General features: G+C 71.4%; 57 protein-coding genes, 3 tRNA genes and 1 pseudogene (1 of these 61 only partly in view). 15 read left to right on the top strand and 46 right to left on the bottom strand.

Annotated elements, in window-relative coordinates; all coding sequences use genetic code 11:
- The 13 genes from rplP to rpsL all read right to left on the bottom strand — a co-directional run.
- A protein-coding gene (gene rplP / locus NH602_RS00870) for a 50S ribosomal protein L16 (protein WP_020622932.1) crosses the window boundary here: on the bottom strand, positions 1-266 show its 5' portion. Its footprint begins 154 nt before the window's first position; only the first 266 of its 420 coding nucleotides appear in the window; it begins with the start codon at positions 264-266; the stop codon falls past the left edge of the window.
- Positions 267-269: 3 nt separating this feature from the next.
- Positions 270-1,115 (bottom strand): 30S ribosomal protein S3, encoded by an 846-nt coding sequence (gene rpsC / locus NH602_RS00865; protein WP_253066732.1) that lies wholly within the window; start codon positions 1,113-1,115, stop codon positions 270-272.
- A complete protein-coding gene (gene rplV, locus NH602_RS00860; RefSeq protein ID WP_073576467.1) occupies positions 1,115-1,534 on the bottom strand; it encodes a 50S ribosomal protein L22 in 420 nt (139 codons plus the stop codon). Before rplV ends, rpsC begins: the two co-directional genes overlap by 1 nt.
- Positions 1,535-1,571: 37 nt before the next feature.
- Entirely contained in the window at positions 1,572-1,853 is a 282-nt protein-coding gene (gene rpsS, locus NH602_RS00855) for a 30S ribosomal protein S19 (protein ID WP_062397841.1), read from the bottom strand.
- 15 nt (positions 1,854-1,868) lie between these two features.
- Positions 1,869-2,702, bottom strand: a complete 834-nt coding sequence (rplB, locus tag NH602_RS00850) for a 50S ribosomal protein L2 (RefSeq protein WP_073576468.1) — start codon at positions 2,700-2,702, stop codon at positions 1,869-1,871.
- Between the two features lie 16 nt (positions 2,703-2,718).
- The gene (rplW, locus tag NH602_RS00845; protein ID WP_062397845.1) at positions 2,719-3,018 is read right to left on the bottom strand and encodes a 50S ribosomal protein L23; all 300 of its coding nucleotides are present in this window, start codon (positions 3,016-3,018) and stop codon (positions 2,719-2,721) included.
- Entirely contained in the window at positions 3,015-3,689 is a 675-nt protein-coding gene (gene rplD, locus NH602_RS00840) for a 50S ribosomal protein L4 (protein WP_073576470.1), read from the bottom strand. Before rplD ends, rplW begins: the two co-directional genes overlap by 4 nt.
- Entirely contained in the window at positions 3,686-4,372 is a 687-nt protein-coding gene (rplC, locus tag NH602_RS00835; protein ID WP_051050086.1) for a 50S ribosomal protein L3, read from the bottom strand. The genes rplD and rplC overlap by 4 nt, the downstream gene beginning before the upstream one ends.
- Positions 4,373-4,388: 16 nt before the next feature.
- Positions 4,389-4,694 (bottom strand): 30S ribosomal protein S10, encoded by a 306-nt coding sequence (gene rpsJ, locus NH602_RS00830; protein WP_003938093.1) that lies wholly within the window; start codon positions 4,692-4,694, stop codon positions 4,389-4,391.
- A 487-nt stretch (positions 4,695-5,181) separates the two neighbouring features.
- Positions 5,182-6,375 carry an elongation factor Tu gene (gene tuf, locus NH602_RS00825; protein WP_253066731.1) on the bottom strand — a complete coding sequence of 398 codons (1,194 nt, stop codon included), beginning with the start codon at positions 6,373-6,375 and terminating at the stop codon, positions 5,182-5,184.
- Between the two features lie 146 nt (positions 6,376-6,521).
- On the bottom strand, positions 6,522-8,624 hold the full coding sequence (gene fusA, locus NH602_RS00820) for an elongation factor G (protein ID WP_208825135.1): 2,103 nt from the start codon (positions 8,622-8,624) through the stop codon (positions 6,522-6,524).
- A 47-nt stretch (positions 8,625-8,671) separates the two neighbouring features.
- Positions 8,672-9,142: a 30S ribosomal protein S7 gene (gene rpsG / locus NH602_RS00815; protein WP_020622942.1), complete on the bottom strand. Its 471-nt coding sequence runs from the start codon at positions 9,140-9,142 to the stop codon at positions 8,672-8,674.
- Complete coding sequence (gene rpsL / locus NH602_RS00810; protein ID WP_020622943.1) at positions 9,142-9,516, bottom strand: 30S ribosomal protein S12; 375 nt, start codon at positions 9,514-9,516, stop codon at positions 9,142-9,144. Before rpsL ends, rpsG begins: the two co-directional genes overlap by 1 nt.
- Before the next feature lie 642 nt (positions 9,517-10,158).
- On the opposite strand from rpsL, the gene NH602_RS00805 reads away from it, so the two are divergent.
- Positions 10,159-11,055, top strand: a complete 897-nt coding sequence (locus tag NH602_RS00805) for an alpha/beta hydrolase (protein WP_253066730.1) — start codon at positions 10,159-10,161, stop codon at positions 11,053-11,055.
- A 139-nt stretch (positions 11,056-11,194) separates the two neighbouring features.
- Here the strand turns inward: NH602_RS00805 and NH602_RS00800 are convergent, their stop codons facing one another.
- Positions 11,195-15,106 carry a DNA-directed RNA polymerase subunit beta' gene (locus tag NH602_RS00800; RefSeq protein ID WP_179761813.1) on the bottom strand — a complete coding sequence of 1,304 codons (3,912 nt, stop codon included), beginning with the start codon at positions 15,104-15,106 and terminating at the stop codon, positions 11,195-11,197.
- Between the two features lie 47 nt (positions 15,107-15,153).
- The gene (locus NH602_RS00795; RefSeq protein WP_253066729.1) at positions 15,154-18,663 is read right to left on the bottom strand and encodes a DNA-directed RNA polymerase subunit beta; all 3,510 of its coding nucleotides are present in this window, start codon (positions 18,661-18,663) and stop codon (positions 15,154-15,156) included.
- Between the two features lie 536 nt (positions 18,664-19,199).
- On the opposite strand from NH602_RS00795, the gene NH602_RS00790 reads away from it, so the two are divergent.
- Positions 19,200-20,150: a cyclase family protein gene (locus tag NH602_RS00790; RefSeq protein ID WP_253066728.1), complete on the top strand. Its 951-nt coding sequence runs from the start codon at positions 19,200-19,202 to the stop codon at positions 20,148-20,150.
- A complete protein-coding gene (locus NH602_RS00785; RefSeq protein ID WP_253066727.1) occupies positions 20,150-21,832 on the top strand; it encodes an AMP-binding protein in 1,683 nt (560 codons plus the stop codon). The genes NH602_RS00790 and NH602_RS00785 overlap by 1 nt, the downstream gene beginning before the upstream one ends.
- A 67-nt stretch (positions 21,833-21,899) precedes the next feature.
- On the opposite strand, the gene rplL is transcribed toward NH602_RS00785, so the two are convergent.
- The 15 genes and pseudogenes from rplL to NH602_RS00710 form a co-directional block, all read right to left on the bottom strand.
- Complete coding sequence (rplL, locus tag NH602_RS00780; RefSeq protein WP_062397856.1) at positions 21,900-22,289, bottom strand: 50S ribosomal protein L7/L12; 390 nt, start codon at positions 22,287-22,289, stop codon at positions 21,900-21,902.
- A 42-nt stretch (positions 22,290-22,331) separates the two neighbouring features.
- Complete coding sequence (gene rplJ, locus NH602_RS00775; RefSeq protein ID WP_020622230.1) at positions 22,332-22,898, bottom strand: 50S ribosomal protein L10; 567 nt, start codon at positions 22,896-22,898, stop codon at positions 22,332-22,334.
- Between the two features lie 309 nt (positions 22,899-23,207).
- Complete coding sequence (locus NH602_RS00770; RefSeq protein WP_179761809.1) at positions 23,208-23,999, bottom strand: nuclear transport factor 2 family protein; 792 nt, start codon at positions 23,997-23,999, stop codon at positions 23,208-23,210.
- Positions 24,000-24,078: 79 nt separating this feature from the next.
- Positions 24,079-24,702 (bottom strand): hypothetical protein, encoded by a 624-nt coding sequence (locus NH602_RS00765; protein ID WP_253066726.1) that lies wholly within the window; start codon positions 24,700-24,702, stop codon positions 24,079-24,081.
- Between the two features lie 190 nt (positions 24,703-24,892).
- The gene (locus NH602_RS00760; protein ID WP_253066725.1) at positions 24,893-26,185 is read right to left on the bottom strand and encodes an MCE family protein; all 1,293 of its coding nucleotides are present in this window, start codon (positions 26,183-26,185) and stop codon (positions 24,893-24,895) included.
- Positions 26,182-27,495 carry an MCE family protein gene (locus tag NH602_RS00755; protein WP_179761806.1) on the bottom strand — a complete coding sequence of 438 codons (1,314 nt, stop codon included), beginning with the start codon at positions 27,493-27,495 and terminating at the stop codon, positions 26,182-26,184. Before NH602_RS00755 ends, NH602_RS00760 begins: the two co-directional genes overlap by 4 nt.
- A complete protein-coding gene (locus NH602_RS00750) occupies positions 27,492-28,886 on the bottom strand; it encodes an MCE family protein (RefSeq protein ID WP_179761805.1) in 1,395 nt (464 codons plus the stop codon). Before NH602_RS00750 ends, NH602_RS00755 begins: the two co-directional genes overlap by 4 nt.
- Entirely contained in the window at positions 28,886-29,851 is a 966-nt protein-coding gene (locus NH602_RS00745) for an MCE family protein (protein WP_179761804.1), read from the bottom strand. The genes NH602_RS00750 and NH602_RS00745 overlap by 1 nt, the downstream gene beginning before the upstream one ends.
- A 230-nt stretch (positions 29,852-30,081) precedes the next feature.
- Positions 30,082-31,101, bottom strand: a pseudogene (locus NH602_RS00740) (MCE family protein); the annotation flags it as partial.
- Positions 31,098-32,549, bottom strand: a complete 1,452-nt coding sequence (locus tag NH602_RS00735) for an MCE family protein (RefSeq protein WP_253066724.1) — start codon at positions 32,547-32,549, stop codon at positions 31,098-31,100. The pseudogene NH602_RS00740 and the gene NH602_RS00735, both read right to left, overlap by 4 nt.
- Entirely contained in the window at positions 32,546-33,388 is an 843-nt protein-coding gene (locus NH602_RS00730; RefSeq protein WP_161152754.1) for an ABC transporter permease, read from the bottom strand. Before NH602_RS00730 ends, NH602_RS00735 begins: the two co-directional genes overlap by 4 nt.
- A 3-nt stretch (positions 33,389-33,391) precedes the next feature.
- A complete protein-coding gene (locus NH602_RS00725) occupies positions 33,392-34,171 on the bottom strand; it encodes an ABC transporter permease (protein ID WP_208826765.1) in 780 nt (259 codons plus the stop codon).
- A complete protein-coding gene (locus NH602_RS00720; protein WP_253066723.1) occupies positions 34,168-35,292 on the bottom strand; it encodes an ABC transporter ATP-binding protein in 1,125 nt (374 codons plus the stop codon). Before NH602_RS00720 ends, NH602_RS00725 begins: the two co-directional genes overlap by 4 nt.
- A 308-nt stretch (positions 35,293-35,600) precedes the next feature.
- Positions 35,601-36,179, bottom strand: coding sequence for a TetR/AcrR family transcriptional regulator (locus NH602_RS00715; RefSeq protein ID WP_161152751.1), 579 nt, complete (start codon positions 36,177-36,179; stop codon positions 35,601-35,603).
- A gap of 64 nt (positions 36,180-36,243) precedes the next feature.
- Positions 36,244-37,677: an aldehyde dehydrogenase family protein gene (locus tag NH602_RS00710; RefSeq protein WP_253066722.1), complete on the bottom strand. Its 1,434-nt coding sequence runs from the start codon at positions 37,675-37,677 to the stop codon at positions 36,244-36,246.
- A gap of 88 nt (positions 37,678-37,765) precedes the next feature.
- On the opposite strand from NH602_RS00710, the gene NH602_RS00705 reads away from it, so the two are divergent.
- From NH602_RS00705 to NH602_RS00690, 4 genes are read left to right on the top strand one after another with little or no spacing between them, the layout of a single operon-like run.
- Positions 37,766-38,182 (top strand): SCP2 sterol-binding domain-containing protein, encoded by a 417-nt coding sequence (locus NH602_RS00705; protein ID WP_253066721.1) that lies wholly within the window; start codon positions 37,766-37,768, stop codon positions 38,180-38,182.
- Positions 38,179-38,958, top strand: a complete 780-nt coding sequence (locus NH602_RS00700; RefSeq protein ID WP_253066720.1) for a coniferyl-alcohol dehydrogenase — start codon at positions 38,179-38,181, stop codon at positions 38,956-38,958. The genes NH602_RS00705 and NH602_RS00700 overlap by 4 nt, the downstream gene beginning before the upstream one ends.
- A gap of 37 nt (positions 38,959-38,995) precedes the next feature.
- The gene (locus tag NH602_RS31710; protein WP_253066719.1) at positions 38,996-40,270 is read left to right on the top strand and encodes a cytochrome P450; all 1,275 of its coding nucleotides are present in this window, start codon (positions 38,996-38,998) and stop codon (positions 40,268-40,270) included.
- On the top strand, positions 40,267-41,286 hold the full coding sequence (locus NH602_RS00690) for an LLM class F420-dependent oxidoreductase (RefSeq protein WP_253066718.1): 1,020 nt from the start codon (positions 40,267-40,269) through the stop codon (positions 41,284-41,286). The genes NH602_RS31710 and NH602_RS00690 overlap by 4 nt, the downstream gene beginning before the upstream one ends.
- A 70-nt stretch (positions 41,287-41,356) precedes the next feature.
- Here the strand turns inward: NH602_RS00690 and NH602_RS00685 are convergent, their stop codons facing one another.
- Positions 41,357-42,463 carry an NDMA-dependent alcohol dehydrogenase gene (locus NH602_RS00685; protein ID WP_073576491.1) on the bottom strand — a complete coding sequence of 369 codons (1,107 nt, stop codon included), beginning with the start codon at positions 42,461-42,463 and terminating at the stop codon, positions 41,357-41,359.
- Positions 42,464-42,545: 82 nt separating this feature from the next.
- Positions 42,546-43,829, bottom strand: a complete 1,284-nt coding sequence (locus NH602_RS00680) for a sensor histidine kinase KdpD (protein WP_253066717.1) — start codon at positions 43,827-43,829, stop codon at positions 42,546-42,548.
- A 55-nt stretch (positions 43,830-43,884) separates the two neighbouring features.
- Here NH602_RS00680 and NH602_RS00675 point away from each other — a divergent pair, with 55 nt between their 5' ends.
- The 4 genes from NH602_RS00675 to NH602_RS00660 all read left to right on the top strand — a co-directional run bounded on the left by NH602_RS00675 (position 43,885) and on the right by NH602_RS00660 (position 46,648).
- A complete protein-coding gene (locus NH602_RS00675; RefSeq protein ID WP_062397888.1) occupies positions 43,885-44,559 on the top strand; it encodes a response regulator transcription factor in 675 nt (224 codons plus the stop codon).
- Between the two features lie 141 nt (positions 44,560-44,700).
- Positions 44,701-45,111, top strand: a complete 411-nt coding sequence (locus NH602_RS00670) for a sterol carrier protein (protein ID WP_062397890.1) — start codon at positions 44,701-44,703, stop codon at positions 45,109-45,111.
- Between the two features lie 92 nt (positions 45,112-45,203).
- The gene (locus NH602_RS00665; RefSeq protein ID WP_073576493.1) at positions 45,204-45,488 is read left to right on the top strand and encodes a hypothetical protein; all 285 of its coding nucleotides are present in this window, start codon (positions 45,204-45,206) and stop codon (positions 45,486-45,488) included.
- Between the two features lie 59 nt (positions 45,489-45,547).
- Positions 45,548-46,648: a CaiB/BaiF CoA-transferase family protein gene (locus tag NH602_RS00660; RefSeq protein ID WP_161151961.1), complete on the top strand. Its 1,101-nt coding sequence runs from the start codon at positions 45,548-45,550 to the stop codon at positions 46,646-46,648.
- Positions 46,649-46,719: 71 nt separating this feature from the next.
- Here NH602_RS00660 and rplA read toward each other — a convergent pair whose 3' ends face one another.
- The 14 genes from rplA to rpmG (NH602_RS00590) form a co-directional block, all read right to left on the bottom strand.
- Positions 46,720-47,442 carry a 50S ribosomal protein L1 gene (rplA, locus tag NH602_RS00655; protein ID WP_161151962.1) on the bottom strand — a complete coding sequence of 241 codons (723 nt, stop codon included), beginning with the start codon at positions 47,440-47,442 and terminating at the stop codon, positions 46,720-46,722.
- An 85-nt stretch (positions 47,443-47,527) separates the two neighbouring features.
- Positions 47,528-47,962, bottom strand: a complete 435-nt coding sequence (rplK, locus tag NH602_RS00650; protein ID WP_073576496.1) for a 50S ribosomal protein L11 — start codon at positions 47,960-47,962, stop codon at positions 47,528-47,530.
- 71 nt (positions 47,963-48,033) lie between these two features.
- Entirely contained in the window at positions 48,034-48,981 is a 948-nt protein-coding gene (gene nusG, locus NH602_RS00645) for a transcription termination/antitermination protein NusG (RefSeq protein WP_253066716.1), read from the bottom strand.
- A 58-nt stretch (positions 48,982-49,039) separates the two neighbouring features.
- Positions 49,040-49,387 carry a preprotein translocase subunit SecE gene (gene secE, locus NH602_RS00640; RefSeq protein WP_062397901.1) on the bottom strand — a complete coding sequence of 116 codons (348 nt, stop codon included), beginning with the start codon at positions 49,385-49,387 and terminating at the stop codon, positions 49,040-49,042.
- A gap of 132 nt (positions 49,388-49,519) precedes the next feature.
- Positions 49,520-49,595 (bottom strand) — tRNA-Trp (locus NH602_RS00635).
- A 109-nt stretch (positions 49,596-49,704) separates the two neighbouring features.
- Positions 49,705-50,154, bottom strand: coding sequence for a MaoC family dehydratase (locus NH602_RS00630; protein WP_253066715.1), 450 nt, complete (start codon positions 50,152-50,154; stop codon positions 49,705-49,707).
- Positions 50,151-50,618 (bottom strand): MaoC family dehydratase N-terminal domain-containing protein, encoded by a 468-nt coding sequence (locus NH602_RS00625; RefSeq protein ID WP_253066714.1) that lies wholly within the window; start codon positions 50,616-50,618, stop codon positions 50,151-50,153. Before NH602_RS00625 ends, NH602_RS00630 begins: the two co-directional genes overlap by 4 nt.
- Before the next feature lie 26 nt (positions 50,619-50,644).
- Positions 50,645-50,812: a 50S ribosomal protein L33 gene (gene rpmG, locus NH602_RS00620; RefSeq protein ID WP_020623293.1), complete on the bottom strand. Its 168-nt coding sequence runs from the start codon at positions 50,810-50,812 to the stop codon at positions 50,645-50,647.
- 42 nt (positions 50,813-50,854) lie between these two features.
- Positions 50,855-50,930: transfer RNA gene (locus NH602_RS00615), tRNA-Met, on the bottom strand.
- 40 nt (positions 50,931-50,970) lie between these two features.
- Positions 50,971-51,043: transfer RNA gene (locus NH602_RS00610), tRNA-Thr, on the bottom strand.
- Positions 51,044-51,169: 126 nt separating this feature from the next.
- Positions 51,170-51,475, bottom strand: a complete 306-nt coding sequence (gene rpsN / locus NH602_RS00605) for a 30S ribosomal protein S14 (protein WP_073576499.1) — start codon at positions 51,473-51,475, stop codon at positions 51,170-51,172.
- Complete coding sequence (gene rpmB / locus NH602_RS00600; protein WP_073576500.1) at positions 51,475-51,711, bottom strand: 50S ribosomal protein L28; 237 nt, start codon at positions 51,709-51,711, stop codon at positions 51,475-51,477. The genes rpsN and rpmB overlap by 1 nt, the downstream gene beginning before the upstream one ends.
- A 3-nt stretch (positions 51,712-51,714) precedes the next feature.
- Entirely contained in the window at positions 51,715-51,957 is a 243-nt protein-coding gene (gene rpsR / locus NH602_RS00595) for a 30S ribosomal protein S18 (protein WP_073576501.1), read from the bottom strand.
- On the bottom strand, positions 51,957-52,124 hold the full coding sequence (rpmG, locus tag NH602_RS00590; protein ID WP_020623297.1) for a 50S ribosomal protein L33: 168 nt from the start codon (positions 52,122-52,124) through the stop codon (positions 51,957-51,959). The genes rpsR and rpmG (NH602_RS00590) overlap by 1 nt, the downstream gene beginning before the upstream one ends.
- Positions 52,125-52,205: 81 nt before the next feature.
- On the opposite strand from rpmG (NH602_RS00590), the gene mrf reads away from it, so the two are divergent.
- The 4 genes from mrf to NH602_RS00570 form a co-directional block, all read left to right on the top strand.
- Entirely contained in the window at positions 52,206-53,459 is a 1,254-nt protein-coding gene (gene mrf, locus NH602_RS00585; protein WP_253066713.1) for a ribosome hibernation factor-recruiting GTPase MRF, read from the top strand.
- Positions 53,459-53,638 carry a 50S ribosomal protein L32 gene (gene rpmF, locus NH602_RS00580; RefSeq protein WP_161151242.1) on the top strand — a complete coding sequence of 60 codons (180 nt, stop codon included), beginning with the start codon at positions 53,459-53,461 and terminating at the stop codon, positions 53,636-53,638. The genes mrf and rpmF overlap by 1 nt, the downstream gene beginning before the upstream one ends.
- A 91-nt stretch (positions 53,639-53,729) precedes the next feature.
- On the top strand, positions 53,730-54,008 hold the full coding sequence (locus NH602_RS00575; protein ID WP_253066712.1) for a hypothetical protein: 279 nt from the start codon (positions 53,730-53,732) through the stop codon (positions 54,006-54,008).
- Positions 54,009-54,078: 70 nt separating this feature from the next.
- Positions 54,079-56,442 (top strand): AAA family ATPase (locus NH602_RS00570; RefSeq protein ID WP_253066711.1); only part of this gene is annotated, 2,364 nt, incomplete at its 3' end.

Genomic DNA, 56,442 nt, shown 5'->3' with positions numbered 1-56,442 from the left:
GAACCCTTACCGGAACCCATGCGGACCTCGGCCGGCTTCTTGGTCATCGGGATGTCCGGGAAGACGTTGATCCAGATCTTCCCGCCACGACGGATGTGCCGGTTGATCGCGATACGCGCCGACTCGATCTGCCGGTTCGACACGTAGGCCGGCTCCAGCGCCTGGATGCCCCAGTCGCCGAAGGTGACCGCGGTACCACCGCTGGCCATGCCCTTGCGCTTGGGACGGTGCTGCTTGCGGTGCTTGACCTTGCGTGGGATCAGCATCGGTCAGCTCTCCCCACCGTTGCTCTGGTTCTCACCGGAGGCCGGGGCCTCGGCGGTCGCCGTCGCGGCGCCGCCGGCCTGGCCCGCGCTCTGCGCGGCACGCCCGGCCTCGGTGCTGGTCGCAGTGGTGCCCGAGGCACCGGAACGGCGCCGGGCCGGACGCTCACGGCGCGGGCCACGGCCCGGGGCCTCGGCGGCGGCCGGGACGCCCTCGCGGCGGCCACCGACGACGTCGCCCTTGTAGATCCAGACCTTCACGCCGATGCGGCCGAAGGAGGTCCGGGCCTCGAACAGGCCGTAGTCGATGTCGGCACGCAGCGTGTGCAGCGGGACCCGACCCTCGCGGTAGAACTCCGACCGCGACATCTCGGCACCGCCGAGGCGGCCCGAGCACTGGACCCGGATGCCCTTGACCTGCGGGCTGCGCATGGCCGACTGGATGGCCTTGCGCATCGCACGCCGGAAGGCGACCCGGTTCGACAGCTGCTCGGCGACGCCCTGGGCGACGAGCTGCGCGTCGGACTCGGAGCTCTTGACCTCGAGGATGTTCAGCTGGACCTGCTTCTTGGTCAGCTTCTCGAGGTTGCCCCGGATCCGGTCGGCCTCCGCGCCACGACGGCCGATCACGATGCCGGGACGCGCGGTGTGGATGTCCACCCGCACGCGGTCCCGGGTGCGCTCGATCTCGACCTTGGAGATGCCGGCCCGCTCCATGCCCTTGGAGAGCATGCGGCGGATCTCGACGTCCTCCTTGACGTACTCGGAGTACTGCTTGTCGGCGTACCAGCGCGACTTCCAGTCCGTGGTGATGCCCAGGCGGAAGCCGTGCGGGTTGATCTTCTGCCCCATCAGCGGGCCCTCCCCTTCGCACCACGACGGCCGGCCTTCTGCGGAACCGACTCGACCTCGATGGTGATGTGGCTCGTCCGCTTGCGGATGCGGTACGCACGCCCCTGGGCGCGCGGCCGGATCCGCTTCAACGTCGGGCCCTCGTCGACCATCGCCACGGCGACCACGAGGGTCTCCGGGTCCAGGTCCAGGTTGTTCTCGGCGTTGGCCGCGGCGCTCGCCACGACCTTCGCGACGGGCTCCGCCGCGGCCTGCGGCGAGAACCGCAGGATCGCCAGCGCCTCGTCGACCGGCAGGCCGCGGACCAGGTCCACGACACGACGGGTCTTCATCGGCGAGCTGCGGACGAACCGCGCCACGGCGCGCGCACGAGTCGGCTCGAGCGCAGCGCCGGTGGTCTCGGCAGTGGTCTCTGCCATTTTCTCCACCTCTCCTAGTCGCTACTCGGGCCGGCTACTAGCGCCGACGCGCCTTGCGGTCGTCCTTGATGTGACCCCGGAAGGTCCGGGTGGGGGCGAACTCGCCCAGCTTGTGACCGACCATCGAGTCGGACACGAACACCGGGACGTGCTTGCGGCCGTCGTGCACGGCGATGGTGTGACCGATCATGTCCGGGATGATCGTGGACCGACGGGACCACGTGCGGATGACGGTCTTCTTGCCGGACTCGTTGAGGACGTCCACCTTCTTGAGCAGGTGGTCGTCCACGAAGGGGCCCTTCTTCAGGCTGCGCGGCATGTCTTACCTCCCTGCTCAGCGCTTCTTGCCGGTACGACGCCGGCGGACGATCAACTTGTCGGACGGCTTGTTGCGGCGGGTACGGCCCTCGGGCGTACCGGCCGGGTTCACCGGGTGGCGGCCACCGGAGGTCTTGCCCTCACCACCACCGTGCGGGTGGTCCACCGGGTTCATGACGACACCACGGACGGTCGGGCGCTTGCCCTTCCACCGCATACGGCCGGCCTTACCCCAGTTGATGTTGGCGTGCTCCGAGTTGCCCACCTCGCCGACGGTGGCGCGGCAGCGCACGTCGACGTAGCGGATCTCGCCGGAGGGCATCCGCAGCTGCGCGTAGGGCCCGTCCTTGGCGACCAGCTGGACGCCGACACCGGCCGAGCGCGCGATCTTGGCGCCGCCACCGGGGCGGAGCTCGATCGCGTGCACCACGGTGCCCGTCGGGATGTTGCGCAGCGGCAGGTTGTTACCCACCTTGATGTCGGCCCGAGGACCGTTCTCGATCTTGTCGCCCTGCTTGAGCTTCGCCGGCGCGATGATGTAGCGCTTCTCGCCGTCGGCGTAGTGCAGCAGTGCGATCCGCGAGGTGCGGTTCGGGTCGTACTCGATGTGCGCGACCTTCGCCGGCACGCCGTCCTTGTCGTTACGACGGAAGTCGATCAGACGGTAGGCGCGCTTGTGTCCGCCACCCTGGTGACGGGTGGTGATCCGCCCGTGCGCGTTGCGGCCGCCCTTGTTGTGCAGCGGGCGCAGCAGCGACTTCTCGGGGGTGTCCCGGGTGATCTCGGCGAAGTCCGACACGCTCGAGCCACGACGGCCCGGGGTGGTCGGCTTGTACTTACGAATGGCCATGGGTCAGCTCGCTCCCTCAGCTCGCCGGGCCACCGAAGACGTCGATCGACTTGCTCTCCTCGGAGAGCGTGACGATCGCGCGCTTGGTGTCCTTGCGCTTGCCGTAGCCGGTGCGGGAGCGCTTGCGCTTGCCCGGGCGGTTCAGCGTGTTCACGCTGGTCACCTTGACCCCGAACACCTTCTCCACGGCGATCTTGATCTGGGTCTTGTTCGCGTCCGGTGCCACGACGAAGGTGTACTGGCGCTCGTCGAGCAGCCCGTAGCTCTTCTCCGAGACGACCGGCGCGAGCAGCACGTCCCGCGGGTCCGTGATCACTTGTCGGCCTCCTCAGCGCGGCGGCCGGCAGCCTTCGGCTTCGCGATCGGGCCGGCCAGGAACTCGTCCAGCGCCGCCTGCGTGAACAGCACGACGTCATTGACGAGCACGTCGTGGGTGTTCAGCTGGTCGGGCGCGATCAGGTGGACCTGCGGCAGGTTGCGCAGGCTCAGCAGGGCGTTCTCCGCGGAACGCTCGACGACCGCGAGCACCCGGCGGGCGTCGGGCACGACGGCCTCGATCGCCTTGCGGGCGGCCTTGGTCGACGGCGCGTCGCCCTCGGAGAAGGCGGACACGACGTGCACGGCGCCGGCGCGGGCCCGGTCGGAGAGGGCGCCACGCAGGGCGGCGGCCTTCATCTTCTTCGGGGTCCGCTGCGAGTAGTCGCGGGGCGTCGGGCCGTGGACGATGCCACCACCGGCGAACTGCGGCGCGCGGATCGAGCCCTGACGGGCGCGACCGGTGCCCTTCTGCCGGTACGGCTTCTTGCCACCGCCGCGGACCTCGCCGCGACCCTTCACGTCGTGCGTGCCCTGACGCGCGGCGTTGAGCTGCGCGGTCACCACCTGGTGCATGAGGGCGATGTTCGCCGTCACGTCGAAGACGTGGTCCGGGAGCTCGACGCTGCCGGAGGCGGAACCCTCGGGGGTCTTGATCTGCACGGTGCTCACTTGCCATCACCCTTCGCGGGGGTCTTCACCACGACGAGGCCACCGCGCGGACCGGGGACGGCGCCCTTGACGAGCAGCAGCCCGCGCTCGGCGTCCACCCGGTGGACCTTCAGGTTCTGCGTGGTCTGGCGGTCGGAACCCATCCGGCCGGCCATGCGCACACCCTTGAACACGCGGCCCGGGGTGGCGCAGCCGCCGATGGAGCCCGGCGAACGGTGCTTGCGCTGCGTGCCGTGCGAGGCGCCCAGGCCCTTGAACCCGTGGCGCTTCATGACACCGGCGAAGCCCTTGCCCTTGGTCACGCCCACCACGTCGACCTCGGCCACCTCGGCGAACGCCTCGACGGTGACCTCCTGGCCGGTGGTGTACTCGGCGGCGTCGGAGGTGCGGAGCTCCAGGACGTGGCGACGGGGGGTGACGCCGGCCTTGGCGAAGTGACCGGACTCCGGCTTGTTCACCTTGCGCGGGTCGATGGCCCCGTAGGCCAGCTGGACGGCGGTGTAGCCGTCGGTCTCCTGCGAGCGCACCTGCGTCACGACGTTCGGCCCGAGCTGGACCACGGTGACCGGCACGATGCGGTTGTTCTCGTCGAACAACTGGGTCATCCCGAGCTTGGTGCCCAGGAGGCCGGTGACCTTCTTCGTCTGCTTGGTGGCAGTCGTCTTCTTGAATGCAGCAGTCATCGTCTCCACCCCGCCGTCACTGAATGTTGACGTCGACGCTCGCCGGCAGGTCGATGCGCATGAGCGCGTCGACCGTCTTGGGCGTCGGGTCGAGGATGTCGATGAGTCGCTTGTGCGTGCGCATCTCGAAGTGCTCGCGCGAGTCCTTGTACTTGTGCGGCGAGCGGATGACGCAGTACACGTTCTTCTCGGTAGGCAGCGGCACGGGGCCGACGACCCGGGCACCGGTACGCGTCACGGTCTCCACGATCTTGCGAGCAGACGCGTCGATTGCCTCGTGGTCATAGGCCTTGAGCCTGATGCGGATCTTCTGTCCCGCCATGGTCGTCGGTCGTCCTCTTCTTCCTGCCGCGGGGGTGTCGCGGTTCGGCCCCGTAAGAACTCGCGCCGTGCTGCCACCGGATGTCCGGCGGGCCGGCTGCGGCCCGTGCTCTGTTCAGGTCTCTGTCGGCCCGGAGTCGCGCGTCCAGTTCCCTGGAGCACTCGTCCTGCCGGGGCTCTCCGGTCCACGAGGTCGGGCGTGTCGCGCCCTGCCCGCATGGTTGTGCCCGGGTCACCGCGTCCCACCCCCATCTGGGGCGGGCATGTCGCTCGGAATCTCCCCGGTAACACGGCGGACCGCAGAACCGGGGCTGACAACGAACATGGCGCGTGGTGCGCGACCCCTGGACTACCGGAGACCGGGAACAGAGGCGGCGCTTCCACGCGCCATGCTCATCGTGCAACCCGTCAAGGATGACACACCGCTGTGCGGCACCCTCGACCGGGGGGTGGGTAACGGGGCCGCCCCGGGGGACGGCCCCGTCACATCACGCGTTGATCTTGGTGACCTGGCCGGCGCCCACGGTGCGGCCACCCTCACGGATGGCGAACTGCAGGCCCTCCTCCATGGCGATCGGCTGGATCAGCTGAACGCTCATGGTGGTGTTGTCACCCGGCATGACCATCTCGGTGCCCTGCGGGAGGGTCACGACGCCGGTCACGTCGGTCGTCCGGAAGTAGAACTGCGGACGGTAGTTGTTGAAGAACGGGGTGTGACGGCCGCCCTCGTCCTTGCCCAGGATGTACACCTGGCCCTCGAACTCGGTGTGCGGGGTGATCGAACCCGGCTTCACGACGACCTGGCCGCGCTCCACGTCCTCACGCTTGATACCGCGCAGGAGCAGACCCACGTTCTCGCCGGCGCGACCCTCGTCGAGGATCTTGCGGAACATCTCGACACCGGTGACGGTGGTCGAGGTCTTGTTCGGCCGGATGCCGACGATGTCGACGGTCTCGTTGACCTTGACGATGCCGCGCTCGATACGGCCGGTGACGACCGTGCCGCGACCGGTGATCGTGAAGACGTCCTCGACGGGCATGAGGAACGGCTTCTCGATGTCGCGCTCGGGCTCCGGGATGGCCTCGTCGACCGCGTCCATGAGCTCGACGATGGCGTCGGCCCACTTGTCGTCGCCCTCGAGCGCCTTCAGCGCCGAGACGCGCACGATCGGGAGGTCGTCGCCCGGGTAGTCCTGAGCCGACAGCAGCTCGCGGACCTCCATCTCGACGAGCTCCATGATCTCCTCGTCGTCGACCATGTCCGCCTTGTTCAGGGCGACGACGATGTACGGCACGCCGACCTGACGCGCGAGCAGCACGTGCTCACGGGTCTGGGGCATCGGGCCGTCGGTCGCGGCGACCACCAGGATCGCGCCGTCCATCTGGGCGGCACCGGTGATCATGTTCTTCACGTAGTCGGCGTGCCCGGGGCAGTCGACGTGCGCGTAGTGCCGCTTCTCGGTCTGGTACTCGACGTGCGCGATCGAGATGGTGATACCGCGCTGGCGCTCTTCCGGCGCCTTGTCGATCATGTCGAACGCCGAAGCCTCGTTGAGGTTCGGGAACTTGTCGTGCAGAACCTTGGTGATGGCCGCCGTCAGCGTGGTCTTGCCGTGGTCGATGTGACCGATGGTGCCGATGTTGACGTGCGGCTTGGTCCGCTCGAACTTCGCCTTCGCCACTGCTGGGTCCTCCTGGACTCGTGTCTGTACTCCGCCGTGCTGACGGCAGGTCTGTGGGTGTCGGGTGGTGCGGGCCGCGGACCTTACCGATCCGCGGACCGCACCCTCCGAGCAGGTCGGGCACTGGGGCCCGCCCCGGGGAGCTCTTACTCGCCCGTGGCCTTCGCGATGATCTCCTTCGCCACGTTCGCCGGAACCTCGGCGTAGGAGTCGAAGACCATCGTGTAGTTCGCCCGGCCCTGGGTCCGCGACCGCAGGTCGCCGACGTAGCCGAACATCTCGGACAGCGGCACGGTCGCCTTCACGACACGGGCACCGGCCCGCTCCTCCATGGCCTGGATCTGGCCGCGGCGGGAGTTCAGGTCGCCGATGACGTCACCCATGTAGTCCTCGGGCGTCATCACCTCGACGGCCATCATCGGCTCGAGGATGGCGGGGCTCGCCTTGCGGGCCGCCTCCTTGAACGCCATCGAACCGGCGACCTTGAAGGCCATCTCCGAGGAGTCGACCTCGTGGTACTGACCGTCCAGCAGCGTGAGCTTCACACCGACGACGGGGTAGCCGGCCTGGATGCCGTACTGCATGGCGTCCTGGGCACCGGCGTCGACCGACGGGATGTACTCCCGCGGGACGCGGCCACCGGTGACCTTGTTCTCGAACTCGTACAGCGCACCGTCACCGCTGGTGAGCGGCTCGAGCTTGATGATGACGCGGGCGAACTGACCCGAGCCACCGGTCTGCTTCTTGTGCGTGTACTCGAACTTCTCGACGGCCTTCTTGATGGTCTCCCGGTACGCCACCTGCGGCTTACCGATGTTGGCCTCGACCTTGTAGTCGGACTTCATCCGGTTGACCAGCACCTCGAGGTGCAGCTCGCCCATGCCGGCGATGATGGTCTGGCCGGTCTCGTCGTCCAGGGAGACCTGGAACGTCGGGTCCTCCTCCGCCAGCTTCTGGATCGCCAGCGAGAGCTTCTCCTGGTCCGCCTTCGACTTGGGCTCGACGGCGACCTGGATGACCGGGTCCGGGAAGGTCATCGACTCGAGGACGATCGGGTTCTGCGGGTCGCAGAGCGTGTCCCCGGTGGTCGTGTCCTTCAGGCCGATGACCGCGTAGATGTGGCCGGCCACGGCCTCGTCGACCGGGTTCTCCTTGTTGGAGTGCATCTGGAAGAGCTTCCCGATGCGCTCCTTCCGGTCCTTGGTCGAGTTGATGACCTGGGCGCCGGCGGCGACCTGACCCGAGTACACCCGGATGTAGGTCAGCTTGCCGAAGAACGGGTGCGCGGCGATCTTGAAGGCGAGGGCCGAGAACGGCTCGTCCTTCGACGGCTTGCGGCTCGCCGGCGTCTCGCCGTCGGTGAGGAAACCCTCGACCGGCGGCACGTCGTACGGCGACGGCAGGTAGTCGATCACCGCGTCCAGCATCGGCTGGACGCCCTTGTTCTTGAAGGCCGAGCCGCAGAGGACCGGGTAGGCGGCGCGGTTGGTCACCAGCGCGCGGACACCGGTCTTGATCTGCTCGGTCGTCAGGTCCTCGCCACCGAGGTAGAGCTCCATGAGCTCGTCGTCGGTCTCGGCGACGGCCTCGACGAGCGCCGTGCGGTACTCCTCGGCCTTGGCCTGGAGGTCCGCCGGGATCTCCTCGACGGTGTAGTCCTCGCCCTTGGCGACCTCGCCGCGCCAGGTGAGGGCGCGCATCTCGACCAGGTCGACGACACCGATGAAGTCGTTCTCGGAGCCGATCGGGATCTGGAGCGGGAGCGGGGTCGCGTTCAGGCGGTCCTTGATCGTCTGAACGGTGAAGTAGAAGTCCGCGCCCAGCTTGTCCATCTTGTTGACGAAGCAGATGCGGGGGACGTCGTACTTGGTGGCCTGCCGCCAGACCTGCTCGGACTGCGGCTCGACCCCCTCCTTGCCGTCGAAGACCGCGACCGCGCCGTCGAGCACCCGCAGGGACCGCTCCACCTCGACGGTGAAGTCGACGTGCCCGGGGGTGTCGATGATGTTGATCTGGTGGTTCTTCCAGAAGCAGGTCGTCGCGGCCGACGTGATCGTGATGCCGCGCTTCTGCTCCTCCTCCATCCAGTCCATGGTGGCGGCGCCGTCGTGCACCTCGCCGAGCTTGTAGTTGATCCCCGTGTAGTACAGGATCCGCTCGGTCGTGGTCGTCTTACCGGCGTCGATGTGGGCCATGATGCCGATGTTGCGGACCTTGGTGAGGTCCGTCAGCACGTCCTGTGCTGCCACTGCTCAGCTCTCCCTGGATCGCGAGTTGGCGCCCGACGGTCGGCCGGTCACCAGCGGTAGTGGGCGAAGGCGCGGTTCGACTCCGCCATCTTGTGCATGTCCTCGCGCCGCTTGACGCTGGCGCCGAGGCCGTTGCTGGCGTCGAGCAGCTCGTTCATGAGGCGCTCGACCATGGTCTTCTCACGGCGCTGGCCGGAGTAGGTGACCAGCCAACGCAGCCCCAGGGTGGTCTGCCGGACGGCACGGACCTCGACGGGGACCTGGTAGGTCGCGCCACCGACGCGGCGGCTGCGGACCTCGAGGGCCGGCTTCACGTTGTCGAGAGCGCGCTTCAGCGTGACGACCGGGTCGGTGCCGGTCTTGTCACGGGTGCCCTCGAGGGCGGCGTAGACGATGCGCTCGGCGAGCGACCGCTTCCCGTCCTTGAGGACCTTGTTCACCAGCTGGGTGACCAGCGGCGAGCCGTAGACCGGGTCCGAGACCAGCGGACGCTTCGGGGCGGGGCCCTTGCGGGGCATCAGCTCTTCTCCTTCTTCGCGCCGTAGCGGCTGCGGGACTGCTTGCGGTTCTTCACGCCCTGGGTGTCCAGCGACCCACGGATGACCTTGTAGCGCACGCCGGGGAGGTCCTTCACACGACCACCGCGCACGAGCACGATGCTGTGCTCCTGCAGGTTGTGGCCCTCACCGGGGATGTACGCGGTGACCTCGATGCCGCTGGACAGGCGCACACGGGCGACCTTGCGCAGCGCCGAGTTCGGCTTCTTGGGCGTGGTGGTGTACACGCGGGTGCAGACCCCGCGGCGCTGGGGGCTTCCCTTCAGCGCGGCGGTCTTGGTCTTGGAGACCTTGTCCTCGCGGCCCTTGCGGACCAGCTGCTGGATCGTGGGCATGAACCGTCTACTTCTTCCCGTCGACGTGGCTCGACTGTCTCGCTCGCCGTGACACTGGTGATCTTCGTTCGGTGTCCCGGGCTCCGGGCGCCGGCGTGGCTGCCGGCTCTCGCCGGACTCCGCCACCGTCGCGCCGGACCCCGAGGTCGGGCGTGTCGTCCCGGGCACGCTCGGGGCCGGAAGGGCCCCGCGGAGGCTGTCGGGACGTCCGGCGTGCCCTGCTCCGGGGCGCAACCACAGATCTGAGGGTCGGAACCAACGGATCGGTGCACACCACGGGACACGCGGACCTGCCCGACCGGAGCCGAGCACAAGACATGAGAATACCCGGCCCTCTTCGACACGGTCAAAGCGGGTCCGTTCCGGGCGTTCGCCTCGGACCTGCCTTCGGGACCATCGGGGGCTTCGATGGTCCTCGGATCCCCCGGGACGACGCCCCGGAGGAGACCTGTGATGACCCGACGATGCCGCACGACGCCGTCACTGGCAAGCGGACTCACCCGCTCGTCGCAGATCGACGGCCGCTCGTCGCGGTCGGATCGGTGGTGGGCGATGACTGCGCCCCAGCACGATCCCGCCGTGTCGATCACGGTGTGGATCACCCTGTGGACGGTGGCGACGGAGGGACGGTTACGGTCCGGTATGCACCTGCCGACGGCCGTCAACCGCCTCGCCACGCGCGCACTCATCGCGCCCTTGCTCGCCCCGACACTACCCGTCGCCCTGCGACGGCGTGGACTCGACCTCGTCGGCGCGTCGCCCCCGCTCCCCCGCGGCACCCGCCGGGACCTCGGGACCCTCGGCGGCGTGCCCACCGCGGTCGTCGCACCGCCCGGGCCGCTGTCCCCGCACCGGGTGCTCTACCTGCACGGCGGCGGATACCTCGTGGGCTCCTCGGCGTCGCACCGGCCGCTGCTCGCCGGGCTCGCGCACGCCACCGGCGGCGCGGTCCTCGCGCCGCACTACCGGCTCGCCCCGGAGCACCCGTTCCCGGCCGCCCTCGACGACGCGTACGCCGCCTGGACCGCCCTGCGGGCCGCGGGGATCCCGGCCCGGCACATCGCGGTGGTCGGCGACTCCGCGGGCGGCGGGCTGACCATGTCGCTGCTGCTGCGACTGCGCGCGGCCGGCGAGGACCTCCCGGGCTCGATCGGGCTGATCTCGCCCTGGCTGGACCTGTCCTGCACCGCGGACGCGCTCACCCGCAACGTCGCCTCCGACGCCATGCTGGACCCGTCGTGGCTGCCCGACGCCGTCGCCGACTACGCGGGCCCGCACACCGGCGCCCCCGAGCTCCTGCCCCTCGAGGCGGACCTGGCCGGGCTGCCGCCGCTGCACGTCGTCGCCGGTGCCGACGAGATCCTCGTCGACGACGCCGACACCCTCGTCGAGCGCGCCCGCGCGGCCGGGACACCGGTCACCTACGAGCGCGCGCCCGGCATGTGGCACGCCTTCCCGACGCTGGCCGGGCTGCTGGCGGAGGCCGACGCCTCGCTGCGCACCCTGGGCCCGGCCCTGCGGGCGGACTGCCTGCGCTGAGGCCCGCTCCCCGCGGGGCGGACCCGGAACGCACGGACGGGGCCGGGCACCGCCACGGGAGCGCGGTGTCCGGCCCCGTCCGGGACCTGTCCGGTCACGGTCCGGACCCACCGTCGTGGGTCCGGACCGGACGGCTACCTCAGCGGTAGTCGCGACCGAAGTCGTAGTCGTCCAGCGGCACCGCGGCACCGGTGCCCGTGCCGAAGACGTCCGGGCTGTAGTAGCCGTCGTCGTAGCTCGGCAGCGCGTAGGCGGCCGCGCGGGCCTCCTCGGTCGGCTGGACCTGGATGTTGCGGTACCGGTTGATGCCGGTACCGGCCGGGATCAGCTTACCGATGATCACGTTCTCCTTGAGCCCGACGAGCTTGTCGCGCTTCCCGTTGATCGCGGCATCGGTGAGGATGCGGGTGGTCTCCTGGAACGAGGCCGCGGACAGCCACGACTCCGTCGCCAGCGAGGCCTTGGTGATCCCCATCAGGACCGGACGGCCGGAGGCCGGCTCCAGACCCTCGGCGACGACCCGGCGGTTCTCGGACTCGAACTCGCCCCGCTCGGCCAGTGCACCGGGCAGGAACTCGGTCGCCCCCGAGTCGATGATCGTGACCCGGCGCAGCATCTGCCGGACGATGACCTCGATGTGCTTGTCGTGGATGTCCACGCTCTGCGTGCGGTACACCTTCTGCACCTCACGCACGAGGTGCAGCTGCACCTCACGCGGGCCCATGACACGCAGCACCTCGTGCGGGTCCGCCATGCCCTCGAGGAGCAGCTGGCCGACCGTCACGTGGTCGCCGTCCGCGAGCGGACGCTCGGTGCCGTCGACGGTGGTCATCCCGAGCCACTGCCGCTTGGACAGCTTCTCGTAGACGATCTCCTCGCCGCCGTCGTCCGGGATCAGCGTGATCTTCCAGAACCGGTCGCCGTCCTCGATGCGGATGCGGCCGTCGACGTCGGCGATCGGCGCCTTGCCGCGCGGGACCCGGGCCTCGAACAGCTCGGTGACACGCGGCAGACCGGTCGTGATGTCGTCACCCGCGACGCCACCCTGCTTGAACGTACGCATCGTCAGCTGGGTGCCGGGCTCACCGATGGACTGTGCGGCGACGATGCCGACGGCCTCGCCGACGTCCACCAGCTTGCCGGTGGCCATCGAGCGGCCGTAGCACATGCCGCAGATACCGGTGGCCGAGGCGCAGGTCAGCGCGGAGCGGACCCGGACCGTCTTGACGCCGGCCGCGACGAGTGCGTCGAGCACGGCGTCGCCGAGGTCGTCGCCCTTGCGGACCAGCACGGTGCCGTCCGCCGCGGTGATCTCCTCGCCGGAGGTCCGGGCGTACACCGAGGTGCGCAGGTAACGGTGCGGGATGAACCGACCGTCGCTCGTCTCCTCGGTGACCGCCATCGGGATGGCGCGCTCGGTGCCGCAGTCGACCTCGCGGACGATGACGTCCTGCGACACGTCGACCAGACGACGGGTCAGGTACCCGGAGTCCGCGGTCCGCAGCGCGGTGTCCGCCAGACCCTTACGGGTGCCGTGCGTGGAGATGAAGTACTCCAGCACCGACAGGCCCTCACGGTACGAGGCCTTGATCGGACGCGGGATGAACTCGCCCTTGGGGTTCGCGACCAGACCCTTCATACCCGCCAGCTGGCGGATCTGGGTCATGTTGCCCGCGGCCCCGGACTGCACGATCGTCGGGATCGGGTTGTCCTCGGGGAAGTTCTGCTCCATCGCCTTGGCGACCTCCTCGGTCGCCCGGCTCCAGATCTTGACCATCTCGTCGTTGCGCTCCTGGTGCGACAGGGCACCACGCTGGTAGCGCTTGTTGATCTGGTCGGCCTTCGCCTCGTACTCCTCGAGGATGCCCGCCTTGGCCGGCGGGACCAGCACGTCCGCGATCGAGATCGTGACGCCGGAGCGCGTGGCCCAGTAGAAGCCCGCGTCCTTCAGCCGGTCCAGGACCTGCGCGACCTCGGTCATCGAGTAGCGCTCGGCCAGCTCGTTGACGATCGTGGCCTGGCGCTTCTTCGGCAGCGGCTCGTTGACGAACGGGTAGTCCGCCGGCAGGAGCTCGTTGAACAGCACCCGCCCGAGCGTGGTCTCCGCGGTCCAGACGCCGTCCTCGGTCACGGTCTCGGCGTCCGTGCCCGGGGTCGGGGTGACCTGCGGGAGCCGGATCTTGATCGGCGCCTGCAGGTGGAGGACCTTGCGGTCGTAGGCCATGATCGCCTCGGCCGCGGAGCCGTAGTGGTTCCCGGCGCCGTGGGCGTCCTCGCGGAGACGGGTCAGGTGGTACAGACCCGTGACCATGTCCAGACGCGGCATCGCCAGCGGGCGACCCGACGCCGGGGACAGGATGTTGTTCGACGACAGCATCAGCACGCGGGCCTCGGACTGCGCCTCGGCCGACAGCGGCAGGTGCACCGCCATCTGGTCACCGTCGAAGTCCGCGTTGAACGCCTCGCAGACCAGCGGGTGCAGCTGGATGGCCTTGCCCTCCACCAGCTGCGGCTCGAAGGCCTGGATGCCGAGACGGTGCAGCGTGGGCGCACGGTTCAGCAGCACGGGGTGCTCGGAGATGACCTCCTCGAGCACGTCCCACACCTGCGAGCGGCCGCGCTCGACCATCCGCTTGGCGGACTTGATGTTCTGCGCGTGGTTGAGGTCCACCAGGCGCTTCATCACGAACGGCTTGAACAGCTCCAGCGCCATCTGCTTGGGCAGACCGCACTGGTGCAGCTTCAGCTGCGGGCCGACGACGATGACCGAACGGCCCGAGTAGTCGACGCGCTTGCCGAGCAGGTTCTGCCGGAACCGGCCCTGCTTGCCCTTCAGCAGGTCGGACAGCGACTTGAGCGGGCGGTTGCCCGGACCGGTCACCGGCCGGCCACGACGGCCGTTGTCGAACAGCGCGTCGACGGACTCCTGGAGCATCCGCTTCTCGTTGTTGACGATGATCTCGGGCGCGCCGAGGTCGATCAGTCGCTTGAGGCGGTTGTTCCGGTTGATGACCCGGCGGTACAGGTCGTTCAGGTCCGAGGTCGCGAAGCGGCCACCGTCGAGCTGCACCATCGGGCGCAGGTCCGGCGGGATGACCGGCACGCAGTCGAGCACCATGCCCATCGGCGAGTTGCCGGTGGTCTGGAACGCCGCGACGACCTTCAGGCGCTTGAGCGCACGCAGCTTCTTCTGGCCCTTGCCGGACCGGATGATCTCGCGCAGCTTCTCGGCCTCGGCCGGGATGTCGAAGTTCTCCAGCAGCTTCTGGATCGCCTCGGCACCCATGGCACCGGTGAAGTAGTCGCCGTAGCGGTCGTAGAGCTCGCGGTAGATGGACTCGTCCGCGATGAGCTGCTGGACGTCGAGCTTGGTGAACGTCGTCCAGATCTCGTCGAGCCGGTCCAGCTCGCGCTGGGCACGGTCGCGCAGCTGACGCATCTCGCGCTCGCCGCCGTCCTTGACCTTGCGGCGGACGTCGCCCTTGGCACCCTCGGCCTCGAGCTCGGCGATGTCGGCCTCGAGCTTCTGGGCGCGGGCCTCGAGGTCGGCGTCGCGGGTCTGCTCGACCCGACGGCGCTCCACGCTCATCTCGTTCTCGAGCGTGGACATGTCGTTGTGCCGCAGTTCGGTGTTCACCGAGGTGATCACGTACGCCGCGAAGTAGATGATCTTCTCGAGGTCCTTGGGGGCCAGGTCGAGCAGGTAGCCCAGCCGGCTCGGGACGCCCTTGAAGTACCAGATGTGCGTGACCGGGGCGGCCAGCTCGATGTGGCCCATCCGCTCACGACGCACCTTGGCGCGCGTGACCTCCACGCCGCAGCGCTCGCAGATGATGCCCTTGAAGCGGACGCGCTTGTACTTGCCGCAGTAGCACTCCCAGTCCCGGGTCGGACCGAAGATCTTCTCGCAGAAGAGCCCGTCCTTCTCCGGCTTCAGGGTGCGGTAGTTGATGGTCTCGGGCTTCTTGACCTCACCGTGCGACCACTGGCGGATGCCCTCGGCGGTGGCCAGGCCGATGCGCAGTTCGTCGAAGAAGTTGACGTCGAGCACGTATGTCCTCTGTTTCTTCGTTTAAAGGGCGGCTGGTCGGACGGGGGTCAGTTGACGACGTCGTCGACGGTCATCGACTCCGAGCCCGGGCGGCTGGACAGGTTGATGCCCAGGTTCGCCGCGGCGCGCTCGAGGTCCTCGTCGTCGGCGTCCCGCATCTCGATCGCCGCACCGTCGCTGGAGAGCACCTCGACGTTCAGGCAGAGCGACTGCAGCTCCTTGAGGAGCACCTTGAACGACTCGGGGATCCCCGGCTCCGGGATGTTCTCGCCCTTGACGATCGCCTCGTAGACCTTCACGCGGCCCACGACGTCGTCGGACTTGATCGTCAGCAGCTCCTGCAGGGTGTAGGCGGCGCCGTACGCCTGCATCGCCCAGCACTCCATCTCACCGAAGCGCTGGCCACCGAACTGCGCCTTACCGCCCAGCGGCTGCTGGGTGATCATCGAGTAGGGGCCGGTCGACCGGGCGTGGATCTTGTCGTCCACCAGGTGGGCCAGCTTCAGGATGTACATGTAGCCGACCGCGACCGGGAACGGGTACGGCTCACCGGAGCGGCCGTCGAGCAGCTGCGCCTTGCCGTCCGGACCGACCATCCGCTCGCCGTCCCGGTTGGGGCGGGTCGAGCCCAGCAGCCCCGTGATCTCGTGCTCGCGCGCACCGTCGAACACCGGCGTCGCGGTGTTCGTGTCGGCGGGCACCGAGTAGAGCTCCTCGGGCATCTGCGCCGCCCACTCGGGCGTGCCCTCGATCTCCCAGCCGGACTTGGCGATCCACCCGAGGTGGGTCTCCAGGATCTGGCCGATGTTCATACGACGCGGCACACCGTGGGTGTTCAGGATGATGTCGACCGGCGTGCCGTCCGGGAGGAACGGCATGTCCTCCTGCGGGAGGATCTTGCCGATGACGCCCTTGTTGCCGTGCCGGCCGGCGAGCTTGTCGCCGTCGGAGATCTTGCGCTTCTGGGCCACGTAGACGCGGACCAGCTCGTTGACGCCCGGGGCCAGCTCGTCGTCGTCGTCGCGGGAGAAGACCCGGATGCCGATGACCTTGCCGTTCTCGCCGTGGGGGACCTTCAGCGAGGTGTCGCGGACCTCGCGCGCCTTCTCACCGAAGATCGCGCGGAGCAGGCGCTCCTCCGGGGTCAGCTCGGTCTCGCCCTTGGGCGTGACCTTGCCGACCAGGATGTCGCCGGGCTGGACCTCGGCGCCGATCCGGATGATGCCGCGCTCGTCGAGGTCGGCCAGCACGTCCTCGGAGACGTTCGGGATGTCCCGGGTGATCTCCTCGGCGCCCAGCTTCGTGTCGCGCGCGTCGATCTCGTGCTCCTCGATGTGGATCGAGGTGAGCACGTCGTCCTGCACGAGGCGCTGCGACAGGATGATCGCGTCCTCGTAGTTGTGGCCCTCCCACGGCATGATCGCCACGAGCAGGTTCTTGCCCAGCGCCATCTCACCGTTCTCGGTGCAGGGACCGTCGGCGAGCACCTGGCCCACCTCGACCCGCTGCCCCTCGTCGACGATGGGCTTCTGGTTGTTGCAGGTGCCCTGGTTCGACCGGCGGAACTTGTTCAGACGGTAGGTCTGACGCTGCCCCTCGTCGTCCATGACGGTGATGTAGTCGGCGCACAGCTCCTCGACGACACCGGCGGACTCGGCGGTGACGACGTCACCGGCGTCGACGGCGGCACGCAGCTCCATACCGGTGCCGACCAGCGGCGACTCCGAGCGCAGCAGCGGCACCGACTGGCGCTGCATGTTCGCGCCCATCAGCGCGCGGTTCGCGTCGTCGTGCTCGAGGAACGGGATCATCGCCGTCGCGACCGACACCATCTGGCGCGGCGAGACGTCGATGTACTCGACGCCCGAGGGCGAGATCAGGTCGACCTCGCCGCCCTTGCGGCGGACCAGGATCCGGTCCTCGGCGAACGAGCCGTCCTCGTTGAGGCGGGCGTTCGCCTGGGCGACGACGAAGCGGTCCTCCTCGTCAGCGGTCAGGTAGTCGATCTGGGAGGTGACGACACCCTCGACGACCTTGCGGTACGGCGTCTCGATGAAGCCGAACGGGTTGACCCGCGCGAAGGACGCCAGCGAGCCGATCAGACCGATGTTCGGACCCTCCGGGGTCTCGATCGGGCACATGCGGCCGTAGTGCGACGGGTGGACGTCGCGGACCTCCATGCCGGCACGCTCACGGGACAGACCGCCCGGGCCGAGCGCCGACAGGCGGCGCTTGTGGGTCAGTCCGGCCAGCGGGTTGTGCTGGTCCATGAACTGCGACAGCTGCGAGGTGCCGAAGAACTCCCGGATCGCGGCCGTGATCGGCCGGGTGTTGATCAGGGTCTGCGGCGTGATGGCCTCGACGTCCTGGGTGGTCATCCGCTCGCGGACGACCCGCTCGGTGCGGGACAGACCGACCCGGACCTGGTTCTGGATCAGCTCGCCGACGGTGCGCAGGCGCCGGTTGCCGAAGTGGTCGATGTCGTCGGTCTCGACCGGGATCTCCCGCGCGGAGTCACCGGAGCCCACGGCCATCGTGGTCTCGCCGGCGTGCAGCCGGACGAGGTACTCGATGGTGGTGGCGACATCCTCCTCGGTCAGCGTGCCGACCGAGTTGTCGATGTCGAGGCCGAGCTTCTTGTTGGCCTTGTAGCGACCGACCTTGGCCATGTCGTAGCGCTTGTCCTTGAAGAACAGGTTCTCCAGGAGCGCCTGGGCCGACTCGCGCGTCGGCGGCTCGCCGGGGCGCAGCTTGCGGTAGATGTCGAGCAGCGCCTCGTCCTGGCCCGCGGTGTTGTCCTTCTCGAGCGTCGTCATGATCGTCTCGGAGAACCCGAAACGCTCACCGATCTGCTCGGCGGTCCACCCCAGGGCCTTCAGCAGCACGGTGACCGGCTGACGGCGCTTGCGGTCGATGCGGACACCGACGGTGTCGCGCTTGTCGACGTCGAACTCCAGCCACGCACCCCGGCTCGGGATGATCTTGACCGAGTAGACGTCCTTCTCGGTCGTCTTGTCGATCGCGTGGTCGAAGTAGACACCCGGCGAACGGACGAGCTGCGACACGACGACGCGCTCGGTGCCGTTGATGATGAAAGTGCCCTGGTCGGTCATCACGGGGAACTCGCCCATGAAGACCGTCTGGGACTTGATCTCACCGGTGGTGTTGTTCGTGAACTCCGCCGTCACGAACAGCGGGGCACCGTAGGTCATGTCCTTGTCCCGGCACTCCTCGACGGAGGCCTTGACCTCGTCGAAGCGAGGGTCGGAGAAGGACAGCGACATCGAGCCCGAGAAGTCCTCGATCGGCGAGATCTCGGTGAGGATCTCCTCCAGACCGCTCACCGGGAGATCGTCACCGGCCTCGATCCGGCGCTGGAACCAGGCCTCGCTGCCGACCAGCCACTCGTACGACTGGATCTGCAGGTCGAGAAGGTCGGGGACCTCCAACGGCTGGGCGATCTTCGCGAAGGTGACCCGGGTGGGTGCGCCGGGGTAGTTCGGGTTCGCCGAAGCGGAGAGGGTCGAGGTGGTCGCGGCGGCGCGGGAGACAGCCAAGATGCGTCCTTCCGAGAACTGCGCTTCTCGTCTGGCGTGCGCCGGTGGCGGGCGCTACCGTCTCCCTCGATCCGATCGGGGTCCCCCCGGATCGAGAAGCCGGTAGCCGGCCACGTCGCACGCCGTCTGTTGTCGGGCGCTGACGGACGAACGAACCCCCGCACCCATGTCCGCCGAACCCTCTCCGGCGGCCGACGGATCGGTCCGGAAGTCTTCCCCGGTCATGAGCGCGTGAGTCTGGACGCAGACAGCGCAAAGAATGACTATAGACGCTGCGAGCGCAGCTGTCGAGACAGGTCGCCGATTCCAGCATCCAGGCAACCACCGTTGCCCAAGAGTGACCTGCACGCCGCACCGAGTCAAGTCCCACTTCGTCGACGAGCGGTCATCCTGCCGGGACGACCGGTCCACCGACGCCCGTCCAGGTCGCTCCGCGTGACGGTTGACACGGTGTCGTCGGGGCGCCAACGATCGGTCACAGGTCGGTGACGGCCGGCGGCGACGAAAGGACGACGATGTCCGACAGCACTCCTCCCATGCGCGAGCTCCTCGGTGACGACGCCCCCAGCAACTGGGGCAAGTGGGGTCCCGACGACGAGCTGGGTTGCCTGAACTACCTGGACGCGGGCGAGGTCCTGCGGGGCGTGCAGCACGTCCGTTCCGGCGAGGTGTTCACCCTGCAGATCCACATGGGACGCACAGAGGCGCCGGGCGACCCGCTGTGGCCGGGCCGCGAGGGCATCAAGCGCCAGAACGTCATGGACGAGGGCACCTGGGACTCGGCCGACGCACCGCAGTTCCCCGGCGGTCTGCACTACGCCGACGACACCGCCCTCATCTTCCTGCAGGGCTCCACGCAGTACGACGCGCTCGGCCACGTCTGGTACGACGGCAAGCTCTGGAACGGCTACGACGCGCGCTCCACCGTCGACGCGATGGACCGGGCCTCGGTGCTGCCGATCGCGGAGAAGGGCGTCGTCGGGCGGGGCGTGCTCGTCGACATGGCCCGGCACCGCGGCAAGGAGTGGCTGGACAAGGGCGAGACCTTCGACCACACCGACCTCGAGGCGGCCGCGCAGGCACAGGGCGTCACGATCGAGCCGCACGACGTGCTCGTCATCCGCACCGGATGGATGAAGTACTGGTACGAGCTCAACGACCCGGCCACCTTCTACACCGACTTCACCGAGCCCGGGCTCACCTACTCACGCGAGCTCGTGGAGTGGTTCCAGCGCAAGGAGATCCCGAATCTCGTCACCGACACGATCGCCAACGAGGTGACCAGCGAGCCGCACACCGGCGTCGCGCTCCCGCTGCACTGCGCGCTGATGCGCAACCTCGGCGTCGCCCTCACCGAGATCGCCTGGCTCGACGACCTCGCCGAGGCCTGCGCCGCCGACGGACGGTGGAGCTTCCTCTACGCCGCGGCCCCGCTCAAGGTCGTCAACGGCACGGGGGCACCGGTGAACCCGATCGTGATCCGCTGATGTCCTACGCCGACCGCCCCTGGCTGGCCCGCTACGCCGAGGGCCAGCCGCACGACATCACCCCGGACTTCCCGGACGCGCTGTCGATGTTCCGCGCCGCGGTGGCGCGGAACCCCGACGGCGACGCGATCCGCTACTTCGACGGCGCGCTCACCTACCGCGAGCTCGACGAGCTCACCGACGCCTTCGCCGCCGGGCTGCTCGCCGGCGGGTTCACCGCGGGCGAGCGCGTCGCGATGTATCTGCAGAACGTGCCGCAGTTCGTCCTCGGCCTGGTCGGCACCTGGAAGGCCGGCGGCGTCGCGGTGTCGGTCAACCCGATGAACCGGGAGCGGGAGCTGGAGCTGCTGCTGCGCGACTCCGGGTCGTCGGTGCTGGTGTGTCTGGAGTCGCTCTACGACGGCGTCGCGCGGACCGTGCTGGCCGGGCAGCCGGGTGTGCGCACCGTGCTCACCACCTCCGAACGCGAGTTCCAGACCCGTGACGACCCGCGTGCCCTCCCCGGGACCGCGCGGCCGGACCTGTCCGGCGACGACGTCACCGACCTCGGCGCGTTCCTGGGGACGCACCGGGGCAGCACTCCCCCGCCGGTGTCGTTCGCCGCCGGCGACACGGCGTTCCTCACCTACACCTCGGGGACCACCGGGCCGCCCAAGGGCGCGATGAACACCCACGGCAACGTCGTCTTCACCAGCCAGGCCTACGCCACCTGGTGCGGCCTCGGCGACGACGAGGTCGTCCTCGGCATCGCCCCGCTGTTCCACATCACCGGGCTGATCGCGCACGTGACCCTCGCCCAGTACCTGGCCGCGCCGCTGGTGCTGTTCCACCGGTTCGAGCCGTCGCTGGGCGTCGACGTCATCCGGGAGCACCGGCCGACCCTGACCGTCGGGGCGATCACCGTGTTCATCGCGCTGATGAACGCCCCGAACGCCGACCGGGAGGCGCTCGCGTCGCTGCGCACGATCTGCTCGGGCGGGGCGCCGATCCCGCCGTCGACGGTCACCGCGTTCCACGAGGCGTTCGGGCTGTGGATCCACAACATCTACGGGCTGACCGAGACCACCTCGCCGTCGCACGCGACGCCGATCGGCACCCAGGGGCCGGTGGACTCCGCGTCCGGGGCGCTGTCGGTGGGCGTCCCGATCTACGGCACCGTCGTGCGCATCCTCGACGACGACGGCGGGGAGCTCCCGCCCGGCGAGATCGGGGAGATCTGCACGTCCGGGCCGCAGGTCGTCGCGGGCTACTGGGGCAAGCCCGAGGAGACGGCCCACGCGTTCCCCACCGGGGAACTCGCGCAGCCCGAACTCAGAACGGGGGACGTCGGCTACATGGACGCCGACGGCTGGTTCTACATCGTCGACCGCAAGAAGGACCAGATCAACGCGGGTGGCTACAAGGTGTGGCCGCGCGAGGTGGAGGACGTGCTCTACGAGCACCCCGCGGTGCGGGAGGCCGCGGTGGTCGGCGTCGCCGACGAGTACCGGGGCGAGACGGTCAAGGCGTTCGTGTCACTGCGGGCCGGTGCCTCGGCCACCCCGGAGGAGCTGATCGCGTTCACCAGGGAGCGGATGGCGGCCTACAAGTACCCGCGGCAGGTGGAGCTGCTCGACGAGGTGCCCAAGACCGTCACGGGCAAGGTGCTGCGCCGCGAGCTGCGGGCCCGCGAGCAGACCTGACCGGTGGAGACGACGACGGGGCGCCGACCCGGTGGGTCGGCGCCCCGTCGTGCGAGCGGTGCTCAGGTCACTTGAGCGAGACCTTGGCGCCGGCCTCCTCGAGCTTCGTCTTGGCGGCCTCGGCGGCCTCCTTGGCGACACCCTCGAGCAGCGGCTTCGGCGCGGACTCGACGAGGTCCTTCGCCTCCTTCAGGCCCAGGCCCGAGACGACCTCACGGACGACCTTGATGACCTGGATCTTCTTGTCACCGGCGGCCTCGAGGACGACGTCGAACTCGTCCTTCTCCTCCTCGGCGGGGGCGGCACCGGCGGCGGGGGCACCCGCGGCGGCGACGGCGACCGGGGCGGCCGCGGTGACCTCGAAGGTCTCCTCGAACTTCTTCACGAAGTCCGAGAGCTCGAGCAGGGTGAGCTCCTTGAAGGCGTCGAGCAGCTCGTCGGTGGACAGCTTCGCCATGGTGGCGGTCCTTTCTCTACGAAAGACAGATGGGGGTGGTGGTCAGCTCTCGGCGGAGTCGCCGTCGGCCTCGGCCGGGGCGGCGGACTCGCCGGACTCGGCCTTCTTGTCGGCCAGCGCCTGCGCGAGGCGGGCGACCTGCGAGGCCGGGGCGTTGAACAGCCCGGCGGCCTTGGACAGGTTGGCCTTCATCGCGCCGGCCAGCTTGGCCAGCAGGACCTCGCGGGTCTCGAGGTCCGCCAGCTGCTCGACCTCGGCGGTGGACAGGGCGCGCCCGTCCATGTACCCGCCCTTGATCGTCAGACCGGGGTTGTCCTTCGCGAACTGCTTGATCGCCTTCGCGGCCTCGACGGGCTCACCCTTGATGAAGGTGATGGCCGTCGGGCCGGCGAGCAGGTCGTCCAGGCCCTGGACCCCGGCCTCCGCCGCCGCACGCTTGACCAGGGTGTTCTTCGCGACGCGGAAGTTCGCGTCCGAACCCAGGTCCCGGCGCAGCTGGGTCAGCTTGGCGACGCTGAGCCCGCGGTACTCGGTCACGACCGAGGCGTCCGACTCGCGGAAGCGGTTGGTGATCTCCTCGACCGCTGCGACCTTCTCAGGTGCTGCCATCGCTGCCCTCCTCTCGGGGGTCGGTCTCGTGCACGTGGGACGTGCTTGGGGGTGCCACCGACGCAGTTCCCACTCCGACCCCGGAGACGACGAACGCCCCGTGCGCAGCAGCACGGGGCGTCGGAAGTTCGTGGGGCGCTCGCGCGCCCGGTGTCGCCTCGTCCTCCTGCGCGGGCCGTCCGGACGTTCCCGGAACCTTCGTACGCCCTTCGGGAAGGACGCGGACCTGCGGTCTTCGGTGGATCGGGAGTAACTGTAGCTCCTCGCCGTACCCCCGGTTCACCCGGGGGTACGGCGGGGTGGGCCTGCTCAGGCCGGCGTCATCGCGGAGATCTTCCAGCGGCCGTCGACGAACTGGGCGTCGACCCGCAGCCGGGCCGCCGCGGCACCCTCCTGCGGGGCGCCGCCGTCGGCCTGACGGCGGATGACCTGGTTGACGAAGGCGTAGACGGTCGCGCGGTCGCCGTCGATGCTCGCCACGGCGAGCTTCGGGATCGTCGCGGTGACCACGGCCTTCTGCTGCGGGGCGAGGTCCTTCACGCTGCCGAAGATCTTGTCGAACTCCGGCTGGAAGCCCGGGGTGATGACGCCGCGGGCGTCGTCCTCGGCCTGCTGGAGGCGGGCGTAGTCGAAGGAGTAGACCTTCGTGATCGCCTCACCGACCTGCTCGCTGACCTGCGCGGTGGTGCCGACGTCGGTGAGCGCGGTGTTGGACGCCGACCCGGTGAAGGTCGTGCGGTACCACTCGGCGCCGAAGAACGCGGCGGCCGCGACGAGCAGCACCGTGACGGCGAGCAGCAGGCCGGTCGCGCGCCGGGTCGTCGGGGCGGCCAGCAACGACCGACGCGGGGCGCCGTCGGCGTCGGCCGGGTCGGCGTCGGCGTCGGTGCCGGGGGCGTCGGTCCCGGGGGCGTCGGTGCGCCCGGCGTCGCCGGAGCGGACCGGTGCGGCGGACGGGACCGCGTCACCGGAGCGCTCGTCGAGGGCGACACCGCCGGTGCCGGTCTCCTCCTCGTCGGGCTCGTCGGCGCGGGTGCGCGGGCGGCCCGCGACCTGGGGCCTACGGATGCCGCCCGCAGGGCGGCGGCGGGGGGTGGACATGCGGTGACCTCCTGGGGTGGTCGACCTGGGAGCGGGGCGGTGCGGGGCACCGCCGGGGGCCGGGGGTCGGGCCGGAGGGTCAGCCCGTACCCGGGGTGACCAGCGGCTCCAGTGCGTCGACCTTCCAGCCGTCGTCGGTGCGGACCATGCCGAGCTCGATGCGCTGGCGGGTCACGGCGGGCTGACCGCCCTCGGGCGTGACGGTCACGTCGACACCGGCGAGCACCCGGGCGGTCCCGGCGCGCGGGTCGACCTCGGTCACCGCGGCGTCGGTGACGGTCGCGGCGGTGGTGCGCTTCTGGTCGGTGACGAGCTTGGCGTAGGCGTCGCGGTTGGACACGAACTCGTCGCGGACCGACCCGGACGAGGACTGGATCCACAGGTCCAGGCCCTTCTGGGCGTCCCTGTGGTCCAGGGTGTTCAGGTTGATCACGGCCTGGCGGGCGTCACGGAGCGCCTCGTCTCGGGCCTGGGCGACCTGGGTGGCGTCGCTGTTCAGCGCGAACAGCCACAGGCCGCCCAGCACGAGCGCGAGCACCGCCGCGACGACGGCGGCCACGGGCAGGGCCCTGGCGAGCGGTCCGGGCGGGGCCTGGCCGCCGTCCGGACCGGTGGCAGGCTCCACGGGCGCGGCACCGTCGGGAGTGTCGGCCGTCGGGTCGGCCTTCGTGTCGGCGTCGGAGCCGGCAACGTCGGTGTTCATCGGGGAGCGTTCCTCCTCCCGGCTGCGGGGGCACAGCCGCTCGGCGACCGCACCGGGCGGCCGTGGGCCGGCCGTGGGGGTCCGCGCCGTCCGGCGGACGGCGGTCCCCCGCGGTCGTCGTGCCGGCCGGGCCCGGGTGTGGCCCGGCCGTCGTGCCGGTCACGCCCCGGACGGGGCGCGACCGTCGTGCTCAACCGCCCAGGATCTGGGCGAAGCTCGTCACCAGGCCCGGCGTCGCGACCCGCTCGACACGGTCGTCGCCGAGCGACCCGGCGTTCGGCCGCGGGGCCGGTCCGTCGGCGGTGTCGCCGCCGTGGTGACCGTCACCGTGGCCGCCGAACCCCGAGTTGCCGGAGTAGTCCGGCACCTCGAGCGGCTGGGGCCTCGGCACATTCTGCATTCCGCGCACGTTGGTGGGGCTTCCGGGGGGCTCGGTGCAGCGGGCGTCCTCGTTCACCGGTCGCTCGGAGACGTCGAGGCCACCGCGGTTGGGCGTGCCCTCGTAGCCCCGGGTGCAGACCGGCGGGTCGGCGATGTTGACGACCAGGCCGAGGTGCGCGGTCCCGTCGCCGGGCACGACCTTCGGCGCGACGGCCACCAGGCCGGGGTAGGTCACGAGCAGCTGGCGCAGACCCGCCTGGCGCGGGGCCAGCAGCTCGGTCACCGTCCGCAGGTTCGCGATCGACTCGCCGAGCCCGGGGCCGCTCTCCCGCAGCAGGCCGCTGACCTGGTCGCCCAGGCGGGGGCCGTCGTCGATGATCCGGCGCAGGTCCGGGTCGGACTGCTTGAGCTGCTCGGTGACCTCGCGCAGGCCGCGGCTGAACTCCTGGAACTGCGGGGCCACCTCGTTCTGCGTGGTGAGCACCGGGCGGGCGTCGCGGATCAGCGCGGTCGTCTGCGGCAGCGCGTCGGTGGCGGCCCGGGTGAACTCCCCGGTGGTGTCGAGCAGCTGCTGCAGCGGCTGCGCGGTGCCCTCGAAGCCCTGGCCGAGCTCACGGACGACCGTCTGCAGCGAGTCCTTCGGCACCGTCGACACGAGCTGGTCCAGCTCGGTCAGGAAGGTGTTGATCTGGACCGGGGTCCGGGTGCGGTCCTGCGGGATGACCGAGCCGGAGGCGAGCGCCTCGCCGCCGTCGGCCACCGGCTGGAGGTCGACGTACTGCTCACCGATCGGCGAGAGGTTCCCGACGACGGCCCGGGCGTCGGCCGGGATGGCCGGCGCGGAGTTCTCGATGTCGAGCTGGACGTCGACGCCGCGGGCGGTCAGCGACAGCGGCCCGACCCGGCCGACACTCACGCCGCGGTAGGTGACGTCGGCGCCGCTGAAGATCCCGCCGGAGTCGGCGAGCTCCACCGTGACCGGGTACGTCGTCGCCCCGAAGACGCGGTCGAGACCGGCGTAGCGGAAGCCCGCGTAGCCGACCGCCACGATGGTGACGAGCACCAGCGCGGTCAGCTGCCAGCGGACGGTCTTGGTGATCACGATCCGCCTCCGAAGAGTCCGCCGAGCAGGCCGCCGCCACCGGAGCCCTGCTCCGGCGTCGGGCTCGGTGCCGGGGTCGCCGACGGTGCCGGGGTGGCCGGCGCGGTGCCCGAGGCGGGCGGCGCCGGCGCGGTGGTGGGCTGCTCGGTCCCGAGCAGCGGCAGCGCGGGCGCACCGGGGACCGCCGGGTCCGGCTGCCGCGGGGTGGCGCCGAGCAGCGGCGTCAGCAGCTGCGCGGTGGGCGGCAGCTGGGCCAGCTGCGTCGGGTCGAGCGGCAGCCCGAGCTGGTTGGAGTTCAGGATGTTGCGCAGGACCGAACCGAGGTCCAGGTCCAGGTCCACGTACAGGTTGGCGTAGTCACCGGCGACGGCGTCGGTGGCCGCATCGGTGAACGGGATCGACAGCAGCAGCTGCAGCGAGTCCGGCAGGTTCTGGCCGGAGTCGGCCAGGTTCCGCAGCACCGGGCGCAGCGCCTCCAGGTCGGCCAGCAGGTCGTCGCGGGACCGGTTGACCACGTTGGTGGCGACGCCGGACAGCCGGTCGAGGGCCTGCAGCATGCCGACGAGCTGGGTGCGCTGGGACTCGAGCTCACGCAGGCCGGGGCTGATGTTCTGCAGGGCGTTCTCGATCTGCGGGCGACGCTCGGCGAGGGTGGCCGAGAGCCGGTTGAGGCCGTCGAGGGCGCGGTTGATGTCGTCCTTGGAGCTGTCGAGCGAGCCGACGAGCCGGTCCAGGTTGTCCAGCAGACCGCGGATCTGCGGCTCGCGACCGGACAGTGCGTTGTTCAGCTCGGTGGAGATGGTCCGGATCTGGGCCACGCCGCCGCCGTTGAGCAGCAGCGACAGGGCCCCGAGGACCTCCTCGACCTCGGCCGCGCGCCCGCTGGCCTGCAGTCCGATCCTCCCGCTCCGGGCGAGGTCGCCCTCGGCGGGGACGGTCGGCTGGGACAGCTCGACGAACTTCTCACCGAGCAGCGAGGTCGTGCGGACCCGCGCGGTGGCGTTGGCCGGGAGCGTGACGTCGCGGTTCACCGCGACGGTGACCAGCGCGTTCCACGACCCCGGCTCGACGGCGACGGTCTCGACCGCGCCGACCGGCACGTCACCGACGCGCACGATCGACTGCGGGACGAGGTCGACGACGTCGGCGAACTCGATCTGCACCGAGTACGGGTCGTCGCCCAGGTTCGCGCCACCGGGCAGCGGGATGCCCCGGAGGCCGCCGTCCACCGCGCCGCAGCCGCCCGCGAACAGGGCCACGGCGGTCAGCAGCGCCGACACCCGGCCGACACGGCCGCTGGAGCCGATCACGATCCACCTCCGAACAGGCCGAACAGTCCGCCGCCCCCGCGCTCCTCGGTCTCGGGGACCGGGGTGGGAGTGGCCTGCGGGGCCGTCGTCGTCGACGGCGCCGGGGTGGCCGGGGCGCCGGTGGCGCCCGGTGCGGGCTGCCCACCGGGGGCGGGAGCCTGCGGGTCGGCCGGGGCGCGCAGCTGCGAGCCCGGGTCGGTCAGCGACAGCGGCGAGCCCGGCATCAGCTGGGGCACCGCCGGGTTGACCCCGGAGCCGCCGGCCTGGAGCTGCTCGAGCACCTGCTGCGGGGTCGGCAGCGGCACCGCGCCGTCGAGGATCGGGGCCAGGCCGTCGCAGAGCGCGGCGGTGGGCTGGTCCAGGCCACCCGGGATCGCACCCGCGCCGCGGCGGAGGATCTCGCAGATCGCGACCGGCAGCGGGTAGGCCAGCTCGTTGATGTTGGCCCGGGTGTCGAGGGTCTCCGACGAGCCGTTGTAGATGTTGGTGAGGTTGCCCAGCGCGGCCGGGGCCACGTCGGCGATCTCGGACAGCGCCCGCTGGTGGTCGACGACCTCCTGCGAGACGCTCGCGAGCTTGTCCACGTTCGACCGCAGCGTCGAACGGTTGTCCTGCACGAAGTCGGCGACCTCGCCGAGCGCGAAGGACAGCTGGTTCAGCGCGCCACCGAGCTCGCCACGCTGGCTCGCGAGGAAGCCGGTCACGTCGGCCAGCTTCCCGTTGAGCTCGCGGATGCCGGGGTCGTTCTCGCGCAGCGTCCCGACGAACTTCTGCAGCTCGGTGATGGTGCCGAACAGGTCGCCGCTGGACCCGTTCAGCGTCGCCGAGAGCCCACCGAGGTTGCGGATGGTGTCGTTGAGTGCGCGCCCGTTGCCGTCGAGGTTCTGTGCGGTGACGTCCAGGACGTCGTTGAGCGCGCCGTCCTTGTTCGCTCCCTGCGGGCCCAGCGCCCGGGAGAGCTCGGTCGCGGTCCGGGTGAGGTCGTCGACACCGAGCGGGAACGCGGTGCGCTCCAGCGGGATCGGCTCGCCGTTCCACTCCGGGCCGCCGGTCCACACCGGGGTCAGCTGCACGTAGCGGCCGGTGACCAGGCTCGGCGAGACGACGGCGGCCTTGACGTCGGCGGGCAGGCGCACCTCGTCGTCGGTGATGGTCATGTCGACCCGCACCCGGTCCCCCTCGGGCGTGATCCGGTCGATCTTGCCGACCGGGACGCCGAGCACCCGCACGTCGTTGTCCTGGAACAGCGCGGCGGAGCTGGTGAAGTAGGCGGTGACCGGACGGCCGCCGCCGGAGGTGATCAGCCAGATCGCGCTCGCCACCAGGACGGCGACGACGGCGATCAGGGCACCGAACTGGATCTGGCGCCGGTCGTTGGCCCAGGACCCCATCAGCAGTCACCCCCGAGCGGCACGACCGGCGGCAGCAGGCCGCACAGGTAGTTGTCGAGCCAACGGCCGTTGCCGAGGACGTTGCCGAACACGCGGACGAACACCGCTTCCTTGTCGAGGATCTCGCCGAGGTTGTCGCGGTTCTCCTCGAGTACCGCCAGCACGCGGTCGAGGGTCTCCAGGGCCGGGCGCAGCTGCGCCTGGTTGTCGGCGACGAGTCCGCGCAGCTGGATCGACAGGCGCTGCACGCCGTCGAGCAGGTTCGCGATCGCGTCCTTGCGCCGCTGCAGCTCACCGAGCAGCAGGTTGCCGTCGTTCACCAGCTTCACGACGTCGCCGCGGCGGTCGGCCAGCGTGGTCGACAGCTGCCGGGTGTTGGCGAGCAGCTTCTTCAGCTCGGCGTCCCGGCTGGAGATCGTGTTCGACAGGCGGGACAGCCCATCGAGGGCCCCGCGGATCTCCGGCGGGGTGTCGCGGAAGGTGTCCGAGAGCGTGGTCAGGCTCGACGCGAGCTGCGTGGTGTCGAGCTGGTCGATCGTGCCGGAGAGGCCGTTGAAGGCGTCGACGACGTCGAACGGGGACTTGGTCCGGTCCCGGCCGATCGGCTGGTCGGGGTCCTGCTCGGCGTCGCCGCGCGGGTCGAGGGCGAGGAACTTCGACCCCAGCAGCGTGGCGATCTCGATCGACGCCGTGGTCCGGTTGCCGACCCAGGCGTCCTCGACGGTGAACTCGACCTTCACGTGGTCGCCGTCGAGGGAGACGTCCTGCACCCGGCCCGCCTCGACCCCGGCCACGGTGACGCGGTCGTTGGCCTGCAGGCCCGCCGCCTCGGGGAACTCCGCGGTGTAGCGGGTGGCCCCGGAGAAGATCGCCTCGTAGTTGAACGCGGCCAGTGTCAGCGCCGCGATCAGCACGAGTCCGATCACCGCCGTCAGGACGGGGCGCTTCTGCCCTGCCTGTGCCATCAGTTGCCTCCCGGCTGCAGCGCTGCGGTCGGGTCGCTGCTCGAGTCGACCGGGCCACGGCCGGCCGCCTGGTCCAGCAGGCCGCCGACCGACTCGGTGGTCGGCTCACGCATCAACGGGTTGTCCTCGGCGCGGTTGTCCGCGGGGTCGCCGGGCTGCGAACCGTCGGTCGGGACGGTGTTGCCGGCCCCGATCCCGGACGGGTCCGGGCCGCAGCGCCGCTCGGGGTTGCTGATCGGGCCGATGCCCAGGTCCTCCAGCGAGGTCGGCTGCAGGATCGGCGAGATGCCGATCTGGCCGTCGAGGCCGCAGAGGTAGAAGTTGAACCAGCTGCCGTACGAGCCGACGCGGGCGATCCGGTTCAGCTTGAACGGCGTGTACTGCAGGAACCGCTCGATCGCGGGGCGGCCCTGGTCGAGCTGGGTCGCGAGGTCGCCGAGGTTGCGGATGTCGTCGCGCAGCGGCGGGCGGGCGTCCTCCAGGAACGACCCCGTGACCTGGGTCAGCTCGCCGATGGACTGGATCGCGTTGCCGATGGGCTCGCGGTCCTGGGCCAGCCCGGACACCAGCGCCTGCAGCGAGCTGATCAGCTCGTTGAGGCCCTCGTCGTTGCGGTTGACGGTGTCGAGGGTCAGGTTCAGGTTGTCGATGACCTGGCCGATGACCTGGTCGCGGTCGGCGATCGAGTTGGTCAGCGACGACGTCGAGGCCAGCAGGCTCTGCACCGTGCCGCCCTCGCCCTGCAGGACCTGGACGATCTCCATCGACAGCTTGTTGATCTGGTCCGGGTCCAGGCCCTGGAACAGCGGCTGGAAGCCGTTGAACAGCACGGTCAGGTTGACCGCGGGGCGGGTCCGGTCGATCGGGATCTGACCGCCGGCGGGGAGGTCCTCCCCGGTCGGGCCCGCGCCCTGGTCCAGCGCCATGTACCGCTGGCCGATGAGGTTCTTGTACTTCAGGGTCGCGCCGACCGTCGACGGCAGCGGGTTCGACGAGTCGACGTCGAACGCCACCTCGGCGACCCGCTGGTCGACGATGCGGACGTCCTTGATCGATCCGACGACGACGCCGGCGATGCGGACGTCGTCGCCGGCCAGCAGACCGGTCGCGTCGCTGAACCGGGCGGTGTACTCGGTGACCTGACCGCCCCGGGCGTTCGCGATGGTCAGGCCGAGCAGCGTCGTGCCCAGCGCCGTGACCAGCGCGAAGACCAGGAACTTGACCAGCGCCGAGATCGGGAGCCTGCTCACGTCAGCGTCACCTCCGTGCCGCGCAGGAGCGGGCCGACCATCGTGCTGCTCCAGGCCGGCACGGCCTGCGGGGAGCCGCCCTGCTGGGCGGCCAGCAGCTGCGCGACGACGTCCTGCTCACCGGCGGAGTTCGCGACGCCCATGTCGACCGAGCCGCTCTGGTGCGTCCCGTCGTAGGACGACGGCTGGATGCCCGCCTGACCGAGCGCGGTGGTCAGCGGGGGGAGCACGCCCGCGCCGTTCTCCGCGCTCTGGTCCTGGATGAGACCGAAGCTGTCGGTGCCGTCGTAGGTGCCGAAGGTGTCGACCCCGAAGTCCTCGGGGTTGCCCATCGGCTGCCCGGCCGGGGCCGGGCCCGGGACGGAGCCGTCCCGGAACGGGCCGTCCGGCGGGTACTGGGTGCCGGTCGGGACCGGGATCGGGTAGCAGCGCGGACCGCGGTCGTCGCCGTACTCGGGCTCGTCCTGGTTCGGCAGGTACTTGCCCTTGCTCGCCACGATCTCGAGGGTGATGTTGACGCCCACCCGGTCGGTGCCCGGCCGGAACGCGTCGTTGATCTTCGGGATCAGCTCGACGAGCTGGCGGGTCAGGCAGGGGAACTCCGGCGAGTACCGGGCCAGGGTCTCCAGCGTCGGCCGGCTCGCGGCGGAGAGCCCGATGATGTTCTCGCCGTTCGCGTCGAGGAAGGCCCGCAGGTCGTCCGAGGCACCGGTGATGGAGCGGTAGAGGTTCCGCAGACCCTCGCGCTTCTCGACGACGGTGCGGCTGGTGACCGTGAGGTTGTCGAGCGCGTCGAGCAGGTCGGGCGCGGCCTGGTTCAGGTTGTCGGAGAAGGTCGCCAGCTGGCGGATGTCCTCCTGCAGGTCCGGCACGGCCGGGTTCAGGCCCTCGACCAGCGTGTTCAGCTGGGTCAGGGTCTCCCCGAGCTGGTTGCCCCGGCCCTGCAGGGCCTGGGAGAGCGAGCCGAGCGTGGTCGCCAGGTCCTGCGGACGGACGGTCTGCAGCAGCGGCAGCAGCTCGTCGAGCACCCGCTCGACCTCCAGCGCGGCCTGGCTGCGGTCCTCGGGGATGACGTCGCCCGCGGCCAGCCGGGCCGTCGACGGCGCGGCCGGCGGGACCAGCGACACGAACTTCTCGCCGAACAGCGTCTTGGGCAGCAGCTGGGCGGTGACGTTCTCCGGGATCTGGTCGAGGAACTGCGGGTCCATCGACATCTCGATGCTGGTGTCCGTGCCGTTCGAGACGACCTGGTCGACCTGCCCGACGATCAGGCCGTTGACCTTGACGTCGGAGCGCTCCTGCATCTGGGTGCCGACCCGGGCGACGTTCAGGGTCACCGGGACACCGGAGGAGAAGGCGCCGACGTACTGGGCGACGGCCAGCCCGAGCAGGACGACGATGACCGTGACGAAGGCCAGGCCCTGCAGCACTCGCTTCGGGGACCTCATCCGGCCACCCGCACCGAGGTCGAGGTGCCGAACATGACCAGCGTCAGGAAGAAGTCCAGGATGGCGGTGCTCACGATCGACAGCCGCACCGCGCGACCGACCGCGACGCCGACGCCGGCGGGGCCGCCCTTGGCGGAGTAGCCGTAGTGGCAGTGGATCAGGATGATCACCGTCGCGAACACGATCACTTTGAGATAGGACAGCAGTACGTCACTGACCGGCAGGAACAGGTCGAAGTAGTGGTCGTAGGTGCCGCCCGGCAGGCCGTTGATCAGCGTGACGTTGATCCGCGAGGCGGCGTAGCTGGCGAGCAGGCCGAGCGTGTAGATCGGGATGATCGCGACGATGCCCGCGACCACCCGGGTGGTGACCAGGTAGGGCACCGAGGGCACGGCCATGACCTCGAGGGCGTCGATCTCCTCGGAGATCCGCATCGCGCCGAGCTGGGCGGTGAACCCCGCGCCGAGGGTCGCGGTCAGCGCCGAGGCGGCGACCAGGGGGGCGATCGAGCGGGTGTTGAAGTAGGCGGTGATGAAGCCGGTCAGCGCCTCGACGCCCAGGGCGTCCAGGGCCCGGAAGCCCTGCAGGCCGACCAGCGAGCCGACGAACAGCGACAGCGACGCCATCACGCCGACGGTGCCGAGGATGACGATCAGCGCGCCGGAGCCGAAGGAGACCTCGGCGAGCAGCCGGGCGACCTCCTTCTTGTACCGGGTCAGCGTCTTCGGGATCCAGAGGATCGACCGGACGTAGAGCGACAGCTGGTCGCCGAGCTCCTCGAGCTGGTTCAGCGGCGCCTGGGCGGCCCGTCGGGCCCGCGTTCCGAGTGGGGTGGCCATGGATCAGAAGCCCTTCGGCGGGACGAGCTCGAGGTACAGGGCGGTGAGCACGAGGTTGATCAGGAAGACGAGCACGAAGGAGATGACGACGGCCTGGTTCACCGCGTCACCGACACCCTTCGCACCGGGCGGCGGGTTGAGGCCGCGGAAGGCGGCGACGACACCGGCGACGATGCCGAACAGGAACGCCTTCAGCTCCGACACGACGATGTCGCTGACCTGTGCGATCGCCGAGAAGCTGTTGATGTACGCACCGGGCGACCCGCCCTGGATGATCACGTTGAAGAAGTAGCCGCCCGCGACGCCGACGCAGGTCGCGAGCCCGTTCAGGACCAGCGCGGTGATGCCCATGGCGAGCACCCGCGGCACGACCAGGCGCTGGATCGGCGAGATGCCGAGCACCTCCATCGCCGCGATCTCCTCGCGGATGGTCCGGGCTCCGAGGTCCGCGCAGACCGCGGAGCCACCGGCGCCGGAGATCAGCAGTGCGGTGACGATGGGGGCGGCCTGCTGCACGATCGCGAGGACCGCGCCGGCGCCGGTCTGGGACTGGGCGCCGAACTGGCGGGTCAGCTCACCGAGCAGCAGCGCGATCGTCGCGCCGAAGGGGATGGTGAACAGGGCGGTCGGCAGCGCGGAGACCTTGGTGACGAACCAGGTCTGCTCGACGAGCTCGCGCCACTGGAACGGCCGGCGCAGCCCCTGGCGGCCGATCTCGGCGAACAGGCCGAAGAACCTGCCGACCGGGGTGAGCGCCCGCGTGACGGGGCTGGGGGTGCTCACCGCTCACCGCCGGAGAGCTGGTGACGACCGCCCGGGTCCGGGGTGTCGTCGGTGATGCGCGGGTGGATGTCGGTGGGACGGTCGTCGCTCACCGTCGCGCCGCTGCGGGCCATCTGACGGGTGGTGCCGTCCTGCGACGGGCCGTCCGCCTGCGCGTCGCTGTCGGCGTACTGCTCCCGGATCGCGTCCTGCGCCGAGGAGGGCAGCTCGTGCAGCATCGCCTGGACCCGCTCCCGACGACGGTGCACCGCCTGCCGGTCCGGCATCCCGGTCGACGCCACGAGCTGCGGCTTCATCGGCGGGCGACCCTCGAGCTCACCGGCCTCCTCCATCTCGCGGGCGGCCTGGGCGGCGTCCTTCTCCTCCGACATCCCGATCGGACCCTCCCGACGCCCGTTCAGGAACTGCGCCACCACCGGCTCGTCGGAGGTCAGCAACACCTCACGGGGGCCGAACATCGCCAGGTGCTTGCGGTAGAGCAACCCGATGTTGTCCGGCACCGTCTGCGCCGAGTTGATGTCGTGGGTCACGATCAGGAACGTCGAGTCCGTCATCGCATTCAGATCGATGATCAGCTGGTTCAGATACGCCGTACGCACCGGATCCAGACCCGAGTCCGGCTCGTCGAACAGAATGATCTTCGGATCCAGCACCAACGCCCGCGCCAGCCCCGCCCGCTTACGCATACCACCCGAGATCTCACCCGGCAGCTTGCCCTCGGCACCGACCAGACCGACCATGTCGATCTTCTCCATGACGATGTCGCGGATCGCCGACTCCGACTTGCGCGTGTGCTCCCGCAACGGGAACGCGATGTTGTCGAACAGGTTCATCGACCCGAACAACGCACCGTCCTGGAACAGCACCCCGAACAGCTTCCGGATCTCGTACAGCTCGGACTCCGAGCACTTGCACAGGTCGACGCCCTCGATCACGATCGACCCCCGCTCCGGCTTGAGCAGCCCGATCAGGGACTTCAGGAACACCGACTTACCGGTACCCGACGGTCCGAGCAGCACCGACACCTCACCCGCGGGCAGCGTCAGGGTCACGTCCGACCAGATGTTGGCCCGACCGAAGGACTTCGTCAGCCCCTCGACCTTCACCTCGACACCGGTCACGTGTCGCCTCCTCGCGCAATAGACCGACGAACCGCACCGGGGCCCGGGAACGCTGGGGAGCGGGGGCCAGTCGTCGGTGCTGAACGGCACAACGAGTCTGCGCGTCGGGGGTTACTGGCGGGTCGGCGGGGTCGCCGATCGGTGACCATGCCGTAATCTACGTTATGGTTACCGTGGGTTACAGATTACCGTGCAATGTTGCGGACCGTGGGTAACAGTGCTCCCGGCCGGGTAGCAGGGCTGGTCCGAACGGCCCGATTGCCGCGGTACGACCGAGTCGGCGACCACGCCCCCACCCGCACGGAGGATCACCCGATCGGCGGCGTCACGTGCGGGGCGTGCGACAGGATGAGGCGCTGGTAGTCGTCGAACAGGGCACGCAGGAGATCCCGGTCGCGGGGGTCGCAGGTCTGTTGGTAGCCGGCCATCAGCGAGATGCCGAAGACGGCGAGCCTGCGGGCGTCGTCCGGGTCGGGCACGACGTCGGCCACCACCTGCTCCAGCGCGATCCGGCGCTGCACGTCCACCCGCGCCTGGGCGCGGCCGACCTCGGGGTCGATCTGCGCCCACGCCCGGATCGCGGCCTCGGCGTCGTGCCGCAGGGCCACCGTGAGCTGCTTGACCACGTCGATCCGCTCGACCGGGTCCGCGGTCGCCCGGGCCAGCTCGACGATCCGGTCGGTCTGCTCGGCCTCCCAGTAGCGCAGCAGGCCACGGACGAAGCCCGCCCAGCCGCCGAAGTGGTGGTAGAACGACCCGCTGGTCACGCCGAGCGACCGGCACAACGGACCGATCTTGAGCCCGGCCGCGCCCTCGCGCGCGAGGATCGACATCGCGGCGTCGTAGTACTGCTCGGCAGCGATCTGCCGCCCCGCTCTCCTGGCCACCCGCCCGCCCCCTCTCCACGACCCGTGCCGACCCACCAGGGTGCCACGCCGGACGCGTGTCCGATCAGAAGATCCTGCGCAGCAGGCGTTCGGTCCGCCCGTCGTAGGGCGGGTAGACGATGCCGGGATCGGGCCGGGCCGGCTTGCGCAGCACCGCCCGCCGGTGCGAGAAGGTCTCGAACCCGAACCGCCCGTGGTAGGCGCCGGAACCGCTGCGCCCCACTCCCCCGAAGGGCAGCCGGGGCACCAGCACGTGGAACATCAGATGGTTGACGACGGTCGCCCCGGCGGGGACCTCGCGGGTGACCCGCTCCGCGGTGCGCGACGAGCCGGTGAACACGTAGGCGGCCAGGGGCTTCGGACCGGCGTTGACGTGCGCGATCGCGGCGTCGACACCGTCGACGGTCAGCACCGGCAGGATCGGGCCGAAGATCTCCTCTGTCATCAGCCGTGACCCCGGCCGCGGGTCGAGCACGACCGTCGGCTCCCCGGTGCGGGTCTCCGGGTCGATCGTCCCGCCGGCCACCACGGTGCCCCCGTGGTCGTCGGCGAGCAGGCCCGCGAGTCGCGCCGCCTGCCGGGCGTCGACGATCCGCACGCCCCCGCCCGCGCCGCCGCGCATCCGCGCGGTCTCGGCGACGAGCCGCTCGACCAGCTCGTCGCGGACGGCGGAGTCGACGAGCAGGTAGTCCGGGGCGACACAGGTCTGGCCGGAGTTCATGAGCTTGGTCCAGGCGATCCGGCGCGCGGCGACCTCGACGTCGGCGTCCGCGGCGACGATCACCGGGCTCTTCCCGCCCAGCTCGAGCGTGACCGGGGTCAGGTGCGGCGCCGCGGCGGCCATCACCTTCGCCCCGACCTCCGGGCTACCGGTGAAGAACGCGTGGTCCAGGCCCTGCGCGAGCAGCTCCTGGGTCTCCCCCGGCCCCCCGGTGACGACGGCGACGGCGTCCGGATCGGTGTAGCGCGGCAGCAGCCGGGCGAGCACCTCGGCGGTCGCGGGCGCGTACTCCGACGGCTTCACCACGGCGCAGTTCCCGGCCGCGAACGCGGCCACCAGCGGCGCGAGCGTGAGGTACGCCGGGTAGTTCCACGGCCCGATGACCAGCACGACCCCGAGCGGCTCGTGCACCCAGCGCGCCGACCCCGGTTGCACCGACAGCGGACCGACCCGGTGCGGGCGCATCCAGCGGCGCAGGTGCCTCCGGGCGTGGCGGGACTCCGCGACGGTCGGGGCCAGGTCGGCCATCCAGGCCTCGACGCGGGGACGGCCGAGGTCCGCGGCCAGGGCCGCGACGAACTCGTCCTCGGCCTCGGTGAGCATCCGCTCCAGACCGCCCAGCTGGCGCAGCCGCCAGCTCCGGTCACGGGTCCGGCCACCACGGAACGTGGCGCGCAGCCGGGCCACCTGCTCGGCGACGGACGGCCCGCCGGCGTCCGCTCCTACGGCCCCGGTGGGCCCACCGGTCTCGGTCACGCCCATCGGCGGCTCTCCCACGTCGTCGGGGTCGGGTACTTCCCCAGTAACATAATCTACGTTACGTTCCGGGTACAAGGTCACACACTCACGACGACGTGGAGGAACCGTGCCCGGATTCGCCGACGAGGACGAGCTGTACCGCTACATCGGTGGCATCTTCGAGGCCGCCCTGGCCGACCCCGAACTGGAGCCCAAGCTCCGCGGCACCGGACTGGTCCTGCGCCAGCAGTGCACCGACCCCGACTCCGCGCTGATCATCGACCTGCCCGGGGCGAAGGTCTGGAAGGGCTCCGACGCCGGCGCCCCCGAGCCGCAGGCCACGATGACCATGTCCACCGAGACCGCGAACGCCTACTGGCAGGGCACGGTCAACCTGACCTTCGCCATGGCCAAGGGCAAGGTGAAGATCGACGGCACCGTCACCAAGCTCCTGCAGCTCGCCCCGCTGTCCAAGCGACTGTTCCCGACCTACGTCGAGCGCCTCGAGGCCGACGGCCGCCAGGACCTCCTGGTCACCACGTGAGCCGCCGGGTACTGGTGACCGGTGCCGCGTCCGGGATCGGCGCCGAGGTCGCGCGCCGGTTCGTCGACGCCGGCGACGAGGTCGTCTCGCTGGACCTGAAGGACGCCCCCGTCGGCGTCGCGCGGCACGTGTACTGCGACCTGTCCGACGTCACGTCGATCGACGCCGCCGTCGCCGCCCTGGACGGGGAGTTCGACGCCCTCTGCAACGTGGCCGGGGTGCCCGGCACCGCACCCGCGGAGCTCGTGCTGCGGGTGAACCTGCTCGGGCTCCGTCACCTGACCGAGTCGGTCGTCGAACGGATCCGCCCCGGAGGGGCGATCGTGAACGTCGCCTCCATCGCCGGCTACGGCTGGGCCGACCGGCTGGCGGCGCTGCGCGAGCTGCTCGCCACCGACACCGTCGACGAGGGGCTCACCTGGTTCGCCGAGCACCCGCAGGCGGGCAACACCTACAACTTCTCGAAGGAGGCCCTGATCGTCTACACGATGCTCATGGCCCCCGTGTTCGGCGAGAACGGGGTGCGGATGAACGCCGTCTGCCCCGGACCGGTCGAGACGCCCATCCTCGGCGACTTCGAGGAGTCGATGGGCAAGGAGAACCTCGACGCGCTCGCCGCGTTCCTCGGCAGGCACGCCACCCCCGCCGACATCGCCGGTCCGGTGCTGTTCCTGGCCGGTCCGGAGTCCGCCTGGATCAACGGGCACGCGCTCGTCGCCGACGGCGGCATCAGCGGTGCCGTGCTGACGGGCATGGTCCCCCCACCCCATATCTGATCCGGTTCCGACGACGCAACCGCGAGGAGGCAACCCCGTGACCACGACGGAGAAGCGCCCGTACGACCCGCTCGACATCTCCACCCAGGCGTTCTGGGCACAGACCCCGGACGCCCGCGAGGAGCGGTTCGCCGAGCTGCGCCGCGAGCGTCCGCTGTCCTGGCACCCGCCGGCCGAGACCGATCTGCTGCCCGACCCGGACGCCCCCGGGTTCTGGGCGCTGGTCACCCACGCCGACATCCAGGCCGTCAGCCGCGACGCCGAGACCTTCGCGTCCGGCCAGCAGTACGGCGGCGTGATGCTGGAGGACGTGCCCGAGGACATGCTGGAGGCCGCGCACTCCATCCTCGCGATGGACGCACCGCGCCACCACCGCCAGCGCAAGGTCATCAGCTCGGTGTTCACCCCGCGCCGGGTCCGGCAGATCGAGGAGCAGATCGCCGAGCAGGCCCGGCTCATCGTCGACGACCTGCTCGCCGGCGACGGCTCGGCGGACTTCGTGACCGCGGTCGCGGCGCGGCTGCCGATGTGGACGATCTCGCAGATGATCGGCATCCCGCCGGAGAAGCGGCAGGAGGTCGCCGACGCCGCCAACGCCATGGTCGGCTGGAACGACCCGGACTACATCGGCGAGGGCGACCCGATGGCGGTGCTGCTCAACGGGCTGATGACGCTGCACACGGCGTCGTTCGAGCTGTCCGCGCTGCGCCGCGAGTCCCCCGCGGACGACCTCATGACCGCCCTGGTGCAGGCCGAGGTCGACGGTGACGCGCTGACCGACGAGGAGATCGCGGCGTTCTTCGTCCTGCTGTGCGTCGCGGGCAACGACACCACCCGGCAGACCTCCAGCCACGCGATCCTCGCGCTGGACCGCAACCCGGGGCAGAAGCAGCTGCTGACCGAGGAGTTCGACGACCGGATCACGCCGGCCGTCGAGGAGTTCGTCCGCTGGGCCAGCCCCGTGCTGACCTTCCGGCGGACCGCGACCCGCGACACCGAGATCCGCGGGCAGAAGATCGCCGAGGGCGAGCGGGTCGTGATGTTCTACCACTCCGGCAACCGCGACGCCGCCGTGTTCGCCGACCCGCACGTCTTCGACATCACCCGCGCCGAGAACCCGCACGTCGGCTTCGGCGGCGGCGGCCCGCACTTCTGCCTGGGCCATCACCTGGCCAAGACCCAGCTGCGGGCGCTGTTCCACCAGCTGCTCGCCCGCGTCCCGGACCTGTCGGTCGGCGAGCCGGAGTGGCTGACCGGCAACTTCATCAACGGCATCAAGCGGCTACCGGTGACCTTCGGGACGGGCTCGTGAAGCTCGGTCTGGCACTGGGCTACTGGGGTGCCGGACCGCCGCCGGGGGCCGTGGAGAAGGTCGACGCCGCCGAGGACCTCGGCTTCGACTCGATGTGGACGGCCGAGGCCTACGGCTCGGACGCGTTCACCCCGCTGTCCTGGCTCGGCTCGCGGACCTCGCGGATGCGCCTGGGCACCTCGGTCGTGCAGATGTCCGCGCGCACCCCGACCGCGACGGCGATGGCCGCCATGACCCTGGACCACCTGTCCGGCGGCCGGATGGTGCTGGGCATCGGCGCGTCCGGGCCGCAGGTCGTCGAGGGGTGGTACGGGCAGCCGTACCCGAGGCCGCTGGCCCGCACCCGGGAGTACGTCCGGATCCTGCGGGACACGATCGCGCGGGAGAAGGTGCTCTCCGACGGCCCGCACTACCCGATCCCGCACCCGGGCGGCACCGGGCTGGGCAAGCCGCTGCGCTCGACCCTGCACCCGTACCGCACCGACCTGCCGATCCTGCTCGCCGCGGAGGGCCCGAAGAACGTCGCTCTGGCCGCCGAGATCGCCGACGGCTGGCAGCCGCTGTTCTACGCGCCCCGGCACGACGCGCACTACCGCGAGTCCCTCGACGCCGGGTTCGCCGCCCGCGGCGGGCGCCCGGACGGCTTCGAGGTCGTCTGCATGGTGCAGGTCGTCGTCGACGACGTCGTCGAGGCCGCCGCGGACCGGATCCGCCCGTTCCTCGCGCTCTACATCGGCGGGATGGGCGCCACGGGCGCGAACTTCCACTACGAGGTCTTCGCCCGCATGGGCTACGACGACGAGTGCGCCCGCATCCAGGAGCTCTATCTGGGCGGGGACAAGGACGCGGCCGCGACGGCCGTCCCGACCTCGATGGTCGAGCAGGTGGCCCTGATCGGCCCGAAGGCGAAGATCGCCGAGGAGCTGCCGGTGTTCCGCGACTCGCTGATCACGACGATGGTCGTCGACGGCAGCCCGGAGCACCTGCGCACCGTGCGCGAGCTCGTCGACGGCTGACCCGCTCCCCACACCGACGGCCCCGGTCCCGCTCGTGCGGGCCGGGGCCGTCGGTGCGCGCCGGGGGCGGTCAGTAGCGGATCAGGCCGCGGATGTTGCGTCCGGAACGCATGTCCTCGTAACCCTCGTTGACCTGGTCGAGGGTGTACTCCTTGGTGATCAGCTCACGGAGCTTGAGGTGGCCGAGGTTGTGCATCTCCAGCAGCCGCGGGATGTCGAACTGGGCCGCGGAGCTGCCGAACAGCGCGCCGCGGATCTGCTTCTCGTAGAGCGTGAGGTCGAGCAGCGACAGCGACGCCGTCTCCTCCTCGGCCCGGGCCAGCGCCGTGACGACGACCCGGCCGCGCTTGCCGACCAGCTGCAGCGCGGGCTGCAGGTCCTCGCCCATCGCGACGCCCGTGCACAGGACCGCCGCCTCGGCCATCTGCCCGCGGGTCAGCTCGCTGACGATCTCCCAGGCCTCGTCGATGCTCGCGGCGACGTGCGTGGCGCCCAGCTCGCGGGAGCGCTCACGCTTGTGCTCGACCGGGTCGACGGCCACGACGTACCGGCAGCCCGCCGCTCGGGCGCCCTGCACCGCGTTCGCGCCGATGCCGCCGATCCCGATGACCACGGCGGTGTCCCCGGCCCGCAGGTCCGCGGTGCGCACCGAGGAGCCGAAGCCGGTGGTGACGCCGCAGCCGACCAGCGCGGCCAGGTCCAGCGGGAAGCCCTCGTCGATCTTCACGGCGGACTTCACCGGGACCACGGTGTGCCGGGCGAACGTGCCGAGCAGGCACATCTGGCCCAGGTCCTCGCCACGGGCGTGGAACCGGTAGGTGCCGTCGAGCTGCGGGCCGAGGGTGGCGCCGGCGCCGTCGTTGCAGAGGTTCGGCTGGCCCTTGGAGCAGTACGGGCAGCGCCCGCAGGAGGGCAGGAAGGTCATGACGACCGGGTCGCCGACCTCGAGCTCGGTGACGCCCGGGCCGACCTCGATGACCCGGCCCGCGCCCTCGTGGCCGCCGACCATCGGCAGGACCGCGGGCAGGTCACCGGTCACGAGGTGCTCGTCGGAGTGGCACAGCCCCGATGCGGTCAGCTCGACCATGACCTCCCCGGCGTTCGGGGAGTCGAGCTCGACCTCCTCGATCTCCCACTTGCCACCGGGTTCCCACAGCACCGCTGCCGTCGTACGCATGGCGGTCGATCCTGGCCGTGCGGAGACCTCCGGCACAGCCGTCGCCCGCGCCAGCGCTGGCCCCCGGGTGCCAGGGAGGTCCTCAGGCGCCGGCGAGCGGCAGGGTGAGCCGGGCGACCAGCCCGCCGCCCTCACGCGGGAGCAGGCTCAGCTCACCGTCCATCGCGGACGCGAGCGCCTCGGCGATCCACAGGCCCAGCCCGGCGGTACCGCGGCGCTCCCCCAGCGCGACTCCCTTGGCCGTCACGACGCCCTCCTGACCCGCGGGCAGCCCGGGCCCGCGGTCGCGGACCTCGGCGGTGAGCACGGCGCCGTCGTGGGCCAGGTGCAGCTCCACGACCTCGTCACCGGAGTGCCGGGCGGCGTTCTCGGCCAGGTTGGTGAGCATCCGGCGCAGCCGCTGCGGGTCGCAGTGGACCGCGGCCCCGGCCGGTTCGACGACCGGGTGCCGCCGGTGCGCGGCGATCCCGGCGGCGTCGAGCACGGCGTCGGCCAGCTCGGCGAGCGCGACGCGGCGGGGCCGGTCGCGCCCGAGCGGGCTGCCGTCGGCGACGGCCAGGTCGGCCAGCCCGTCGAGCATGTCCTGGAGGTGGGCGGCGTGGTCGGCGAGCAGCCGCGACGCCCGCCGGGCGGCGTCCCCGCCCAGCCTGCCCGCGGCGAGGTCGGCCGACAGCGCGGTCAGCGAGGCGACCGGGGTCCGGAACTCGTGCAGCACGACGCGGGCCCCGTCCAGCCGGGCCCGGCTCTGGGACACGATCCGGTCCCGCAGCGCGCGCTCGGACAGGTAACGCTCGTGCTCGCTCTCCGCCCGGGCCCGGGTGGTGGCGATGTCGGCGAGCTGGCGTTCCAGCAGGCGCACGAGCACCCCGGTGAGCACCGCCGTCGCGAACAGGAAACCGGTCCACCACAGTCCCGCGACGACCGCGGCGCCGACCGTGATTCCCGGGTCGGAGCCGAGTAGCGCCGCCACGGTGTAGCCGACGCCGAGACCGAGCGCGACGAGCTGCCCGAGCCGGTGCCCGCCGCGGAGCGCGATCGCGATGACGACCAGCGGCAGCGCGGCCACCATCGGGCTCGCCACCCCGCCGGTGAGTCCGCAGGCGAGCAGGGCGAGCAGACCGTCGATCCCGGTCAGCACGGCCGGCGGAACGGGCAGCCGCCCGCGGAGCACCGAGACGACGCCGAGCGCGGCCGCGTAGACCGCGCTCAGCCCGATCAGGACGGCGGCGACGACCGGCCGGGCTCCGGTGAGGTCCGGCCGGGCCACCAGCAGGCCGACAGCGCCGAGCACGACGCAGATCCTCAGGACGACGGCCTGGCGCTCCTCCCGGGTGCGTTCGGGCAGTTCACCGGCGTGCGCGGTCACGGTCGAGGCCTCTCGGGAGCGGACGGGGTCGGCGGCCACACTAGGCTCACCGACCATGCCGCCCGTGCCGACAGCGCCGCACGTGGTCGTCATCGTCGACGACCACGCCCTGTTCGCACAGGGCCTCGCCCTGCTGCTGGAGTCCCGCGCCGGGGACACCTTCCGGGTCGCGGGCTCGACCACCGCCGGGGAGGACGCCGTCGCGCTGGTCGGGAGGCACCGGGCCGGGATCGCGATCGTCGACCTCGCGCTCCCCCCGCTGGGCGGGGTGGAGACGATCCGCCGGGTCAAGGCCGCCTACCCCGCCACCCGGGTGCTGGCGCTGTCGGGCACCGAGGACCTGGACCTCGCCGCCGCCGCGATGCGCGCCGGCGCCGACGGCTACCTGGGCAAGTCCGCCGACCCGGAGGTACTGGTCGCGCCGCTGCTGTCGATCGCGGCCGGGGTGCGGGTACTGCGTGCGGAGCTGCTCGACGCGCTGCTCGTCGCGGCCGACCGCACCGCCGACGGCCTGCTCGACCGGCTCGGTGAGCGCGACATCGAGCTGTGGACGCTGCTGGCGCGGGGCCTGGAGACCGCCGACATCGCCCGCCCGATGCTGGTCAGCGAGCGCACCGCCAAGCGCATGATCGCCTCGCTGCTGCACAAGCTGGGCGCGGCGAACCGGATCGAGGCGGCCGCGCTGGCGGGGCGCTGCGGGCTGCTCGACGAGCACCCGGCCGGCCGCTGAGGTCCGCGCCGGCACGCCGCACGGCCCGGACGGGCCAAGCCTGGCCCGGTGATCGGCTGCGCGCCCCGGACGGCGCGGGACAGACTCGCGGCGACGTGCCGGGCGGCATCCTGCCCGGCCACATCTCGCGAGGAGGCGCTGATGGCCGTGTTCGCCGACGAGGCCGAGGTCTACGAGTACCTGGGCGGGGTGTTCCGGATCGGGATGGCCGACCCGGACCTGGTGGCGAAGCTGCAGCCGTCCGGGGTCGTCCTGCGGATCACATACACGAACCCGGACGCCGTCCTGACCGTGGACATGCCGAACTCCGAGATCCACACCGGCGCCGGGCAGGGCCCCGACCCGAACATCGAGCTGTTCATGTCCGCCGACACCGGCAACCGGTTCTGGCTGGGCAAGGTCATCCTCCCGGTCGCGATGGCCAAGGGCGACGTCCGCGCCAAGGGCCCGGTCTCGAAGGTCCTCAAGCTGCTGCCGATCGCCAAGCAGCTCTTCGGCCCGTACAAGGCGAAGCTCGAGGCCGAGGGCCGCGAGGACCTGCTGAAGGCCTGACCACGATCGGGTGAAGACCCCCGGCCGTCCGGCCCGCCACGACGGCGCCCGGCGAGACTGGGGGTCGACCCCACCCGACGGAGGCGCCGGCGATGGACAACATCTGGCTGGACGTGCACGCCTGGCAGCCCCTGCGGGGCGTGCTGCACCGGATGACCGAGATCGAGTGCGACGCACCCGACCCGCTGCCCCGCGACTTCGACGAGTGGCACGGCTGGGCCGAGGCCTGCCTGCTGGAGGTCGCGACGCGGGACGGCTGGCAGCACGGCCGCTACGCCTACACGATCCAGGAACGGGACGCGACCGACCATCCCGTCCGTGAGATCGGCAAGGACATCTGGGACTACGAGGAGCCGGCTCGCGAGTCGACCGGCTGAGCACCGGCGCCGGGTCGCTACCGTCGCCGGGAACCGATCGCGCGACGAGGAGGTCCACGGTGACACGGGGCAAGGGTCCGCTGGCCGGACTGAAGGTGATCGAGCTGGCCGGGATCGGGCCGGGGCCGCACGCGGCGATGATCCTGGGCGATCTCGGGGCGGACGTCGTCCGCGTCGACCGGCCGTCGGGCGGGCTGAAGCTCGGGTCCGACGCGGTACCCGACCCGACGGCGCGCGGCCGGCGCTCGGTCACCGCGGACCTGAAGGACCCGGCGGGCCGGGAGACCGTGCTGCGGCTGGTCGAGTCCGCCGACGTCCTCCTGGAGGGCTACCGGCCGGGCGTCACCGAGCGCCTCGGCGTCGGCCCCGAGGACTGCCACGCCCGCAACCCGCGCCTGGTCTACGGGCGGATGACCGGCTGGGGCCAGGACGGCCCGATGGCGCCGCGCGCCGGGCACGACCTGAACTACATCTCGCTGACCGGTGCGCTGCACGCGATCGGCCGCGCCGGGGAGCGTCCGGTCCCGCCCCTGAACCTGGTCGGGGACTTCGGCGGCGGGTCGATGCTGCTCGTCGTCGGCGTGCTGGCCGCGATCTGGGAGGCGAAGGCCTCCGGGCAGGGCCAGGTCGTCGACGCCGCCATGGTCGACGGTGTCAGCGTGCTGAACCAGATGTTCTGGGGCTTCCTGTCCCAGGACGCCTGGGTCGACGAGCGCGACTCCAACCTGCTCGACGGGCACGCCCCGTTCTACGACACCTACACCTGCGCCGACGGCGGGCACATGGCCGTCGGGGCGCTGGAGCCGCAGTTCTACGCCCAGCTCATCGCCGGCCTGGGGCTCACCGAGGACGACCTCGGCCCGCAGTACGACCGCGGCGGCTGGCCGGCCATGCGGGCCCGGTTCACCGAGGTGTTCGCCTCCAAGCCCCGCGACGAGTGGGCCGCGGTCTTCGAGGGCACCGACGCCTGCACCACCCCGGTGCTGTCGTTCGCCGAGGCCCGCGAGAACGCGCACCTGACCGCGCGCGGCACGATCGTCACCTCCGACGGCGTGCCCCAGGCCGCCCCGGCACCGCGCTTCTCCCGCACGGTCACCGAGACCGCCGGTCGCGGCACCGGCCCGGAGAGCGTCGAGGACGTCCTGCGCGACTGGGCCTGACCCGCACACGACGACGCCCCCGGTTCCGCAGGGAACCGGGGGCGTCGTCGTGTCAGGTGCTGATCAGTCGATCAGTCGGTCTCCTCGTCCGCGACCAGCAGGTTGCGGGTGCGGTTCGGGTCCACCGGGATGCCCGGCCCGGTGGTGGTGGAGACGGTGATCTTCTTGACGTAGCGGCCCTTGGCGGCCGACGGCTTGAGCCGCAGGATCTCGTCGTAGGCGGCGCCGTAGTTCTCCACCAGCTTCTCGGTGTCGAACGAGGCCTTGCCGATGACGAGGTGCAGGTTGGCCTGCTTGTCGACCCGGAAGTTGACCTTGCCGCCCTTGATCTCGTTGATGGCCTTCGTGACGTCCGGCGTCACGGTACCCGTCTTCGGGTTCGGCATCAGGCCACGCGGGCCGAGGATGCGGGCGATGCGGCCGACCTTGGCCATCTGGTCCGGGGTCGCGATGGCGGCGTCGAAGTCGAGCCACCCGCCCTGGATCCGCTCGATGAGGTCCTCGGCGCCCACGGCGTCGGCGCCGGCGGCCTCGGCCTCGGTGGCCTTGTCGCCGGTGGCGAACACGATGACCCGGGCGGTCTTACCGGTACCGTGCGGCAGGTTCACGGTGCCGCGGACCATCTGGTCCGCCTTGCGGGGGTCGACGCCCAGCCGCATCGCGACCTCGACGGTCGCGTCGGTGTTCTTGCTGGACGTGTCCTGGGCCAGCTTCGCCGCCGACAGCGGCGAGTAGAGGCGGTCCGCGTCGATCTTCGCGGCGGCCTCTCGGTAGGCCTTGCTGCGCTGTGCCATCTGTCCTCGTCTCCTTAGAGAGGTCAGGTCGTGGTCGGAGCCGCGCCCGGCTCTCCCACGCGTACGGGTGGTGTGGGGGGCTCGCTCAGCCGTCGACCGTGATGCCCATCGACCGGGCGGTGCCGGCGATGATCTTGGCGGCCTGGTCGAGGTCGTTCGCGTTCAGGTCGTTCATCTTGACCTGGGCGATCTCCCGGACCTGGGCCATGGTCACGCTGGCGACCTTGGTCTTGTGCGGCTCGCCGGAGCCCTTCTCGACACCGGCCGCCTTGAGCAGGAGCCGCGCCGCGGGCGGGGTCTTCAGCTCGAAGGAGAACGACCGGTCCTCGAAGACCGAGATCTCGACCGGCACGATGTTGCCGCGCTGGGCCTCGGTCGCCGCGTTGTAGGCCTTGCAGAACTCCATGATGTTGACGCCGTGCTGACCCAGTGCGGGGCCGACCGGCGGGGCCGGCGTCGCTGCGCCTGCCTGGATCTGGAGCTTGATGATCGCGGAGAGCTTCCGCTTCTTGGGGGGCATGTCCGTTCCTCAGTGATCGATGTGCACGCCACGCGGCCCTGCCATGCCGCGGACGTTCCTCACGGGTGCGATCAGATCTTGGAGACCTGGTTGAACCCGAGCTCGACCGGGGTCTCCCGGCCGAAGATCGAGACCAGCACCTTGAGCTTCTGGGCGTCGACGTTGACCTCGGAGATGCTCGCGGGGAGCGTGGCGAACGGGCCGTCCATGACGGTGACCGACTCGCCGACCTCGAAGTCGACCTCGATGGTGGGGGCGCCGCCGGACGAGCCGGAGCCGCCGCCGGACGCGGTCCTGCCGGCCTCGGCCTCCTTCTTGGGGGCCTCGACCTTCGGCAGCAGGAACTTCACGACCTCGTTGATCGTCAGCGGCGACGGCTTGGACGTCGCGCCGACGAAACCGGTGACGCCCGGCGTGTTCCGCACCGCGCCCCAGGACTGGTCGTTGAGCTCCATCCGCACCAGGATGTAGCCGGGCAGCACCTTGCGCTGGACCTTCTTGCGCTGCCCGTTCTTGATCTCGGTGACCTCCTCGGTGGGCACCTCGACCTGGAAGATGTAGTCCTCGACGTCCAGGGTCTGCGCCCGGGTCTCGAGGTTCGACTTCACCTTGTTCTCGTAGCCCGCGTAGGAGTGGACGACGTACCAGTCACCGGGCGCGCGACGCAGTGCGGCGCGCAGCTCCTCCTCCGGATCCACGTCCTCGGCCGGCTCCTCCGCGGCGGCGTCCGCACCGTCGGAGTCGGCGTCCCCGGAGTCGGCGTCGCCGGTGTCGTCCGCGTCCTCGGCGGTCGGGACCGTCTCGCCCTCGCCGTCCAGCGTCTCCGCCTCGGCGCCGGGGGTGCTGTCGTCGTCGGCCTCGGTGTAGTCGCCGGAGACGGCGTCCTCACCGTGCGCCGCCTCGACGTCGGCGTCCTGGACGGACTGCTCGGGCAGCGTCTCGTCGGCCGCGTTCTCGGCGACGGCGTCGATCGCGGCCTCGTCGGCCGCCTCGTCGTACGCCTTGCTGTCGGAGGTCACGTCCTACTCGCTTCCATTGTTCGGTGTCGGTCGGAGCCGGTCGGCGTTCGTACTCGCGTCAGTTGCCGAACAGCAGGGCGACGCCCTCGGCGAACGCCGAGTCCAGCACGAACACCAGCGCCACCATGATCGACACGAAGATCAGGACCGCGATGGTGTACTTCACCATCTGGCCGCGGTCGGGCCAGATCACCTTGCGGAGCTCGGCGACGACCTCGCGCAGGAACCGGGCGAGCCGGGCGAAGAGCGACGGCTTCTTCTCCTTCGTCGCCGCGGTGGCGCGGGTCGGGGTGGCACGGCCCTTGCCGGGGGTGCTCGCGGAGCCGGAGGCCCGCCGCCCACGACGGTCGGCGGCGTTGCTCGGGCGCTCCCGCCCGGGCCGCTCCGACTCGTGCTCGTCGCTCACGCGTGTCGCCCTCCGCACGTGGCGGGCGTCCGCCCGCCCTCGGTCACGTCCTCCGCTTCGGGAGAACCCTCGTCGCTTCGCCGTCCGTGCCGTCGGCCGCACCGCCGTGATCTCCGGCGGCCTGCGGCGTCGTGGCAGGGGTGACAGGACTTGAACCTGCAACCTGCGGTTTTGGAGACCGCTGCTCTGCCAATTGAGCTACACCCCTTTGCCCCGATCCACCACGTGGCGGCGGGGCGGACGCAACGGATCGTCCGGTGCGTCCGGCTGGAACGAGTGTACGCACCCGCTTCCGCGGGCCCGCACCCCGGGTCGCCTCACCCTGGGAGGACGACCTCGGCGCGGGCCCGGCCGAGCACCGTCTTCCCCTCGAAGGCCGCCTTGAGATCGACGACGGCGATCCGCTCCCCGCCCTCCTCGCGCACCTCGGCGACGGTGCCGGAGAGCTCGACGGTGGCGCCGGCGTCGTCGTCCGGGACGACGACGGGCCGCGTGAAGCGGGTGCCGTAGCTGCGGATCGCGGCCGGATCCCCGGTCCACGCGGTCAGCACGCGGCCGGCGAGGGCCATCGAGAGCATGCCGTGCGCGATCACACCGGGCAGCCCGGCGACCGCGGCGACGCGGTCGCTCCAGTGGATCGGGTTGAGGTCACCGGAAGCACCGGCGTAGCGCACCAGGTCGGCGCGGGTGACCTGCACGGTCAGCGACGGCAGCGCGTCGCCCTTGGCGCAGGCGGCGGCGGTCCGCCGGGTCAGCGGTGCACTCACGCGTCCCCCTCGCTGCCCGCGTCCTCACTGGCGGGACTGACCAGCATCGAGTGCGTGGTCGCCACCGGCTCGCCCGCCGCGTCGGTGACCTCGCAGCGCAGCGTCAACATGTGGTTGCCGGCCCGGGTGCGCAGCTCGTCGACGTGCAGCACCGTGGTGAGCTCGTCGCCGGCGACGACCGGCCTGCGGAAGGTGATCCGCTGGTCGCCGTGGACCATGCGGGTGTAGTCCCACCCGAAGGCGGGTTCCCGGAGGAAGCCCTCGATGACCGGCATCGTGAAGCAGGTCGGGAACGTCGGCGGGGCCACCAGGTCGGCGTGACCCGCGGCACGTGCCGCGTCCACGTCACGGAAGAGCGGATCGCCGTCACCGATGGCGACGGCGAACTCGCGGATCTTCTCGCGACCGACCTGGTACGGCCCGACCGGGTCCGAACTGTGCCCGACCCAGGACTGGTCGACCACTGTCAGCTCCGGGACTCGCTACGCACTCAGCGGGTCTCGCGGTGCGCCCGGTGGGTGCCGCAGTTCGGGCAGAACTTCTTGATCTCGAGCCGGTCGGGGTCGTTCCGCCGGTTCTTCTTGGTGATGTAGTTGCGGTGCTTGCACTCCTCGCAGGCCAGAGTGATCTTCGGCCGCACGTCCGTGGCCTTGGCCATCGCGGGTGCCTCCCAGCATGTCTCGTGAATGATGCGCCAACGTGGTGACGATGGCCGGACTTGAACCGGCGACACAGCGATTATGAGCCGCTTGCTCTACCAACTGAGCTACACCGTCATGCAAGAAGCCCCGCCGCATGCGGCGAGGCCCCTTGTAGAGCCCCCTTACGGAATCGAACCGTAGACCTTCTCCTTACCATGGAGACGCTCTGCCGACTGAGCTAAGGGGGCGGCAGCACCGGTGTCCCGCGGGCCCGAGGGCCTCGCTCTCACCGACGGGAAGAACTTTACACCGGGGCCCCGGGCCCCCGAACGGGGGGTCCCGGAACCCGGCTCCTGCAGGTCAACCGCCGTTCGTCACCAACTCGACTTGCGGACACCCGGCAGTGCGCCGTCGTGTGCGAGCTCGCGCAGCCGGACCCGGGACACCCCGAACTTGCGGAGGTGCCCGCGGGGGCGTCCATCGACCGAGTCGCGGTTGCGGACCCGGGTCGCGCTGGCGTCGCGCGGCTGGCGGCGCAGCTCGGCGACCGCGGCGGCCCGCTCCGGCTCCGGCGTCGACGGGCGGGCGATGAGCGCCTTGAGCTCGGCCCGCCGCTCGGCGTAGCGGGCGACGATCTCCTTCCGCCGCTCGTTCTTCGCGATCTGCCCGGTCGTGGCCATCAGACCTTCACCCCGTTCGCCCGGATCCTCGCCACCGCGGCGGAGACGCCGATCCGGTCCACCGTCCTGATCCCCTTCACCGAGAGCGTGAGCCGCACCCAGCGGTTCTCCTCGGCCAGCCAGTAGCGGCGGGTCTGCACGTTGGGGTCCCAGCGCCGGCTGGTGCGCCGGTGGGAGTGCGAGACCGACTTGCCGAAGCCCGGCTCGCGGCCGGTCAGGTCACAGCGCTTCGCCATCGCTCACCGTCCCGCGTGCGGATAGGGCAGCAGGGCCATCTCTCGCGCGTTGCGGATCGCGGTGGCCACCTGCCGCTGCTGCTGGCCGGTGAGTCCGGTCACCCGGCGGGCGCGGATCTTGCCGCGGTCGGAGATGAACGTGCGCAGCAGCGCGGCGTCCTTCCAGTCCACGTGCTCGATCCCCCGCTGCTTCAGCGGGTTGGGCTTGCGTCGCGGCGCGCGCACCGGCTTGGGACGTGCGGGCATCAGCGCTCCTCCTTGAACTCGACGTGCCTGCGCACCTTCGGGTCGTACTTGCGCAGGACCAGGCGGTCCGGGTCGTTGCGGCGGTTCTTGCGGGTCACGTAGGTCGTGCCCGTCCCCGCCGTCGAGCGCAGCTTCACGATCGGCCGGACGTCGGTCGACTTGGCCATCGCGCCCCTCCTCTCAACATGGGAATCGTTTTCGTTTACGCTACACCGGACCGTGACCACGTCCGACTCCGGGAGGAAGACATGACCGAGCTGGTGGTCCTGTGCGGGACCGAGCCCGACGGGGTGGAGCGGACGATCACGCGGATGCGCGAGCTGGACCCGGGTGTCGTCGTGCTCCACCACGACCTGCGCGACCTGGGCCGCGGTGTGGTGCACCGGCGACTGCGCGACGCGGGCCGCGACGAGCGCACCGTGCTGGAGCTCGCCCACGGCTGTGTGAGCTGCACCATCCGGGAGGACGTGCTGCCGACCCTGGCCGCGCTGGCCGGGACGGTGGACCGGGTGGTGCTGCACCTGGACCCGCGCCTGGAACCGGAGCCGGTGTGCTGGGCGCTGGGGGCGGTGGTGTTCGAGCCGCCGGGTGGCGGCGAGGCCTGCACCGCGACCGACCTCGTCGACCTGCGCGGGGTGGTGGCCGTGCTCGACCCGGACCACTGGCTGGACGACGCCACCGGGGACGCGACCCTGCCCGAGCGCGGGCTGTCCACGCTGCCCGACGACGAGCGGACCGTCGCCCAGCTCGCCGTCGGGCAGGCCGAGTTCGCCGACGTCCTGGTGCTGACCCACGCAGTCGGGCCCGGGGGCGCGGACCGGACCGCCGCCGTCCTGGACCGGCTGTGCCCGACCGCACCCCGGCTGCTCGCCGGGCGGGCCGACCACCGGGTCTTCTGCGACGGGCTCGACCCCGCGTCCCGCCGCGGCGTCCCGGGTGGCGTGCACGACCCGCTGCTGCGCGGGACACCCCCGCTGGACGCCGACAGCGGCGTCCGCACCCTGCTGTTCTCCGCGCGACGCCCGTTCCACCCGGACCGGCTGCACGACGCGATCGACAGCCTGCTCGACGGCGTCGTGCGGGCCCGCGGCCGGGTCTGGCTCGCCACCCGTCCCGACGCGGTGCTGTGGGTGGAGAGCGCGGGCGGCGGCATGCGGATCGGCCACGCCGGCGACTGGCTGGCCGGCGCCGACGAGCAGGCGTGGACCGAGGCCGGCGACCAGCGCCGGGCGCTGGCCGCCCTGGCCTGGCACCCGCGCTGGGGCGACCGCGCCCAGGACCTCGTCGCGATCTGCCACGACGCCGACCCCGACGAGATCGACGCCGCCCTGCGCTCCGCGCTGCTCACCGACGCCGAGATCGCCGCGGGCGAGGACGCCTGGGCCGCCCTGCCCGACCCGTTCGGCTGGGCCCACGACGAGCCCTGCGCCGAGTCCGAGCCCGTGGGGCCCGCCACCCTGGACGACCCCACCGTCCGTTCCGACCGAGAAGGAGACCTCTGATGGCCGTTCCCAAGCGACGGACGTCGCGATCGAACACCCGGCACCGCCGGTCGCAGTGGAAGGCGACCACACCCGACCTGGTGCCGCTCACCCTGGAGGGACGCCGTCACCTGGTGCCGCGCGCCCTCGTCCCGGCCTACCGCCGGGGCCTGCTGTCCCCGCCCGCCGGACGGGGCTGAGGGCACCCCTTACCCGCGGGCCCCGGGCGGCCCGCGGGACGGCGTGATCGCCCGATGCCCCGGGCGGCCCCTCAGCCGCAGTGTCGTCGTCATGCTGATGACGCACATCCCGATGGACCATCTCGTCGCCCTCGCCGAGCAGCGGCAGGCCCGGCTGCGGGAGGAGGCGGACCGGTACCGCACGGAGCGGCTGGCGCGCGGCGCGGCCGGCCCGTCGGTGATGGGGCGGCTGTGGCTGCGGCTGCGGGCCCGGCTCACCGCCGCCCGGCGGCCGGTCCCCCGCGGGACCACCGTCGCCGGACCGGCACCGGACCGGACACACCACCCGGCGGCACCGGACGGGCAGGTCCCGGCCGGGCCGCGTGCCTGAGCCGCGCGGACGGGCGGGTGCCGCCGTCGCGCCCCCGGGAGTGTCGGTGGCCCGTGCCACGATGCGCTCCATGACCGCGGGAGCGACCCACGGGGACGGCGCGCCCGGCCCGGACCCGGACGAACTGGTGGGCCGCGCGGACGAGCTCGCCGGTCTGCTCCGCGACCTCGACGCCGCCCGGGCAGGGCGGGCCCGCGCCGTGCTGCTCGCCGGGGAGGCGGGGATCGGCAAGTCCCGGCTCGCCACCGCACTCGGCCGGGCCGCCGCGGGGGCGGGCGCGCAGGTCGTCGTCGGGCGGTGTCTCGACGCGGGCGGCGCCGCACTCCCCTACCTTCCCTTCTCCGAGGTGCTCGACGCGCTGGCCCGGGCGGGCACCGCGCTGCGGCCGGTGCTGCACGGGCTGCTGCCCGGCGCGGCGGAGGCGCCCCGTCCCGCGACGGGTGACGGGGACTCCGGGCGCCTGCAGGTGTTCGACGCGGTGGCCGGTGCCGTGCGCGACGCGGCCGCGGCGGCGCCGCTGCTGGTCGTGCTGGAGGACCTGCACTGGGCGGACCGCTCCACCCGCGAGCTGCTCGCGTTCCTGCTCGCCCGGCTGGGCTCGCAACGGCTGCTGGTGCTGGGCACCTACCGCTCCGACGACCTGCACCGCAGGCACCCGCTGCGCTCGTCGCTGGCCGAGCTCGTCCGGCTGCCCGCCGTCCGGCGGGTCGAGCTGGGCCCGCTCACACCCGACGCCGTGCTGGCCCTGGTCCGGGCCCGGGCGGCCACCGGGGGTGTCGACGAGGCCACCCTGCGCCGGATCGCCGCCCGCAGCGAGGGCAACGCCTTCTACGCCGAGGAGCTGGTCGCGGCGGGGTCCGACGGCCTGCCGGGCGGCCTGGCCGACGTGCTGCTCACCCGGCTGGACCGGCTCGGCGGACCGGCGCGCGAGGTGCTGCGGGTGGCGTCGCTGGCCGAGCGGAGCATCCCCCACGACCTGCTGCGCGACGCGTCCGAGCTGTCCGCGGCCGAGCTGGAGGCGGGGCTGCGGGAGGCGGTCTCGCACCACCTGCTCGTCCCGGACCCGGCGCCGGGCGCGGAGTCCTACGCCTTCCGGCACGCCCTGCTCCGCGAGGCCGTCCACGACGACCTGCTCCCGGCCGAACGGGTCCGGCTGCACGCCCGGCTCACCGCGCTGCTCGCCGGCCGGGAAGACGACCCCGGGGTGGCCGCCGCGCTCGCCCGGCACGCGCTGGCCGCGCACGACCTGCCGCGGGCGCTCGCGGCGTCGGTGCGTGCCGCCGAGGAGGCCCACCGGCGGCACGGACCGGCCGAGATGCTGGCCCACGCCGAGCGGGCACTGGAGCTGTGGTCCGCCGTCGAGGACCCCGAGCGGCTCACCGGGGTCTCCGAGAGCGCGCTGACCCGGGAGGCGGCCTGGGCGGCGAGCGCCTCGGGCGACCCGGAACGGGGCATCGCCCTCGGGGCCCGCGCGGTCCGGGTCGCCGACCTCGGCGAGGATCCACACGCCAGGGCCGAAACGCGCCGGCACTACGCGATGCGGCTGCTCGACAGCGGAGCCCGGGTGGACGCGGCGGTGGCCGCGGCCACCGAGGCCGTCGAGCTGCTGGCCGGGGGCCCGCCCGGCACGGAGCCGGCCTGGGCGCACGCCGTGCTCGCGCGGGCGCACCTCAACGCCGACCACGACGAGCCCGCCTGGTCGCACGCCCGCGCGTCGCTGGCGGTGGCCCGTGCCGTCCACGACACCGCACCGCCCGCGGAGGGGTCGGCCGCGTACCGCGACCTCAGCGCGGTCTGCGCGGACGCCCTCATCACCCTGGCCTTCTGCGCCCGGATGGAGGGGGACCCGCAGGCGGCCCGGGACCGGCTCGCCGGGGCGTCCTCGCTGGCCGCCGCGTCCGGGAACCGGGTCGTCGAGCTGCGGACGGTGTGGAACCGCGGGGTGTCGTTCATCGAGGACGGCCTGCTCGACGCCGCCGCGGACGAGCTCGCCGAGGGGGCCCGCCGGGCCGCCGCGTACGGCCTGCTCTGGGGCGGGTACGGCCTGGAGTTCCGGATCGCGCAGGTCCGCGTCGACGTCCAGCGCGGGGAGTGGGACGCCGCCGTCCGGACCGCCGGGGACGTCGACCCCACGCTCCCGCTGCGCGTCACCGGGCAGCTGGCGGTGGCGGGGGCGCTGGTCGGCGTGGCCCGCGGCGACCTCGACGGCGCCGAGGAGCTGCTCTCCGTGCTGGCCACCGAGCCACCGGTGCACGACCAGGCCGCGCTGCTGCAGGGCGTCGTCGGGGCCGAGTCGGCGCGCTGGCGGGGCGACGCGGCCCTGGCCGCGGACCGCGTCGCCACCGCGCTCGGGGTGCTGCGGGCGGAGTACCCGCACCACCTCGGCGAGCTGGCGCTGTGCGCACTGGGCGCAGCGGCCCGTGCCGACCTCGCA

The sequence above is a fragment of the Pseudonocardia sp. McavD-2-B genome (assembly GCF_024124365.1).
GTDB classification, from domain to species: Bacteria; Actinomycetota; Actinomycetes; order Mycobacteriales; family Pseudonocardiaceae; genus Pseudonocardia; species Pseudonocardia alni.
The sequence above is the reverse complement of the archived record's forward strand: the minus strand, read 5'-3'. Positions and strand labels throughout refer to the sequence as shown.

Coding starts and splice junctions, on each gene's coding strand:
- rpsC (WP_253066732.1), bottom strand. CDS start 1,115: ATGGGGCAGAAGATCAACCCGCACGGCTTCCGCCTGGGCATCACCACG.
- rplV (WP_073576467.1), bottom strand. CDS start 1,534: ATGGCAGAGACCACTGCCGAGACCACCGGCGCTGCGCTCGAGCCGACT.
- rpsS (WP_062397841.1), bottom strand. CDS start 1,853: ATGCCGCGCAGCCTGAAGAAGGGCCCCTTCGTGGACGACCACCTGCTC.
- rplB (WP_073576468.1), bottom strand. CDS start 2,702: ATGGCCATTCGTAAGTACAAGCCGACCACCCCGGGCCGTCGTGGCTCG.
- rplC (WP_051050086.1), bottom strand. CDS start 4,372: ATGACTGCTGCATTCAAGAAGACGACTGCCACCAAGCAGACGAAGAAG.
- rpsJ (WP_003938093.1), bottom strand. CDS start 4,694: ATGGCGGGACAGAAGATCCGCATCAGGCTCAAGGCCTATGACCACGAG.
- rpsG (WP_020622942.1), bottom strand. CDS start 9,142: ATGCCCCGCAAGGGCCCCGCCCCGAAGCGTCCGCTGGTCTCGGACCCG.
- rpsL (WP_020622943.1), bottom strand. CDS start 9,516: ATGCCCACGATCCAGCAGCTGGTCCGCAAGGGCCGCGAGGACAAGGTC.
- NH602_RS00805 (WP_253066730.1), top strand. CDS start 10,159: ATGCACCTGCCGACGGCCGTCAACCGCCTCGCCACGCGCGCACTCATC.
- NH602_RS00790 (WP_253066728.1), top strand. CDS start 19,200: ATGCGCGAGCTCCTCGGTGACGACGCCCCCAGCAACTGGGGCAAGTGG.
- NH602_RS00785 (WP_253066727.1), top strand. CDS start 20,150: ATGTCCTACGCCGACCGCCCCTGGCTGGCCCGCTACGCCGAGGGCCAG.
- rplL (WP_062397856.1), bottom strand. CDS start 22,289: ATGGCGAAGCTGTCCACCGACGAGCTGCTCGACGCCTTCAAGGAGCTC.
- rplJ (WP_020622230.1), bottom strand. CDS start 22,898: ATGGCAGCACCTGAGAAGGTCGCAGCGGTCGAGGAGATCACCAACCGC.
- NH602_RS00770 (WP_179761809.1), bottom strand. CDS start 23,999: ATGTCCACCCCCCGCCGCCGCCCTGCGGGCGGCATCCGTAGGCCCCAG.
- NH602_RS00765 (WP_253066726.1), bottom strand. CDS start 24,702: ATGAACACCGACGTTGCCGGCTCCGACGCCGACACGAAGGCCGACCCG.
- NH602_RS00750 (WP_179761805.1), bottom strand. CDS start 28,886: ATGGGGTCCTGGGCCAACGACCGGCGCCAGATCCAGTTCGGTGCCCTG.
- NH602_RS00745 (WP_179761804.1), bottom strand. CDS start 29,851: ATGGCACAGGCAGGGCAGAAGCGCCCCGTCCTGACGGCGGTGATCGGA.
- NH602_RS00735 (WP_253066724.1), bottom strand. CDS start 32,549: ATGAGGTCCCCGAAGCGAGTGCTGCAGGGCCTGGCCTTCGTCACGGTC.
- NH602_RS00730 (WP_161152754.1), bottom strand. CDS start 33,388: ATGGCCACCCCACTCGGAACGCGGGCCCGACGGGCCGCCCAGGCGCCG.
- NH602_RS00685 (WP_073576491.1), bottom strand. CDS start 42,463: ATGCGTACGACGGCAGCGGTGCTGTGGGAACCCGGTGGCAAGTGGGAG.
- NH602_RS00675 (WP_062397888.1), top strand. CDS start 43,885: ATGCCGCCCGTGCCGACAGCGCCGCACGTGGTCGTCATCGTCGACGAC.
- NH602_RS00670 (WP_062397890.1), top strand. CDS start 44,701: ATGGCCGTGTTCGCCGACGAGGCCGAGGTCTACGAGTACCTGGGCGGG.
- NH602_RS00665 (WP_073576493.1), top strand. CDS start 45,204: ATGGACAACATCTGGCTGGACGTGCACGCCTGGCAGCCCCTGCGGGGC.
- rplA (WP_161151962.1), bottom strand. CDS start 47,442: ATGGCACAGCGCAGCAAGGCCTACCGAGAGGCCGCCGCGAAGATCGAC.
- rplK (WP_073576496.1), bottom strand. CDS start 47,962: ATGCCCCCCAAGAAGCGGAAGCTCTCCGCGATCATCAAGCTCCAGATC.
- rpmG (WP_020623293.1), bottom strand. CDS start 50,812: ATGGCCAAGGCCACGGACGTGCGGCCGAAGATCACTCTGGCCTGCGAG.
- rpsN (WP_073576499.1), bottom strand. CDS start 51,475: ATGGCCACGACCGGGCAGATCGCGAAGAACGAGCGGCGGAAGGAGATC.
- rpmB (WP_073576500.1), bottom strand. CDS start 51,711: ATGGCGAAGCGCTGTGACCTGACCGGCCGCGAGCCGGGCTTCGGCAAG.
- rpsR (WP_073576501.1), bottom strand. CDS start 51,957: ATGCCCGCACGTCCCAAGCCGGTGCGCGCGCCGCGACGCAAGCCCAAC.
- rpmG (WP_020623297.1), bottom strand. CDS start 52,124: ATGGCCAAGTCGACCGACGTCCGGCCGATCGTGAAGCTGCGCTCGACG.
- mrf (WP_253066713.1), top strand. CDS start 52,206: ATGACCGAGCTGGTGGTCCTGTGCGGGACCGAGCCCGACGGGGTGGAG.
- rpmF (WP_161151242.1), top strand. CDS start 53,459: ATGGCCGTTCCCAAGCGACGGACGTCGCGATCGAACACCCGGCACCGC.
- NH602_RS00575 (WP_253066712.1), top strand. CDS start 53,730: ATGCTGATGACGCACATCCCGATGGACCATCTCGTCGCCCTCGCCGAG.